47 protein-coding genes, 1 tRNA gene and 8 pseudogenes (2 of these 56 running past the window's edge) are annotated in these 57,296 nt (G+C 57.6%); 37 read left to right on the top strand and 19 right to left on the bottom strand.

What is annotated here, in order from left to right; all coding sequences use genetic code 11:
* The 4 genes from nadA to JCM25354_RS08590 all read left to right on the top strand — a co-directional run.
* Positions 1-404, top strand: partial view of a quinolinate synthase NadA gene (nadA, locus tag JCM25354_RS08605; RefSeq protein WP_408734985.1) — the final stretch only. The gene continues 574 nt to the left of window position 1, outside the view; only the last 404 of its 978 coding nucleotides appear in the window; the start codon falls outside the window, past its left edge; its stop codon occupies positions 402-404.
* A gap of 10 nt (positions 405-414) precedes the next feature.
* Positions 415-1,911, top strand: coding sequence for an L-aspartate oxidase (locus JCM25354_RS08600; RefSeq protein WP_148301452.1), 1,497 nt, complete (start codon positions 415-417; stop codon positions 1,909-1,911).
* Positions 1,908-2,768: a carboxylating nicotinate-nucleotide diphosphorylase gene (nadC, locus tag JCM25354_RS08595; RefSeq protein WP_025885711.1), complete on the top strand. Its 861-nt coding sequence runs from the start codon at positions 1,908-1,910 to the stop codon at positions 2,766-2,768. The genes JCM25354_RS08600 and nadC overlap by 4 nt, the downstream gene beginning before the upstream one ends.
* Positions 2,769-3,068: 300 nt before the next feature.
* Positions 3,069-5,375, top strand: coding sequence for a TonB-dependent receptor (locus JCM25354_RS08590; RefSeq protein ID WP_025885710.1), 2,307 nt, complete (start codon positions 3,069-3,071; stop codon positions 5,373-5,375).
* Between the two features lie 36 nt (positions 5,376-5,411).
* Here the strand turns inward: JCM25354_RS08590 and JCM25354_RS08585 are convergent, their stop codons facing one another.
* Genes JCM25354_RS08585 through JCM25354_RS20155 form a run of 3 tightly spaced genes read right to left on the bottom strand, consistent with a single transcriptional unit; the run spans position 5,412 to position 8,000 of the window.
* The gene (locus JCM25354_RS08585) at positions 5,412-6,464 is read right to left on the bottom strand and encodes a thioredoxin family protein (RefSeq protein WP_084294695.1); all 1,053 of its coding nucleotides are present in this window, start codon (positions 6,462-6,464) and stop codon (positions 5,412-5,414) included.
* Positions 6,465-6,516: 52 nt separating this feature from the next.
* Positions 6,517-7,638: a mannitol dehydrogenase family protein gene (locus JCM25354_RS17740; protein WP_084294690.1), complete on the bottom strand. Its 1,122-nt coding sequence runs from the start codon at positions 7,636-7,638 to the stop codon at positions 6,517-6,519.
* Positions 7,605-8,000 (bottom strand): mannitol dehydrogenase family protein, encoded by a 396-nt coding sequence (locus JCM25354_RS20155; RefSeq protein WP_051537310.1) that lies wholly within the window; start codon positions 7,998-8,000, stop codon positions 7,605-7,607. Before JCM25354_RS20155 ends, JCM25354_RS17740 begins: the two co-directional genes overlap by 34 nt.
* 196 nt (positions 8,001-8,196) lie before the next feature.
* Here JCM25354_RS20155 and JCM25354_RS08575 point away from each other — a divergent pair, with 196 nt between their 5' ends.
* The 8 genes and pseudogenes from JCM25354_RS08575 (at position 8,197) to JCM25354_RS08545 (ending at position 16,240) form a co-directional block, all read left to right on the top strand.
* Entirely contained in the window at positions 8,197-9,402 is a 1,206-nt protein-coding gene (locus JCM25354_RS08575; RefSeq protein ID WP_025885708.1) for a TIGR03862 family flavoprotein, read from the top strand.
* A gap of 51 nt (positions 9,403-9,453) precedes the next feature.
* A pseudogene (locus JCM25354_RS17735) lies at positions 9,454-10,886 on the top strand (helicase HerA domain-containing protein).
* Positions 10,887-10,959: 73 nt separating this feature from the next.
* Complete coding sequence (locus JCM25354_RS08565) at positions 10,960-11,175, top strand: hypothetical protein (protein ID WP_148301450.1); 216 nt, start codon at positions 10,960-10,962, stop codon at positions 11,173-11,175.
* Positions 11,176-11,203: 28 nt separating this feature from the next.
* Positions 11,204-12,486: pseudogene (locus tag JCM25354_RS17730) on the top strand (KUP/HAK/KT family potassium transporter); the annotation flags it as partial.
* The gene (locus tag JCM25354_RS23735; protein WP_408734984.1) at positions 12,484-13,074 is read left to right on the top strand and encodes a KUP/HAK/KT family potassium transporter; all 591 of its coding nucleotides are present in this window, start codon (positions 12,484-12,486) and stop codon (positions 13,072-13,074) included. The pseudogene JCM25354_RS17730 and the gene JCM25354_RS23735, both read left to right, overlap by 3 nt.
* A gap of 82 nt (positions 13,075-13,156) precedes the next feature.
* The gene (locus tag JCM25354_RS17725; RefSeq protein ID WP_051537308.1) at positions 13,157-13,492 is read left to right on the top strand and encodes a hypothetical protein; all 336 of its coding nucleotides are present in this window, start codon (positions 13,157-13,159) and stop codon (positions 13,490-13,492) included.
* A 159-nt stretch (positions 13,493-13,651) separates the two neighbouring features.
* Complete coding sequence (locus JCM25354_RS17720; RefSeq protein WP_025885706.1) at positions 13,652-14,878, top strand: glycosyltransferase; 1,227 nt, start codon at positions 13,652-13,654, stop codon at positions 14,876-14,878.
* A gap of 33 nt (positions 14,879-14,911) precedes the next feature.
* Positions 14,912-16,240 carry a lipopolysaccharide biosynthesis protein gene (locus JCM25354_RS08545; protein WP_025885705.1) on the top strand — a complete coding sequence of 443 codons (1,329 nt, stop codon included), beginning with the start codon at positions 14,912-14,914 and terminating at the stop codon, positions 16,238-16,240.
* Between the two features lie 39 nt (positions 16,241-16,279).
* Here JCM25354_RS08545 and JCM25354_RS08540 read toward each other — a convergent pair whose 3' ends face one another.
* On the bottom strand, positions 16,280-16,522 hold the full coding sequence (locus tag JCM25354_RS08540; protein WP_025885704.1) for a hypothetical protein: 243 nt from the start codon (positions 16,520-16,522) through the stop codon (positions 16,280-16,282).
* A 296-nt stretch (positions 16,523-16,818) separates the two neighbouring features.
* On the opposite strand from JCM25354_RS08540, the gene JCM25354_RS20150 reads away from it, so the two are divergent.
* The 8 genes and pseudogenes from JCM25354_RS20150 (at position 16,819) to JCM25354_RS20685 (ending at position 22,611) form a co-directional block, all read left to right on the top strand.
* Entirely contained in the window at positions 16,819-17,634 is an 816-nt protein-coding gene (locus JCM25354_RS20150; protein WP_051537307.1) for an MFS transporter, read from the top strand.
* Complete coding sequence (locus JCM25354_RS21365) at positions 17,583-17,933, top strand: hypothetical protein (RefSeq protein ID WP_159103470.1); 351 nt, start codon at positions 17,583-17,585, stop codon at positions 17,931-17,933. The genes JCM25354_RS20150 and JCM25354_RS21365 overlap by 52 nt, the downstream gene beginning before the upstream one ends.
* A complete protein-coding gene (locus JCM25354_RS21360; protein ID WP_051537305.1) occupies positions 17,897-18,109 on the top strand; it encodes a hypothetical protein in 213 nt (70 codons plus the stop codon). The genes JCM25354_RS21365 and JCM25354_RS21360 overlap by 37 nt, the downstream gene beginning before the upstream one ends.
* Before the next feature lie 64 nt (positions 18,110-18,173).
* Positions 18,174-19,343 (top strand): SLC13 family permease, encoded by a 1,170-nt coding sequence (locus JCM25354_RS17710; protein ID WP_159103469.1) that lies wholly within the window; start codon positions 18,174-18,176, stop codon positions 19,341-19,343.
* Between the two features lie 175 nt (positions 19,344-19,518).
* Positions 19,519-20,927: pseudogene (locus JCM25354_RS17705) on the top strand (DUF2252 domain-containing protein).
* 199 nt (positions 20,928-21,126) lie between these two features.
* Positions 21,127-21,441, top strand: coding sequence for a DMT family transporter (locus tag JCM25354_RS08520; protein ID WP_025885703.1), 315 nt, complete (start codon positions 21,127-21,129; stop codon positions 21,439-21,441).
* 110 nt (positions 21,442-21,551) lie between these two features.
* Positions 21,552-21,926, top strand: a complete 375-nt coding sequence (locus JCM25354_RS08515) for a GlcG/HbpS family heme-binding protein (protein WP_025885702.1) — start codon at positions 21,552-21,554, stop codon at positions 21,924-21,926.
* 364 nt (positions 21,927-22,290) lie between these two features.
* The gene (locus JCM25354_RS20685) at positions 22,291-22,611 is read left to right on the top strand and encodes a hypothetical protein (RefSeq protein ID WP_199899933.1); all 321 of its coding nucleotides are present in this window, start codon (positions 22,291-22,293) and stop codon (positions 22,609-22,611) included.
* A gap of 189 nt (positions 22,612-22,800) precedes the next feature.
* On the opposite strand, the gene JCM25354_RS08510 is transcribed toward JCM25354_RS20685, so the two are convergent.
* Together JCM25354_RS08510 and JCM25354_RS17700 are read right to left on the bottom strand one after the other, a co-directional pair.
* A tRNA-Arg gene (locus tag JCM25354_RS08510) sits at positions 22,801-22,877 on the bottom strand.
* A gap of 97 nt (positions 22,878-22,974) precedes the next feature.
* The gene (locus JCM25354_RS17700) at positions 22,975-23,859 is read right to left on the bottom strand and encodes an alpha/beta fold hydrolase (RefSeq protein WP_051537303.1); all 885 of its coding nucleotides are present in this window, start codon (positions 23,857-23,859) and stop codon (positions 22,975-22,977) included.
* Positions 23,860-24,177: 318 nt separating this feature from the next.
* On the opposite strand from JCM25354_RS17700, the pseudogene polA reads away from it, so the two are divergent.
* The 3 genes and pseudogenes from polA to JCM25354_RS08490 all read left to right on the top strand — a co-directional run bounded on the left by polA (position 24,178) and on the right by JCM25354_RS08490 (position 29,239).
* Positions 24,178-26,911, top strand: a pseudogene (gene polA / locus JCM25354_RS17695) (DNA polymerase I).
* A gap of 3 nt (positions 26,912-26,914) precedes the next feature.
* The gene (locus JCM25354_RS08495) at positions 26,915-27,538 is read left to right on the top strand and encodes an SCO family protein (protein ID WP_025885701.1); all 624 of its coding nucleotides are present in this window, start codon (positions 26,915-26,917) and stop codon (positions 27,536-27,538) included.
* Positions 27,539-29,239 (top strand): ABC transporter substrate-binding protein, encoded by a 1,701-nt coding sequence (locus JCM25354_RS08490; RefSeq protein ID WP_025885700.1) that lies wholly within the window; start codon positions 27,539-27,541, stop codon positions 29,237-29,239. It abuts the gene before it with no gap.
* Positions 29,240-29,249: 10 nt separating this feature from the next.
* On the opposite strand, the gene JCM25354_RS08485 is transcribed toward JCM25354_RS08490, so the two are convergent.
* Positions 29,250-30,431 (bottom strand): acyltransferase family protein, encoded by a 1,182-nt coding sequence (locus JCM25354_RS08485; protein WP_025885699.1) that lies wholly within the window; start codon positions 30,429-30,431, stop codon positions 29,250-29,252.
* A gap of 232 nt (positions 30,432-30,663) precedes the next feature.
* On the opposite strand from JCM25354_RS08485, the gene JCM25354_RS08480 reads away from it, so the two are divergent.
* The gene (locus JCM25354_RS08480; RefSeq protein ID WP_148301448.1) at positions 30,664-31,029 is read left to right on the top strand and encodes a hypothetical protein; all 366 of its coding nucleotides are present in this window, start codon (positions 30,664-30,666) and stop codon (positions 31,027-31,029) included.
* 215 nt (positions 31,030-31,244) lie between these two features.
* Here the strand turns inward: JCM25354_RS08480 and purD are convergent, their stop codons facing one another.
* Positions 31,245-32,501, bottom strand: a complete 1,257-nt coding sequence (gene purD, locus JCM25354_RS08475; RefSeq protein WP_025885697.1) for a phosphoribosylamine--glycine ligase — start codon at positions 32,499-32,501, stop codon at positions 31,245-31,247.
* Between the two features lie 58 nt (positions 32,502-32,559).
* On the opposite strand from purD, the gene xseA reads away from it, so the two are divergent.
* Together xseA and JCM25354_RS08465 are read left to right on the top strand one after the other, a co-directional pair.
* Positions 32,560-33,999: an exodeoxyribonuclease VII large subunit gene (gene xseA, locus JCM25354_RS08470; protein ID WP_025885696.1), complete on the top strand. Its 1,440-nt coding sequence runs from the start codon at positions 32,560-32,562 to the stop codon at positions 33,997-33,999.
* A complete protein-coding gene (locus JCM25354_RS08465) occupies positions 33,996-34,361 on the top strand; it encodes a hypothetical protein (protein WP_025885695.1) in 366 nt (121 codons plus the stop codon). The genes xseA and JCM25354_RS08465 overlap by 4 nt, the downstream gene beginning before the upstream one ends.
* A gap of 263 nt (positions 34,362-34,624) precedes the next feature.
* Here JCM25354_RS08465 and JCM25354_RS20135 read toward each other — a convergent pair whose 3' ends face one another.
* Positions 34,625-34,858: a hypothetical protein gene (locus tag JCM25354_RS20135; protein ID WP_051537302.1), complete on the bottom strand. Its 234-nt coding sequence runs from the start codon at positions 34,856-34,858 to the stop codon at positions 34,625-34,627.
* Positions 34,859-34,872: 14 nt separating this feature from the next.
* Positions 34,873-35,358 carry an alpha/beta hydrolase family protein gene (locus tag JCM25354_RS20130; RefSeq protein ID WP_051537301.1) on the bottom strand — a complete coding sequence of 162 codons (486 nt, stop codon included), beginning with the start codon at positions 35,356-35,358 and terminating at the stop codon, positions 34,873-34,875.
* A gap of 130 nt (positions 35,359-35,488) precedes the next feature.
* Here JCM25354_RS20130 and JCM25354_RS08455 point away from each other — a divergent pair, with 130 nt between their 5' ends.
* Together JCM25354_RS08455 and JCM25354_RS20680 are read left to right on the top strand one after the other, a co-directional pair.
* Entirely contained in the window at positions 35,489-36,220 is a 732-nt protein-coding gene (locus JCM25354_RS08455) for a hypothetical protein (protein WP_025885694.1), read from the top strand.
* Positions 36,193-36,354 (top strand): LytTR family DNA-binding domain-containing protein, encoded by a 162-nt coding sequence (locus tag JCM25354_RS20680; RefSeq protein WP_084294685.1) that lies wholly within the window; start codon positions 36,193-36,195, stop codon positions 36,352-36,354. Before JCM25354_RS08455 ends, JCM25354_RS20680 begins: the two co-directional genes overlap by 28 nt.
* A gap of 163 nt (positions 36,355-36,517) precedes the next feature.
* Here the strand turns inward: JCM25354_RS20680 and JCM25354_RS08450 are convergent, their stop codons facing one another.
* A complete protein-coding gene (locus tag JCM25354_RS08450) occupies positions 36,518-39,355 on the bottom strand; it encodes an Rne/Rng family ribonuclease (RefSeq protein ID WP_025885693.1) in 2,838 nt (945 codons plus the stop codon).
* Between the two features lie 513 nt (positions 39,356-39,868).
* Here JCM25354_RS08450 and JCM25354_RS08445 point away from each other — a divergent pair.
* Together JCM25354_RS08445 and JCM25354_RS08435 are read left to right on the top strand one after the other, a co-directional pair.
* The gene (locus tag JCM25354_RS08445) at positions 39,869-40,735 is read left to right on the top strand and encodes an N-acetylmuramoyl-L-alanine amidase family protein (RefSeq protein ID WP_243443978.1); all 867 of its coding nucleotides are present in this window, start codon (positions 39,869-39,871) and stop codon (positions 40,733-40,735) included.
* Between the two features lie 237 nt (positions 40,736-40,972).
* Positions 40,973-42,544, top strand: a complete 1,572-nt coding sequence (locus tag JCM25354_RS08435; protein ID WP_025885691.1) for a 2-isopropylmalate synthase — start codon at positions 40,973-40,975, stop codon at positions 42,542-42,544.
* A gap of 378 nt (positions 42,545-42,922) precedes the next feature.
* On the opposite strand, the pseudogene JCM25354_RS23730 reads toward JCM25354_RS08435, so the two are convergent.
* Positions 42,923-43,180, bottom strand: a pseudogene (locus JCM25354_RS23730) (hypothetical protein); the annotation flags it as partial.
* 24 nt (positions 43,181-43,204) lie between these two features.
* Positions 43,205-43,378 (bottom strand): YMGG-like glycine zipper-containing protein, encoded by a 174-nt coding sequence (locus tag JCM25354_RS17685; protein WP_199899932.1) that lies wholly within the window; start codon positions 43,376-43,378, stop codon positions 43,205-43,207.
* Positions 43,379-43,880: 502 nt separating this feature from the next.
* On the opposite strand from JCM25354_RS17685, the gene JCM25354_RS08420 reads away from it, so the two are divergent.
* From JCM25354_RS08420 to rodA, 5 genes and pseudogenes are all read left to right on the top strand, one after another.
* Positions 43,881-44,927, top strand: coding sequence for a rod shape-determining protein (locus JCM25354_RS08420; protein ID WP_025885688.1), 1,047 nt, complete (start codon positions 43,881-43,883; stop codon positions 44,925-44,927).
* 21 nt (positions 44,928-44,948) lie between these two features.
* A pseudogene (gene mreC, locus JCM25354_RS17680) lies at positions 44,949-45,892 on the top strand (rod shape-determining protein MreC).
* An 83-nt stretch (positions 45,893-45,975) separates the two neighbouring features.
* Positions 45,976-46,461, top strand: coding sequence for a hypothetical protein (locus JCM25354_RS17675; protein WP_243443975.1), 486 nt, complete (start codon positions 45,976-45,978; stop codon positions 46,459-46,461).
* Positions 46,462-46,572: 111 nt separating this feature from the next.
* Positions 46,573-48,493: pseudogene (mrdA, locus tag JCM25354_RS17670) on the top strand (penicillin-binding protein 2).
* On the top strand, positions 48,493-49,647 hold the full coding sequence (gene rodA, locus JCM25354_RS08400; RefSeq protein ID WP_025885687.1) for a rod shape-determining protein RodA: 1,155 nt from the start codon (positions 48,493-48,495) through the stop codon (positions 49,645-49,647). The pseudogene mrdA and the gene rodA overlap by 1 nt, the downstream one beginning before the upstream one ends.
* Positions 49,648-49,698: 51 nt before the next feature.
* On the opposite strand, the gene JCM25354_RS08395 is transcribed toward rodA, so the two are convergent.
* The 4 genes from JCM25354_RS08395 to JCM25354_RS08380 all read right to left on the bottom strand — a co-directional run bounded on the left by JCM25354_RS08395 (position 49,699) and on the right by JCM25354_RS08380 (position 53,227).
* Positions 49,699-50,592: a LysR family transcriptional regulator gene (locus JCM25354_RS08395; RefSeq protein WP_025885686.1), complete on the bottom strand. Its 894-nt coding sequence runs from the start codon at positions 50,590-50,592 to the stop codon at positions 49,699-49,701.
* Positions 50,589-50,963, bottom strand: coding sequence for a YidH family protein (locus JCM25354_RS08390; protein ID WP_025885685.1), 375 nt, complete (start codon positions 50,961-50,963; stop codon positions 50,589-50,591). The genes JCM25354_RS08395 and JCM25354_RS08390 overlap by 4 nt, the downstream gene beginning before the upstream one ends.
* Positions 50,960-52,318 carry an FAD/NAD(P)-binding protein gene (locus JCM25354_RS08385; protein WP_025885684.1) on the bottom strand — a complete coding sequence of 453 codons (1,359 nt, stop codon included), beginning with the start codon at positions 52,316-52,318 and terminating at the stop codon, positions 50,960-50,962. Before JCM25354_RS08385 ends, JCM25354_RS08390 begins: the two co-directional genes overlap by 4 nt.
* Before the next feature lie 117 nt (positions 52,319-52,435).
* On the bottom strand, positions 52,436-53,227 hold the full coding sequence (locus JCM25354_RS08380) for a DODA-type extradiol aromatic ring-opening family dioxygenase (protein ID WP_025885683.1): 792 nt from the start codon (positions 53,225-53,227) through the stop codon (positions 52,436-52,438).
* Between the two features lie 181 nt (positions 53,228-53,408).
* On the opposite strand from JCM25354_RS08380, the gene JCM25354_RS20125 reads away from it, so the two are divergent.
* Entirely contained in the window at positions 53,409-53,804 is a 396-nt protein-coding gene (locus tag JCM25354_RS20125) for a hypothetical protein (protein ID WP_025885682.1), read from the top strand.
* A 3-nt stretch (positions 53,805-53,807) separates the two neighbouring features.
* Here the strand turns inward: JCM25354_RS20125 and glyS are convergent, their stop codons facing one another.
* Together glyS and JCM25354_RS17660 are read right to left on the bottom strand one after the other, a co-directional pair.
* Positions 53,808-55,877, bottom strand: coding sequence for a glycine--tRNA ligase subunit beta (glyS, locus tag JCM25354_RS08370; protein ID WP_025885681.1), 2,070 nt, complete (start codon positions 55,875-55,877; stop codon positions 53,808-53,810).
* Positions 55,877-56,763, bottom strand: a pseudogene (locus JCM25354_RS17660) (glycine--tRNA ligase subunit alpha). The gene glyS and the pseudogene JCM25354_RS17660 overlap by 1 nt, the downstream one beginning before the upstream one ends.
* A 154-nt stretch (positions 56,764-56,917) precedes the next feature.
* On the opposite strand from JCM25354_RS17660, the gene JCM25354_RS08360 reads away from it, so the two are divergent.
* Positions 56,918-57,296, top strand: partial view of a hypothetical protein gene (locus JCM25354_RS08360; RefSeq protein WP_148301447.1) — the 5' portion only. Its footprint extends 191 nt past the window's final position; only the first 379 of its 570 coding nucleotides appear in the window; the start codon lies at positions 56,918-56,920; its stop codon lies beyond the right edge, outside the window.

Here is a 57,296-nt window from a genome sequence, read left to right as displayed (position 1 = left end):
CATGGCCGGGTCATTGCGAGGTGCATGAGCGTTTCACCCCGCTGGAGATCCGGCAATACCGGCGTATGCATCCGGGTGTGGTGGTGCTTGCCCATCCCGAATGTCCGCCGGAAGTGGTGGCAGAAGCCGATTATGCCGGATCCACTGCGGGCATGATGGAATTTGTAGCCACCAGACAGCCGAAAAAGGTGCTGCTCGTTACGGAATGCTCAATGAGCGATAATCTGGCAGCCCTGAATCCGGCAGTGGAATTTGTACGCCCCTGTAATCTCTGCCCACATATGAAGCGCATTACACTCTCTTCCATTCGCCGTGCACTGGAGAACATGGAAGAGGAAGTGACTATTCCGGACGAGCTCTTCCCGCAGGCACGTCGCGCGGTTGAGCGGATGCTGGCCATCTGAGGGTCTTGCCATGATGACGCTGACCCGATTTGCAGGCTGGCCGGTGATTGCCGGTGCCGGCCTCGCCGGACTTTCTGCAGCCCTGCATCTTGACCGGCCTTGTGTGGTCCTGACTCCAGGTGCTCTTGGCGAAGAGGCGGCCAGCATGCTGGCACAGGGCGGGTTTGCTGCGGCGGTTGGTCATGACGACAGCATATCCCTGCATGTTGCAGATACGCTCGCTGCCGGTGACGGGCTCTGTGACCGCAAGGTGGTCGAAACCATTATCGGGGCTGGACCTTCTGCCATACACACCTTGCTCGGCTGGGGGGTGGCGTTCACGCGCAAGGGGAGCGATACGCTGGACCTGCATCTTGAGGCCGCCCATTCCCGCGCGCGCATTGCCCATGTGAGGGGAGATGGCAGCGGGGCGGGCATCATGCAGGCATTGATCGCTCAGGTCAGAAATCTGCCACGTATTGTTGTGCTGGATGGCGTCACACTTGAACATATTCATGCTGTCGACGGCAGAGTGCGGGGAGTCTGGCTCAATACAGGGCAATTTATTCCTACCAATAGCTGTATCCTGGCTAGTGGCGGAGCTGGTGCGCTTTATGCCGGGGCGACAAGCCCGAACAGCAATACAGGGCGTGGTATGGCCGCGGCGGCACGGGCCGGAGCGCAACTGGCTGATATGGAATTTGTGCAGTTCCATCCCACTGCACTCAATGTGGAAACCGGTGGCGCGCGCTTGCCTCTGATCAGCGAAGCGGTACGTGGGGCGGGGGGCGTTCTGGTTGATGAGACCGGTGAGCGGTTTACCGACGAACTGCAGTCCCGCGACCGTGTCTCCCGGGCAATCGCAGGGCACAGAAGCGAGGGGCATCAGGTTTTTCTCGATGCGCGCACCGGGAAATCAGGCAAAGGGTTGAAACGGGTCTTTTCCAGACAGTTTCCTGGAATTGCTCTCTCCTGTCTTCATTATGGGATCGACCCTGATCGAGAGCTTATTCCCGTGCGGCCGGCTGTGCATTATCATATGGGGGGCGTTGCGACCGATCTGCACGGTAGAGCCAGTCTTTCCGGGTTATGGGCTTGTGGAGAGGTCGCCTGCACAGGTCTGCATGGGGCCAATCGTCTGGCCAGCAACTCCCTGCTTGAGGCCTTTGTTATGGGAAGGTCTGTAGCCTGGGATGTCAATAACAGCCCGCGTGAGCGTCATTCCTGTCAGGATCCTGATCGTCCGGTTCGGATGGGAGCGGCCAGTTTTGGTGTGCAGATGGAGAAGGGCGCGGGTATTCTTCGCGATCAGGACGGACTTGGAGCGCTTTCCTCTTATCTTGCGCCGCTGGCCGGACGCGATGACCATGCCCTGGTTGGTGCCGCTATCGCTTCGGCGGCGCTGCGCCGGTGTGAGAGCCGTGGTAGTCACTGGCGTATTGATTGCCAGATGACTGCCCGGGCCGAACGCTTTCATTTCACCCTGAAGGATATCGGTCTTCAGGAACGGAGTTCAGTTTACGCATGACTGCATTCATTTCTCCTTTGCCGGATCTGATGTGGGAACCAATCGTACGGGCCGGGCTTGTCGAGGATTTCGGCACTGGGGGTGACGCGACATCCCAGGCGATTGCACGCCCAGGTCAGCGTCTGCGTGCTGTGTTTCGTGCACGTCACGAAGGGGTTGTGGCCGGTATGAGCGCAGTGCGTCTGGCTTTTACCCTGCTTGATCCAGCTGTCAGTTTTGCAATGCTCAAGGGCGATGGCTGCCGGATTGCACCGCGTGATATCCTTGCCGAGGTTGAAGGTAGCGCAGAAACCATTCTGGGCGGCGAACGCACGGCACTTAATCTTCTGTCCCATCTGAGCGGCATTGCGACCGCTACACGTCAGGTGGTCGATGCTGTGCAAGGCACGAAGGCGCGGATCTGCTGTACCCGCAAGACATTGCCTGGACTCCGTGCCGTTCAGAAATACGCCGTCAAGGCAGGAGGAGGCAGCAACCATCGCTATCGCCTCGATGATGCGATCCTGATCAAGGATAACCATATTGCTCTTTGTGGAGGTGTGGCTGCTGCTCTCGAGGGGGCCAGAAATCGCGCAGGCCATCTGATGGCTGTGGCGCTGGAGGTTGATACGCTCGACCAGCTGGAAACAGCCCTCTCGGTCGGTGGCGCCGATGTCTATCTGCTCGACAACATGTCGCCCGACACGCTGCGGCAAGCCGTACAGCTTGTTGATGGCCGCGCAGTGACCGAAGCCTCGGGCGGCATTACTCCGGAGACGGCTCCCGTCATCGCAGCTACCGGTGTTGATGTGCTTTCTCTTGGCTGGCTTACCCATAGCGTTCGTGCGCTGGATATTGGTCTCGATATCGATCTCTGATCCCGGGGTTTCTGCTTCTTTGAGATATGAGGCGTCAGGTGTCTGTAACCTGACGTAGATCCTGGTCTCTGATCGTATTCTTCCTGACGGGATTTCGGGTGTGATGTGCGGAAATCTCGTCAGAAGGTCATATACAAAGGCACATCATTACGAATTCAATATGTTTCGATGTGTTTTCGACTTGTATACCTTCTTGTGTTCGTGCAGACAGGAGGCAGAGCCAAATGAGCCAGAAGATATAATTTTATATCTTGAAAGTAATAAAACGGAAAATTTCCGTAATCTGGAAAGAGGGATTCGATGGCATGTATTTCTGGCCGGACGCAGTTCAAGGCCGGGCTGGCTGTGCTGCTTACCTCTGCAACCTGTCTCGCCCAGAATGTCGTTTTAGCAGCAACACAGTCTGCCGTTTCTGGTGATCGCCACTCAAAACGTCATACTGTGTCAGCCGGACGCAATGCTGCTGATCGGCATGTCACAAGAAACGCCGTCGAGGCCAGGGGCGAAGAGCAGATTTCGGTCACGACCAGTCGTCAGGCACTGAATGGCGGCGGCGGCATGATGCGTATCGAGCATGCCCCGCGTAATGTGCAGACGGTCGATCACGAATACATCTCCATGCGCAACCCGTCGAGCACGGCGCTGGACCTTATCCAGAATTTGCCAAGTGTCAGTATTAGCACGCCAGATCCTTACGGTATGCAGGGGGGGCAGATCCAGTCGCGCGGCCTGACCGATCTCGATATGGCGCTTCTGGTCGATGGCGCGCCTGCCGCCGCGGCTAAATACATCACCGAGAACATCGATACGGAAAACGTGGAATCAGTCTCCCTCACGCCGGGCAGCTCGGAAACGGCCCTGCCGGTGATGTCGGCAGCCAGCGGAACAATGAACGAGACCACCCATACGCCTGACAAGAAATTCGGCGGTCTGGTCGATTTTTCCTATGGCACCAATAATCTGTCGCGTGAGTTCATCCGCGTGGATACGGGCGAGATCGGCCATAGCGGCGTGCGCGGATATTTCTCTTTCTCGAACACCCATACCCGAAGCTGGATGGGGGCTGGCATCAACGACCGTCGTCACATCGATTTCGGCCTGAATAAGACCTGGCAGAACGGATCTTTCGCCAAGACTTTCGTTTCGTGGAACTGGGAAGATTTCATGATCGATAATTATCCGACCCAGCAGGAATTTTATAAATACAAGCATACGGGTGAGGGCTATGGCCGCTCGGCCAATTCCAATAATATCAACTATTGGAAGAATAATACCGACTACTGGAATCAGGTCTTTATCTCGGCCCCGATCCACATCGTTCTGACGCGTCGCCTCGCATTCGATTTGCAGCCTTATTACAGCCTGGGCAAGGGCTGGGATGCTTCACCGGGTGGCACGGCAACCCAGGCGGACGGTTCGACGCGCAATGTTACCAGCTACTTCCTGCAAGGGGCGACCGAGCGTCGCGGTGCCGTGGCCAAGCTCGGCTTTGATGTCGACCGGCATAACCATGTGTCTTTCGGCTATTGGTACGAAAACAACTATACCCAGCAATCCTACCCCACCAGCTACACCATGGAGAGCGGCGCGGCACCCAGCCCCAATGCTGCCACCTATCTTATCGATGCTGGCGATCAGCAGAATGCGGGCACCGAGATCCACAGCCTGTTCATTGAGGATCATGCCAAATACCTGAATGACAAGCTCGATATCCAGGCCGGGTTCAAATTCGTCATGGCCAATACCTGGAACAAGGATCTCTACGGCCGCATGGCCAATAACCGCACCGAGCCGCTACCGCAGCTCTCTGTCGGCTACACGATCGACGAGCATAGCCAGATCTATCTGAACGCCGAGGGCGATTATCGTCAGCCGAGCGCGGTCGATCTGGGCTGGCTCTATACCAGCGTGCCGATCCCGAAAAACCAGTATTCGATCAAGGAAGAGCTGGGCTATCGCTATCACGACCAGCACATCATTCTCGATGCTTCGTTCTTCAACTATAACGTCACCAACCGCATCGTGAACCAGTATCTGGGCATGAACCAGTTCAAGCCGTTCTCGATCGGCAACCAGCACATGCGCGGCTTGGATTTCATGATTTCGGGGCGCCCGATCCATGGTTTCAGCCCCTACGCCTCGGTCGAATATCTGCATGCCGTGCAGGACAGCAATGTGTTCGACCCCTATACGAATGTCATGCTGAATTCGAAGGGTACGCAGGCCATCATGGCGCCGCGTATTCTCGCTAATTTCGGTCTGACCTATAAATATGCCGGGTTCTTCGGCAATGCGAGCCTGCATTATACCGGGCCGCAATCGGTTAGTGTGGCGGGAGATCAGCGTATGCCGGGCTTTGTGACCAATACCATTTCGCTTGGCTATCGCTTCAAGCCGATCGGTATCGCGCAATCGCCCACCATCAAGCTGAATTTTGCCAATGTGACCGGCTCGATTGTCCGTACTGGCGCTATGGGAGCTATTTACAGCGCCAAGGACCCGAGCACGGTCTATAGTGGCAGTCTCGCGCCCTATACCGGTTATGGCAATTCTTTCATGACCGCTGCCCGCTTCACCATGACGGGCACAGTGTCGACCAGCTTCTGAGCAACCAGGGGGCGTTGCCCCCTGAGACGCCGCCCCTCAGCCGAAGGTGAAGGAGAATGCTTCGACGCCGGGCGAGAGAAATTCGATTTTGAATTCATGCTCGCTCACAGTGTTTTCGGGCTGGCGTACGAGCTGATAGAGGCGCTGGCTGGTCACCGTGCCAAGACCATTCTCGTCGCAATCGCTGCCATGCATCGCGCCGGGCGCCTTGCCATCGATCGTTATCCTGAACTTCACGGGAGTGTTGCTTTTCATCGGGCCAAGCACCAGATGCAGATCACGGGCGTGAAAGCGGAACACGATGGCGCCGCCTGCCTTGTTCAGTCGCGCCGATTCAGGACCCACCGTCCAGTTGCCGGTCAGCCCCCACTGATTGAGGGCGGGGGAGCGTTCGATCACATAGTCATTGGGTGAATCCTGAATGGCGCCGCCTGTTGAAATAAAATTGCTGGCGCGTTCATAGCCGATATAGGTCTCTGGCGAGCCGATATCAGACTGATCGGCCTCGACCTGCTCAGCGCTACCCTTCGGGTGAACCAGATCGCTTGGCACATCCTTCGCGCCGTTTTCGCGTAGCATGGCCTGAAGCATGCGCTCGGAATTGTTGTAATCGCCCTCACCGAAATGATGCGCCTGAACCTTGCCGTCCCCCCCCACGAAATAGGCGGCAGGCCAGTATTCATTGCCAAAGCCGTTCCAGATTGTCCGGTCGTTGTCGACGGCGACGGGGAAGGTGATGTGAAACCGTGCGACGGCTTTCTTGATATTGTCGACGTTTTTTTCGAACGCGAATTCGGGTGCATGAACACCGATCACGACAAGACCGTAGGGCTTGTACTTGTCGGCCCAAGCCTCGACATAGGGCAGTTCGCGAAGGCAGTTGATGCAGGAATACGTCCAGAAATCGACCAGCACCACCTTGCCCTTCAGTGTCTCCGCCGAAAGGGGCTGGGTATTCAGCCACGATGTGGCTCCCGAAAGGGAAGCGAGGGGCGCTGCCTGCGCCACCGGGGCGGCGCAAAGCGTTACGGCGAGGCCCAGCCCGGAATAACGCAGGAACGACAATCCGAGTGACGAAAATGCGACCATGAAAAGCGCCTTTGGACGGAAGAGGCGGCGATTCCCTTCCGGCCCGAAGTCATCAGGCGCTGGCAGGTTCTGCCGCAAGGAGTTCAACCAGAACGGCGCTTGTGCCCCTCTGTTCCATGCTTTCCGCCATTTCACGAATCACGCGGCGATGTCCGTCATCGAGTGTGAAGCTTTCGAACACGGTCATGGTGAACACCGTCTCCCAGCTTTCCGCGAGCTTGCGCTGCGTGTCGGATAGTGCGGGTTCGAACGGCGTGAAGGCCTCGCCCTGATCGGTGCGACCGCGCAGATAGCGAATAAAACAGGCCAGAACGAACGCTACCCGGTCGAGCGACGCGCCAGAGGCTACCAGCTTGTTCCAGCTCGGGGCGAGGAAGACCGGCAGCTTGCTGCCGCCATCGCCGGTGATACGGGCCAGCCTGTCGCCGACATTCGGATTGCTGAACCGCGCAATGATCAGATCGCGATAGGCCGGGAGCGGCATGCCCTGCGGCGCGCTCAGATGCGGAATGACATCGAGGCTCATGAAGCGCTCGACCAGTTTGCCGATTTGCGGGTCGATAATGGCATCGCGCACGGTTTCGAGCCCTGAAAGCTGGCCGGGATAGGCGAGCATCGAGTGCGAGGCATTGAGCATGCGCACCTTGGCGAGTTCGTAAGGATGCACATCGGGAACGATCTGGGCACCAACCTTTTCGAGTGCCGGGCGTCCGTTCACGAAGCGGTCTTCAATTACCCACTGGGCAAATTCTTCCGAGATCACCGGCAGGCGGTCATGCACGCCGCATTCCGCGTTGACGCGGTCTGCGTCCTCCTTGAGCACGGCGGGGGTGATGCGATCGACCATCGAGCTCGGAAACGACACGTTCTGCTCGATCCACTCGGCGAGTGTCGGGTCCAGAGCACGGGCATGGCTGGTAACCGAACGCTGCGTTACGACGCCATTATCGCGCAGATTATCGCATGACATGACAGTGAAAGGCGCAATACCAGCCTCACGACGCAGACGCAGGGCTTCGACGATAAAGCCGAACGCTGATTCTGGTCTGGTCGGGGTGGCGAGCTCACGCTGTGTCAGGGGCGTCTCCAGGCGATACGCGCCTGTTGCATGATCCTGGTTATAACCGCCCTCGGTTATTGTCATCGAGACGATGCGCGTTTCCGGGTTCGCCATGCGCGCCAGAACAGCCTGGGGATCAGCAGGGGCAAGAGGTAATCGAGCATAGACCCGATTACCTGATGTCGTGTTGTGCCGTCAGGGGCGTAGCGTGTCAGGGTGTAGAGATTATCCTGGGCCGGAAAAGCCTCGAGTTTCAGCCGCTCGGTAGCGTCGTCAATAAGGCCAACGCCACAAAATCCCCATCCTTCATTGCCCGGCTCGTGGAGAAGACGATCAACATACCAGCACTGGTGAGCGCGATGGAAATTGCCGACGCTCAGATGAACGATCCCGACTTTCAGGGAGGTGCGATCATAGGCAAATACCTCAACGCTGGCAGGGAGGGTCGGGAGGGTCTCTGAAGAAAGAGCGATCATGGGCTGTCCTGAAGGATCACGAAACATGAATGAAGAGAGACGCAGCGCGTCGAAAACGGCTTGTCTGAAACAGGGCCCTGAGGGGCACCGGTCAGGAGTGGAGCGCGCGGGATGATGTGGCGGTTCCCGCAAAAGGCTCAAGAGCTAAAAACGGCCTTCTATGGCACTATTTGGTGAAGAGGCTTAAACCTGCATCATGCTGACACCACAGATCATCGCCGTGATTGGCGCCGGGCCCGCCGGGCTCGCCGCTGCCGAAAGTCTTTCTTCCGACGGGTTCGATGTGGTCGTCTATGATCAGATGCCAAGCCCTGCGCGCAAGTTTCTCATGGCCGGACGCAGTGGCCTCAATCTGACCCATTCGGAGGATCTGGAAAAATTCCTCTCACGCTACGGTCTGGCAAAGTCGTGGCTCGCTCCGATGATCAGAACCTTTTCTCCTCAGGCCTTGCAGCAATGGGCCGAGGCGCTGGGGCAACCCTGTTTTACGGGCAGCAGCGGCCGTGTTTTTCCCAAAGCAATGAAGGCTTCACCTCTGCTGCGCGCCTGGCTGGCCCGTTTGCAGACCCGGAAAGCGGGCTTTGCCTTGCGACATCGCTGGGCAGGGTGGGATGACAATGGCAGCCTGCTGTTTGAAACACCACAAGGTGTCGTTCGGGTAGCGGCTTCAGCGACCGTTCTTGCTCTCGGGGGCGCCTCATGGCCCCGTCTTGGCAGCGATGGTGACTGGACCCATTTCCTGCCACCAGAGAGCCTGACACCTCTGCAACCGGCCAATTGCGGATTCACGACGGATCTCCCTGCGGCATTTCATGAGCAGTTTCAGGGTGAGGTGCTGCATTCCGTCATGATCAGCGGTGCGGGGTATAGCGCTCGGGGCGATGTGACGATTACCCGTCGGAGTATCGAGGGCGCACCGGTCTATCGCCTGTCAGCTCCTTGGCGCGAGGTCCTGCATCGCGAGGGACGATTGAAGATTACTCTCGATTTTCGTCCCAATTCGACGGAAGAGGAGCTCAGGGCCCGTCTCGAAGGGTTTCGCCAGCGTGAGAGTCAGTCCGGCAAGCTGCGTCGGCTGGGGCTCTCGCCCGCGGCACGCTGGCTGCTGCGTGAGTTCACGGCTGTCGACGCGAGGGCGCCGGTTCTGGCGCACAACATCAAGGCATGTCCGCTGGATCTGACGGCGCCGGACAGTCTGTTGCGTGCCATATCGACTGCAGGTGGCGTGAAAGTCGAGGCGCTTGACGACGGGCTGATGCTCAGGCACCGCCCCGGCGTTTTCGTGGCAGGGGAGATGCTGGACTGGGAGGCCCCGACGGGCGGCTATCTGTTGCAGGCCTGTTTCGCTACGGGACGTCATGCCGCAGAAGGCGTGAAAAACTGGCTGCGTCAACAGGCGTAATCTGCCTCGCGATGGCTGACTTTAGGGGCAAGTTGCGCTAGGGACTGCCCCATGAGCGTATCGATCACGATGGGCCGTGGCCGTGACGGCGCGGATGTCCAGCTGGACCTGACAGAACTTCTCGCAACCCGCCTGCTGGTGCAGGGTAATTCGGGTTCGGGAAAATCGCATCTGCTTCGTCGTTTGCTGGAGCAGACGGCCACGCTCGTGCAGCAGGTCATTGTTGATCCCGAGGGCGATTTCGTGACCTTGGCCGATAAATACGGTCATCTTGTTATTGATGCTTCCGAACAGACAGAAGCCACCTTGCGTGCCGCAGGCGAGCGCGCCCGCGCCCATCGTGCCTCTGTCGTGCTCAATCTGGAATCGGTTGAGGCCGAAATGCAGCTTCGCGCTGCAGGGTCTTTCCTTAACGGCATGTTCGAGGCGCCTCGTGCCCATTGGTACCCGGTGCTGGTGGTGGTGGACGAGGCGCAGCTTTTCGCCCCTGTCGCGAGTGGCGATACGTCAGACGAGGCGCGCCGCCTGTCGCTGGGTGCCATGACCAATCTGATGTGCCGAGGCCGAAAACGCGGCCTCGCCGGGGTGATCGCCACCCAGCGCCTGGCCAAGCTGGCCAAGAATGTCGCGGCAGAGGCATCGAATTTTCTGATGGGTCGCACCTTTCTCGATATTGATATGGTGCGTGCAGCCGATCTTCTGGGCATGGAGCGGCGTACGGCCGAAGCGTTTCGCGATCTGGCGCGCGGGCAGTTCATGGCGCTCGGCCCTGCATTGAGCCGCAGGCCGCTCATGGTGTCGATCGGCGCTGTCGAGACAGCAAGTCATGCAACGGGGCCTGCTCTCACGCCCTTCGAGGCGCGTCCGGCCGAAGATAATTACAGCCTGATTCTCGAACCTGTGGTCGAAACGGCGCCTCGCCCCAGAGAGCGTCGTGCGCCTGCGCCCGATCTGCTGGCCCAGCTCGATTCCTATGCAGCGGCAGTCCCGCTGGAAGAGGCGCCTCCGGTTGTCGAGGCTGCCCCCGAACTGCTCTGGCGTCTGACCGAGGCCGTAGTCGCTGAAAACGACTCAGCTATCGTCCGCTGGCGACGCTCTATCAGGATTTCCAGCTTCGGGCGCGTATCGAGCGGCTTGACCGCAATGTGCTCGATCTGGGGGCGTTCCGCCTGCTTCTGGCCAGTGTGCGATCGGGCTCCAGCTTCGAACAGGCGCAGGAAGAAAACTGGGAGCAGGCGCTCGAGATCGCCCGTGCCGTACCTGAAGATGTGCAGGGCGTGGTGCTGCTTCTGGCGCGTGCAGCGCTCGACGGCGCGCCCTGTCCGGGGGACGAAGCGATTGCTGAAGCCTATGGTACGCATTCGCTCGGTCGTGCGCGCAGACAGCTCGCCTATCTGGAAGAGCGACAGATCATCGTGGTGCAGGACATGCCCTCCGGCCGGCGCATTGCCTTCATCGGCTATGGCTGGCAGACCTGCGGCTAGGGCAACCAGCAGGCGCGCTGTCTCGTTTGTTCATGAGTTGCTGCCAGCCCTTGGCGGGGTTATGGAGAAAATTATGACAAATGATGAACTGATCGCCCTCGTATCCCTTAATGGCGATGACGCCACCTACGACGCCCGTCTCTCCGGCTACGATATTACTGTGCCGGTACGGATCGAGGGAGGCGACGGGCACTACATCATCAAGCATCTCGTCAAGCCCATGTATTTTTCCGGCGCGATGATCATCGACGTCAAACTTCTGGACGCCGACGCCTCCCATCACGAATGAGAGCCGGGGCATAATAACGGGGAGCCGTATGGCCGAGGAACACAGGAAGGTACTGCCAGGCGCACTGGCAGCTCTTGGCATCGTTTTTGGTGATATCGGAACCAGCCCACTCTACACCCTTCAGACCGTGCTGAACGACACAGGCTCGACAGACCGGGTAACCCTGCTCGGCGGATTTTCCCTTCTCGTCTGGACCATGATCCTTGTTGTCGCCGTCAAATATGCGACGGTCTCATGCGCGCTGACAACAAGGGTGAAGGCGGTATTCTTGCCCTGTTCTCACTGGTCGGGGGCTCCTTCGGCAAGCACTGGTACACTCGCGGCACATTGCTGGCAGCAGCCGGTCTTTTCGGCGCAGCCCTTCTCTATGGCGATGGCGCCATTACACCCGCGATTTCGGTGCTGAGCGCGATCGAGGGTATCGGTGTGGTTACGAAATCGCTGCAACCCTATATCCTGCCGATTGCGGCGCTTATCCTGTTCGGGATCTTTGCCATTCAGCCTCTCGGTACGGCGCGTATCAGCGCCGTGTTCGGCCCGGTCATGCTGGTCTGGTTTCTCGCTCTCGGCGGAATTGGACTGAGTTCGCTGATGCATGATCCGTCCGTACTGATCGGCCTGGATCCACTCTACGGTTTGCGTTTTCTCTATGAGCACGGTGCGAACAGCCTAATAATTCTTGGCGCCGTATTTCTCTCCGTCACGGGTGCTGAGGCTCTCTATGCGGATATGAGCCATGTCGGACGTCCAGGCGTGCGTCTGGCTCTGGCCGTCGTGGTGTTGCCCATGCTGGTACTGAGCTACGCCGGACAGACTGCTTTTCTGGTCAGTCACCCGCAGGTGAAAGACAATCCGTTTTTTGCTTCCATGCCGCATGGGCTCGTTCTGCCTATGGTGGTACTAGCAACTTGCGCGACCATCATTGCCAGTCAGGCCATCATCACCGGAGCCTTCACCCTTACGCGTCAGGCCATGCAGCTCGGGTGGTTTCCAAGCCTCAATATTCGTCAGACCTCGGACAGTGAATACGGCCAGATCTACGTTTCTGTTGTGAACTGGATGCTGATGGTGGTGACCTTGCTCATCGCGTTCAGTTTCAAGAGTTCGGATGCCCTTTCGGGTGCCTATGGAACGGCGGTTTCCACCACCATGCTCATGACCACACTTCTGGTATTTGATGTGATGCGTGAACGCTGGGAGTGGCCTCTGTGGAAGGCTTTGCCGATTGCGTTGTGTTTTGCGGTAATCGATGTGGCATTTTTTGTGGCCAATCTGCTCAAGATCGACAAGGGTGGTTATGTGCCCCTTATGATCGGGCTGTTCATCTATATTATCATGACGACCTGGCGTCGGGGTATCATTCTGCTGCGTGCCGGTCTCGCGCCTCTTGGCGAGCGTGCAGACAAGGTGTTGAAGAAGCTGCGCAACGGTGAACTTATCAGAACACCGGGGGCTGCCGTTTTTCTCTCACGTTATGAAAGCGCCCTGCCGCCTATCGTCATGCGGCATGTTGCCGATTTTCATTGCCTGCCAGAGCAGGTCGTGATTCTGAATGTCAAGTTTGATACCGTACCGCGCATTCCGGCCGATGAACGCATGACCACCAAGGATCTTGGCAACGGGATCTGGCAGATCAATGTTGTTTTCGGTTTTGTCGAGATTCCCAACCTTTATTATGTGCTCGGTCAGGCCAAGGAGCAGGGATGTAGCCTCGATCTCGACAAGCTCGTGTTCTTTGCCGGGGATGATGATGTGGTGCCTGATCTCAAAAAACCCAAGATGATTGCGCCACGCCGTATCCTGTTCGGCTTTCTTTACCGGAATGCCGTGCGCGCCTCTGATCGTTTCACTCTGCCACGTGAGCGTCTGGTCGAAATCGGCCATCAGGTTGAAATCTGAACCCGACCCGGTTTTCTGTCTTCTTGCAACAGCATGTCCCTCCGCTTCCAGTGAGGGGCTTCTGCTTATGAGGAATTCTACTATGCGTCCATTTCTCGGTTTGTCCCTGTTAACCCTTGCTGTGGCAGCGCCGCTTGCTCATGCCGAACCGGGTGGGTGCCTGAAATACGGCGCGGCTGGCGCTGTTGGCGGACATCTGGTCAATCATGGCGTGATCGGCGCCGTTGGCGGGTGTGCGACGGGCATGTACAAGCGGCACGAATACCGCAAGGAAGCCCGTGAAAAGGCGGCGCTTTATGACAAAGAGCACCCGGGCGCCAAAGGCAGCTATGAGGAGAAGGCCACGGCCTATGACGTCGAGCATTCGACCCAGCCGGGTAAATCAGCATCTTCTGATGCGCCTGTTACAAAAGACTGAGAGAGCTGCCCACGGTATCGACATATTCTTTCCCTGCAAGCTGACAATGCTGGCGGGGAAGTAAATAGACTGTAACCGACAAAGTAACGTATTGTATCCCATATCAAACTGTGACAATCAGATCGTCTCTTTTCCTGCAGGCCGGAACGACTGATTCCTATGTCCGTCATTACCTCCATTGAACGTGGTCCGGCGGTATTGGCGCCACGGTCGGTTGCCATTGTGCTGCGTGATTTCCGTCTTGGCGGCAGCGAGCGCGTGGCTATTGGCCTTGCCAATTACTGGGCGTCACGCCAGATCCATGTCACGCTTGTGGTCGGTTGTGCAGAGGGACCACTCAAGGCGCTTGTACAGCCCGGTATTGACGTCATTGATCTGGCGCTGAATTCCGGTCTGGGGGATACACGACTTGTCTGGGCTCTCGCGTTGCGCGCCCGTGCGATATTGCGACAGGGACAGGTAGAAGCCTGCTATGTGCCCGGCAACAGTCACTGGCCGGTTATTCCGCTGCTGAAAACCTTTTTGTCTGGGCCGGTCCCACGTATTGTGGCCCAGGTCAGTTCGCCGGTCTGCCGTGCCAGCCGCTCGCGTCTGGCCCAGAAAGGCTATGACTGGCGCATGCGCTGGTTGCTTGGGAAGGCTGATGTCATTACGACGCTCAGCGATGATCTGGCCCGTGAAGCACGCAGGATCATCGGGTGCTCCCGTGTTGAGGTGGTGCCTTTGCCAGCGCTGTGGGATGAAGGTCGTCCCTGCGCGGTTGCAGAAGGTGAAATGACGATTCTTGCTGCAGGACGTCTGGTGCCGATCAAGGGATTCGATCTGCTGATCGACGCCTTTGCCATCGTTGCCAGACGCCATCCAGCCGCGCGGCTTGTCATTTGCGGAGAAGGGCCGGAACGGCAGGCGCTTGAGACGCGCATTGCCGGAGCAGGCCTGACGGATCGAGTGACCCTTACAGGTTATGTGCCAAGTATACGGCCTTATCTCGATAGGGCACGCTTGTTTGTTCTCTCGTCTCATTGCGAGAGCTTCGGGGCAGTGCTGGTAGAGGCCCTGGCGGCAGGCCGACAGATCGTCTCGACCCGATGCTCACCTGTGGTGGATAAGCTGGTCACCTGTCCCGGGGCCGGATCCAGTGTGCCGGTGCGGGATGTTCCTGCTCTTGCCGAGGCGATGGGCCAGATACTTGGGCAAACGCCTCCTGAGTGCGAGGCGCTTGCCCGTATTGTTGCGCCCTATCATGTGTCCTGCGGGGGAGAGGCTTTTCTTTCTCTTCTTCATGCTTGCGAACATGACAACCGCCGGGCGACAAGCCAGATGAAAACCGGCCAGGCTCTCGGGTTTGCCATAAACCATCCTGGTATTTCGGGTCGGGCCCTTTGACAAAACGGCACCGGCGCGATTTTTTGCCATCCCATGGCTTCTGAACAACGCTCGGCGCTGCACCGTATTTTCAGCAATACCGGATTTCTCATTTCCAGCCGGATCATCAATGCAGTGTGCAGCTTTGCCTACGTCGCATGGGCGGTCCATGCGCTGGGTCTGAAAACGTTCGGTGTGCTCCTGCTGATTACGACTTTCGTGACCCTGGTGTCAGATATGACGCATCTGCAATCATGGCAGACCCTGCTGCATTACGGTGCGTCGGCATTCGAGGCACGTGATCGTCGACGTTTCATGCCGATATTGGGGTATTGCATCCGCTCGGACATGATCAGTGCGACCATCGGTCTTGCTGGAGGGGTCGCGGTGATTGCTCTGGCAGGAACGTCTTTTCTCGGCTGGTCTGATGTCGTCAAACGTGATGCAAGCTGGATGATGCTCACTGTTGCCTTCATGAATACAGGCTGGTCCACCGGTGTGCTAAGGCTGAGCAATCGCTTTGGTCTGGCAGCATTGTTCGATTTCGGCTCGACCTGTGTAAGGACGCTTGGCTATCTGATCGGATATCTGTGCCATGCACCGCTCGAATTCTTCCTGTTTATCTGGTTCCTGCATCAGTTTGCTCTCTTCCTGCTGACAAGCCTTGGAGGATTGGTTCTCATGCGTCGTCATATGGGGGCTGATATGGGGTTGGTCTCTGCACTGCTGACACCGTCGGAAACCTCAGGCATCTGGGGTTTTACGCTCAGGGTCAGCGTCAACCAGATTCTTGATGCCCTGTTCCGCCAGGGGGGGACCTTGATTATCGGTGCCATGCTGGGCGCACGTGATGTTGCGATCTATCGTGTTACAAAGCAGATCTGCGATGGACTTGCCAAACCGGCACAGATGATGATCCCGAGCCTTTATCCCGAATTCGTCCGTTTCCGTGACAGCCAGAACTGGAGCGAACTGCGTCATGTCACGCGTCGACTGGCGATGGTCATTCTGGGATTTTCGGTTCTTGCTGTTCTGATTGCCCTGTTCGGTGGCAAGGCGATCCTTCATCTGATGCTGCATGACAGCTTTGATCATGAGGAGCTTATCATTCTCCTTATGGTGTGCAGCGCGCTGCTCGAAGTCTGTATCATCCCGCTCGAGACGCTGTTGACTGTCATGGGGCGTCTGGCCGCCATTCTCAGATATCGCCTAGCAGTTATCGCGCTTTATTTCGGTATACTGGCCGGTCTGCTTGCTCTTTGCGGGGTGACGGGAGCAGCTTTGGCCAGCGTGGTCTGTTCCGTGCTGATTTTTGTTATCTGTCTTGTGTTGGCGGCTCGATGGATATCGCCTCGTTATGCGGCGCATCACGGGGAGGCATGATGCGCTCTGGCCATGGGCCCGTCTGATGAGTCCGCCGGGTCAGGGTGATGTGGGATCGCGGTCAAGAGGCAGCATCAGAAGGGTAGCAAGTCCGAGGCAGACCGGAATGAAGAACACGCCCAGCAATTCGCTACTGCCCTGCGTGTCCCGGATGATTCCAAAGGCCCAGCGCTGGTCCGGGTAGAAAAACAGTCCGACATGGGGCGTGAAGAAGGGTCTGGCCAAGCCGATTGCGGCAATGACAAGACAAATCGGCCAGCATGCCATGCGCACGAGAAACATCCCGATCTTTTCCTTTGCCTGCAGAAACGGCCCGTCTGGCTTGCACGTCTGTCGCGTCTGTCATGTAGGGCCGTTACCGGAAGATAAAAAAGCAATTGCACGGAACGCCCGGCCACGCCAACACGTTTGAGGCGGGATCGATGGCGGCTTTTGCTTATCCAGCACTTTTCTTCATGGGGCAGAGTCTGGAAGATCACGCCGTATCCTGAGCCTGTATACCTGACAGGCCTCGATGAACCGGTTTCAGCAACTACAAGAACGTCCTGTTTTTTCCTGACCGAAATGGTGAATGCTCCGTGACTATTGTTTCATCATCGACAGAGAAGAAAAAACAGGGGACGGAACGAACGCCTTCTCCCCGAAGCATCACGGGGCTCGATGCCACGAACTTCTTTCTGGCTGACGTGCAGGGAGGGGTCGGACCTTATCTGACGGTCTATCTCTCCAGTGCGCGTCACTGGCAGGCAGGGCCGATCGGTATTGCCATGGCCATGGCGGGTTTTGCAGCCGCTGCCTGTCAGATTCCCGCCGGATTGCTGGTTGATTCCAGTCTCTACAAGCGTGCTCTGGTGGCGATCTCCGCGCTTGTAACCGCCCTGGGGTGTCTGCTTATCGTTTCTCTGTCGGGTATGGCGCCGGTTCTGGCGGCGCAGATCATGATGGGAGCGGCGGCGGCGGTGATTCCTCCTGCACTTTCCGCCATATCGCTCGGTCTGGTCGGTCGGAAGAGACTGCCGGGACGTATAAGTCGCAATCAGGGTATCAATCACTGCGGTTCGTTTCTGTCTGCCATACTGGCGGGAGTTTGCGGACAGTATCTCGGCCTCAACTGGATTTTCTATCTGGTATGTGGCTCAGCCATTGCCAGCGCCTGTGGTCTGATGCTCATTCGCCCGACTGAAATCGACCAGAAGGTTGCTCGCGGAAGTGAGGATGAGTCGAATGAGGCCCCAATGCCGATCGGGCGTCTCGTTGCACAGCGTCCGGTCTGGGTATTTCTGGGAGCGATCATCCTGTTTCATCTCGCAATGCTGCCATGCTTCCTTTTGCTGCGCAGGTCATGGCGAAGAGCCATCCCAATGCTGAAGCGGTCACGCTCAGTGCCTGCGTGATTGTCGCGCAATTCGTCATGATGATTGTGGCCTGGGGTGTCGGGCGCGCCATGGCCCATGGTATTGGGCGCAAACCGATCTTCCTGCTCGCTTTCATGATCCTTCCGATACGGGGCCTGCTTTTTGCCTGGCTTGATGCGCCATCTGCCATTATTGCCATCCAGGTTCTCGATGGTATTGCAGCCGGTATTTTTGGCGTTATTGCATTATCATCGCTTCCGATCTCACGCAGGGCACGGGACGTTTCAACTTTCTGCAAGGTATGGTTGCACTGGCGGTCGGTATTGGCGGCGGGCTGAGCAATCTGATCGGCGGGTATATTGTCCAGTACGAGGGTTATCGCGTGGGCTTTCTGTCCCTGACGGTTGTTGCGGCGCTCGCTTTTCTGTTTTTCCTGGGTTTCATGCCTGAAACGCGGGAGCCGATAACCACGCCCAGGCCTCCCTGCAACCGGGCTAGGGACCGGATGTCATGAATGAGATCCTGCTCTGGGGACTTTGCGCATTTGCCGTTATCGGCTGATTTTTCGTCCCTGGCAATTGCCGGAGGCCCTCTGGACGTCTCTGGCAGCTCTGGCCGTTCCGATACTGGGTATCTGCAGCTGGCATACGGCCGGTCAGGCTGTGATATCAGGGGAGGAAGTCTATCTTTTTCTGTTCGGGATGATGATCCTCAGCGAAATTGCCCGACAGGAAAAGCTCTTTGACTGGCTGGCAGCATCCGCCCTTGTTCATTCAGGGGGATCGGAGCTGAAGGTGTTTCTCATTATCTTTGCTGTAGCAATCTTTACTACAGCGTTTCTTTCCAATGACGCGACAATCATTCTTCTGACCCCACCGGTCATTGCCGTGGCCAGAAAAGCCGGAATCGATGCGTTTCCGTCCCTTCTGGCCTGCGCTTTCGTGGCCAATGCAGCAAGCTTTCTTCTGCCAGTCAGTAATCCGGCCAATCTCGTCCTCTATGGCGGGGCACCGCCAGGCCTTTTGTCCTGGCTTGGCCGGTTCTTTCTGCCGTCCGTTCTGGCAATCCTGATCAGCTTTGTTCTGCTCTATCTTCTGGTGCGGCGCAGGATCGATAGTCGTTTCGACGAGAAGGGAGAGCTGCCCGGTCTCGACCCGGTCGCGCGTTTTACCGCAATAGCCCTGTTCGGTGTGATCGCGCTGCTTACCCTGACATCCTTCCTGCATGGATCTCTCGGTCTGGTCACGGCGCTGAGCGGGACAGGGCTCGGCGTGGTCGTTACGATGTTGCGTCGCAGATCACCCTTTCCGGCACTGGCGGAGATTTCATGGTCGGTCTTTCCTCTTGTGGCGAGTCTGTTCGTGCTGGTCTTTGCCGTCGAACAAAGTGGTCTCCTGCAGAAGCTTTCCCTGTTTGTTCTGTCTTTCGGTCATGGAGTTACAGCTGTTCTGGTGACGGGCTTCGGGATCGCCATTCTCAGCAATCTGATCAATAATCTGCCCTCGGGCCTCCTTGCGGCACAGCTCGCCCCTCTTCTGGTATCTCATGACCCTACCTTGCGGGATGCGCTTCTCGTCGGGGTCGATCTGGGGCCCAACCTGACACTGAGTGGCTCACTGGCGACCGTGTTGTGGCTGATCATCCTGCGCAAGCATGATCTCGATATCAGTTATGGTCGTTTCATGGGGTATGGTGCATTGCTGACACTGCCTGCCCTTGCTGTGTCCTTGCTATGCCTAATTTTGTGAGATCCGGATTTTGTGAGATCCGGATTTTTCGTCTTTTGAGCCAGAACCGGGCTTTGGCCCTGATGGCATATCAGGGTATCTCCCGTTTCAGGGTTCTCTTGTGGGAATGCCCAGTCTGGCAGTCATTCTCTGACGGGCGGAGGATATGGATCCATCATCATGAGGCTGAACAGGCATGACTGAATTTTCTTCTTCCGGTTCCAGCATGGTTAGGCCGTCTTTCGAGACACGGCAGGAACGTCATGATCATGGCCGAACCCTGCGCAGGCTGGTCAGGCGTAGCGCTCACGCTGCCTGGACCCCTGCGCCGGATCGTGCTGACCCGGTCTCTCTGCTGATCGGACAGGGCAGGAGCCGCATCCAGGATCTGTTGCCTATTCGCTACGACCGTATGCGGGCTTCGCCTTTCGCGTTTCTGCGAGGGAGTGCCGTGGTGATGGCGGCCGATCTCGCTCAGACACCAGCGGCAGGACCAGTCGTACAGAGCTGTGGCGATTGTCATCTTGCCAATTTCGGCAGCTATGCCTCGGCAGAGGGGAGGGCTGTTTTCGATATCAATGATTTTGACGAGACTTATCCCGCACCGTTTGAATGGGACATCAAGCGTCTGGGGACGTCTTTTGTTCTCTCCAGTCTTGAAAGCGGGTCATCTGCCAGGCAGGCGCGACAGAACGCGTGGATTATGGTCAAGACCTATCAACAGGAAATGGCTCGTCTGGCCCCTATGAGCCCCTTGGAAATCTGGTCCGACCAGATCGATCTTGCTGCTGCCATTGAAGGTTTTTCGGATAAGCATACGCGCAAAAATATCAGCGCCCGTCTTGAAGCCCGACTGGAAAGCGCTCGTGATCATTTCGGTCTGGTTTCGTTTGACAAGAATATTCCCCGACTGAAGGTAAAGCCTCCTCTCGTTATGCGCCTGCCTGCGCGTGATGAGACTATCCGGGAGGCATTTGCCCGCTATATCGCTACCCAGCCACCGGAACGGGCGGTGCTTTTGTCGCGCTACAGGTTGCTTGATATCCTGTTCAAGGTGGTTGGCGTCGGGAGTGTTGGCACCTATTGCGCATCGGGCTGTTCTCGACGGCCGATGGAGAGACATTGCTGCTCCAGATCAAGGAGGCGCAGGAATCGGTTCTGGCGCCGCATTTGTCCGGTCCGGATTTTGATAATCAGGGTCAGCGTGTGGTGACAGGTCAGAGACTGATGCAGGCGAGCTCGGATACTTTTCTGGGCTGGACTCACAGCGAGTCTGGTGATCCGAACCGTCCGGTGAAAAAACTCGATGGGGCAAATCGTCAGTTCTATGTCAGGCGTTTGAAAGACAGCCGTCTTGCTGCCATCGGCGCTGATGTGGCGCAGGAGGGACTGGATGATTACGCAGCACTTTGCGGTCGTGCGCTGGCGCGTGCTCACGCCCGTTCCGGGGACGTGGCGATGATTTCCGGTTATCTCGGTTCAGGTGACAGCTTTGCCGAGGCGATTGTCACCTTTGCCGAGGCCTATGCCGTGCAGACGAAGCGTGACTGGAAAGACTTCAGGAAAGCGATAGAAGGCGGCATCCTTCCTGCCTCCACAACCTGAAAGTCATGAGGCTGTTATGAATGCAGCCGGGTAACTCCGCGTTTCTGGCGGGATAAGCCATAATCTTCTGTAAAGCGCGTGCCTCGTTGAAACGAGTGACTTTCCGAATTATGCTGTCAGGGCAGCGACGACGTTCCTGCCTCCAGAGGAGATTCAAGACCGGGACGGCCCGGCGGAATACCGGTTCTGGAGGCCTGTCATGGCGTGGGTTATTCTTTTTCTTGCTGGTCTGAGTGAAATCATCTGGGCTTCTGCCATGAAGCAGTCTGCGGGTTTCACCCGTTTCATGCCCAGTCTGGTGACTGTTCTGGGTATGGCGATAAGTGTCGCTCTACTGGCCTGGGCAATGAAGACACTGCCTCTTGGCACCGCCTACATGATCTGGACCGGTATCGGTGCCCTTGGCGCTTTTGTGGTGGGTGTCGTCATGTTTGGCGAAATCCTAAGCCCGGTTCGCTTGCTGGCGGCGCTTCTTATCCTTTCCGGGGTCGTTCTGATGAAGCTATCCGCCTGAAGTCTGAAATCTTTCCGCTTGCCAGATACTCTCTGGTCGTCACCTGTGCATGATGCACAGTGCGCGCGATCAGCGCTGGCAAAAGTCATTGATCCCAGGCGGAGCCTCCGATGCACCTCAGCACAGCCCTTTCCTATATTGATACTGCTCTGGCTCTGGCCCGTAAACGCAATGTGCGCGTAGCGGTCGCCGTTGTGGATCACGCGGGCCATCTCGTTGCTTTCAAGAAGGATGACGGCACACAGTTGGGGAGTATCGAACTTGCGCTCATGAAAGCCCGCAGTTCAGCCCCTTTTGTCCGCCCGACTGAAGATCTGGAAACAGCGCTTCACGCCGGAAAGGCGATGATCGCCACTCTGCCAAATGTTCTTCCGGTAGGGGGCGGTGTTCCTATTTTCATGAACGGCACGATGATCGGGGCGCTGGGACTGAGTGGAGGAGAAGGCGAAACCGACGCAAGACTCGCCGAAGCGGCTATTCAGTAAATCCGATTGAAATGGAATGGTCCGTTAGGGTCAGCATGAAATGACGGACCTCTGGATTTTCCCGGATCCTTGATGGCTTGCTCTTTAGTGTAGCGTAATTCCTTTGTTGTCTGTTCTCGGCCGAACAGGTTATGTATTCAGGATGCTGGCATTCAGTAGTGCAGGATCTTGCTGGCATTCCGGCGAGGCCTGTACGGCGCGCGGGTGTAAAAAGCAGATAAAGATCTTATAAAAAACTCATGAAAAACCACTATAACTGGACGCTGATCATCGCTGCCTGCTGCAGTCTCTTGGCCGCGTTGCTGCATCTGGCTGCATCTGGTTTGGGCCTAGCTGGTACCGCACGCTGGGCGCTGGCGAAGCCATGGCCCAGATGGCTGCCGCCGGTGATTTGTATCCGACCTCAGTTACCTTGATTATTTCTGCTATACTTGCGGTCTGGGCTACCTATGCACTGTCTGGTGCGGGTGTTTTGCCGCCACTACCATTTCTGCGAATCGCTCTTTGCGCCATTACAGCGTTTTATCTTTTGCGAGGCGTTGTGTTCGAGCCCATGCAGGTCTGGTTTCCCGGTCGAAGTGCGAGTTTCTGGGTGTGGAGTTCGTCTATCTGCTTCATTATTGGTGTAATCCATATCGTGGGATTACGGCAAATATGGACCCTGTTTCCGAAATATAATTCATAAATATAAATAGAATTTTGTTACGTTAATTGTTTTATTTATTGGAGTTTAATTCTTATTACGGTTGATCGTAACGGAATTTACACTCTTATATTTGACAATACATTTTAGTCTCAATGGAAGATGCCGGGTTCATTCAGGGAAGTATGCTGGATTAACCGATAGCAGGTCTGATTGAAATTTTCGGAAAAATGGCGGACCCGAAAGGATTCGAACCTTCGACCTTCGCCTTCGGAGGGCGACGCTCTATCCAGCTGAGCTACGGGTCCCGCTGGATCGCTTCATACCCAGAATTCCTGCAGCGCGCCAGTCCCAAAATCTGTACCATCCCTATTCGCCTGATCGGGCTTGGAAGGGGCAAAGCCTTCACGGCGCGAAATGTCCCGGATCACCCGCCATCCAGGCTGCTGCGGCTATATCGCCTCCTGAGGGTAAAAAGTGATCGGGATAAAGGATCCAGGAGGCAATATCGCTTGTGGCATTGCGTCCATTGCGATCGCGTAGCAGCAGATGATGGCCGCCCGGTATCAGATCCCGTCGTGCCGAGGCGGGAAGCCGCTTCCAGAAAGCGGCCATGGGCGGTGCCGGGATCATCTGATCCTGATCCCCATAGAGTACGAGAAGGGGAAGTCGGACATGAGATGCGGCGTTCTGACCGCTGGCCATCAGCCTGACGAGACCACGCAGCGTGTCCAGCCGGAATTCGTGCAGGGTCAGAGGGTCGAAATAAAGACGGCGCAGGGCAGCAAGATTATTCGTCGCGATATGCTCGCCAGGCACATGGGCACCGGTGAAAACCCAGTCGGGTGCGATAACGTCGAGCCCATCCAGCACAAGCCGGGAGAAAAGGTCAAAACGCCAGATAGCGGGTGATATCAGAATGACACCACTGATCGCGTCCCGCGGTGGGGCTGTGGCCAGCAGGGTCGCGACAGCGCCGCCCATGCTCTCTCCCATGAGATAGAGAGGCAAATCAGGATGGCGCGAATGAACCCATTCCATCTCTTCGCGGGCATCCTGCACCATACGCGCGGTGCTGCTCCAATGGCCTCGGCTGTCTGTTTCACCAAACCCGCGCAGATCAGGGGCAATGGTCTCGATACCCGCAGCCGCGAGTTGCGGGGCCGAAAACTCCCAGGCATCGCGACTGTCGCCAAAACCATGCAGGGCCAGAACTAGAGCACGTGGCCGGCCAATGGCAGGCCAGACGCGCATCGGCGCATCGGTGCCATCGGAGAGTGCAAGATGCATACTCGCAGGATGAGTGCGGCTTCATGTCCACGTGCTTGCGGGGTGTGTCTGACTTCCGGAGGTGTGCAGGCCGAGAGGAAAGGAAAGAGGAGCGCCATCATGGCTGCGCGTAGCAAACTCTGCAAAGACACACGGCAGCGGTTTGAATGCGGGCGGAACTCTCGTATCATTGGTTGAGTATTGCGTCCTCCGGGCGCGCTGGCCAGAGCAGGGTGCCATATGGCGGTCATATCGAGACCGGTCATATCGGGAGCTGTGAGGGATCAGACCCATGAAGGAGACGCTGTTCTTGTTGACCTCATTCCGATCGGTTGCCGCATGAGCGCTACGCCCCATCTCGTTCTCGTCGATGGCTCGGGCTTCATTTTCCGTGCCTTTCATGCGCTTCCGCCCATGAGCAGCCCCGAGGGTGTGCCGGTCAATGCCGTCTTCGGCTTTACCAACATGCTTCAGCGCCTGCTGCGCGATCATGTCGGCACCCATCTGGCCGTGATTTTCGATGCGGGTCGTCATACGTTCCGCAACGAGATCTATCCGCAATACAAGGCTCATCGCCCCGAGGCGCCCGAAGACCTGCGCCCGCAATTCTCGCTTATCCGCGACGCGACAAAAGCGTTCAACGTGCCCATGATCGAACTGTCGGGTTTCGAGGCCGATGACCTGATCGCGTCCTATGCCGACATTATCGAAAAAACAGGCGGCCGCTGCACTATTGTGTCGTCAGACAAGGATCTGATGCAGCTCGTGACCGAGCGCGTGTCCCTGCTTGATCCGATCAAGCAGAAGCCGATCAGGGCGGAAGAAGTCGAGGCCAAGTTCGGCGTGGCGCCGGATCGTGTGATCGATGTGCAGGCGCTTATGGGTGATCCGACCGATAACGTGCCTGGCGTGCCCGGAATCGGCCCGAAGGGGGCGGCGCAGCTCGTTCAGGAATTCGGCGATCTCGAGGCCATTCTGGCTGCTGCGCCGACCATGAAGAAATCCAAGCGCCAGCAATCGCTCATCGACCATGCCGAGGCTGCCCGTATCTCGCTCAAGCTGGTCACGCTTGCACGCGATGTCCCTTTGCCCGAACCGGTCGACGCTCTGGGATGCCGTGAGCCTGAAGGCGCGGTGCTGCGCGAGTTTCTCGAGAAGATGGGGTTCCATTCGGTCATCCAGCGCATGGGGCTCGGGGCGCTCGCCACACCGCGCGCCCAGGCTGCGCCAGATCCGGTGGCTGAGGGCGACAAGCCGTATGGTTCCTATGAGACCATCCAGTCTCTCGAAACGCTTGAAACCTGGATCGCGCGCGCACGCAGGACAGGCTATTTCGCTTTCGACACCGAGACAGACAGTCTCAATGCCCGTCAGGCTACGCTGATTGGTCTTTCTCTGGCAACCGCACCGGGCGAGGCCGCCTATGTGCCGTTGCGCCATGAGGGAACGCTGGAGCATCCGGCTGGCGGGCAGCTCGAAGCCAAGGCGGTTCTTGATGCCCTGCGTCCTCTTCTGGCCGATGAATCGGTGCTGAAGATCTTCCAGAATGCCAAATACGACCTGCTTGTTCTGGCCCATGCGGGCATCGACATCGTTACCCCCATCGATGACACGATGCTCATTTCCTACGCCCAGTCGGCAGGGGAACATGGTCAGGGCATGGATGAGCTGTCACGACTGCATCTGGCGCATGACCCCATCTCCTATGACAGCGTGACGGGCACAGCGCAATCGCGTACCTTTCGCTCAGGTGCCGATTGCCCGCGCTACGGAATATGCGGCAGAAGATGCCGATGTGACGCTGCGCCTGTGGCTCAAGCTCAAGCCTGCCTTGCGAGAGCATCAGGCTCTGGCGCTGTACGAGACGATGGAACGCCCGCTGATCATGATCCTGAAGGATATGGAGCAGGCAGGTGTAAAGCTCGATGCTGCTGAACTGCGTCGTATGTCGGCGGATTTCGGCAGTCGCATGGCCGAGATGGAAATCGAGATCCATCAGCTTGCCGGGCGCAGCTTCAATCTGGGCTCACCCAAGCAGCTTGGTGAAATCCTGTTTGATGAAATGAACCTGCCGGGTGGCAAACGGACCAAGGCCGGAGCCTGGGGCACAGACTCCTCCGTCTTGCAGGAACTTGCCGATGCCGGACATGAATTGCCCTCGCGTATCCTGTCATGGCGCCAGCTGGCCAAGCTGAAATCAACCTATGCCGATGCATTGGTGCAGCAGATGGATGCGCGCACCCATCGCGTCCATACGTCGTTTCAGATGGCGATCACCACGACCGGGCGCCTGTCATCGAACGACCCCAATCTGCAGAATATTCCCATCCGCACAGAAGAGGGCGGTCGTATCCGCCGCGCCTTTATTGCCGAGGAAGGCTATGTGCTGGTTTCTGCCGATTACTCCCAGATCGAGCTGCGCCTGCTCGCAGAGGTGGCCGATATCGGCCCGCTGAAGGAAGCCTTCAGGCTGGGGCAGGATATTCATGCCCGCACGGCATCGGAAGTCTTCGGTCTGCCGCTTGAAAACATGGACCCGCTGACCCGTCGCCGCGCAAAGGCCATCAATTTCGGCATCATCTACGGTATTTCCGCTTTCGGTCTGGCGCGTCAGCTCGGTATTCCGGCCGGAGAGGCGCGTCGTTATATTGACGCCTATTTTGCCCGCTATCCCGGTATCCGTGACTACATGGATCGTACCAAGGATCAGGCCAAGCGTGATGGCTACGTGACGACCCCGCTTGGTCGTCGCTGCTATGTACCCGGTATCAATGAAAAGAATGGTGCCCGACGTGGCTATGCCGAGCGTCAGGCCATTAATGCGCCACTCCAGGGTGGGGCGGCAGATATCATCAAGCGCGCTATGGTTCGTCTGGTCGTGCGCTTGCCACAAACCGGGCTGGACGCCAGAATGTTGCTTCAGGTGCATGACGAATTGCTGTTCGAGGTGCGCGCCGATCAGGCTGAGGCGCTGGCAGAATTCGTTCGTACCGAGATGGAACAGGCCGCGACATTGAGTGTGCCGCTGGTTGTTGAAACAGGAATTGGCTCGAACTGGGCGGAAGCACATTAAACGATGAACAACAAGAACCTCCGCAAGATCTGGACACCGACGCGTATCGTGATTGTCGTCCTTGTCCTCGCGCTCGCCCTGAGCTGGCGTGTCTACCGTCTGTCTGAAAAATATGGCGAGAGTGTTTCGACACAGGGTAACGAGATTGGTGGCAGTTATCGCCTCGTGGCACTGGGTGAGGGCAATGTCACCGAAGGGGATTTCAGGGGAAACTGGGTACTGGTGTGGTTTTTCGACACGCATTGTCCCAAGACCCTGTGTGGACCTGTCCTGAAAACGATGAGTGACGCCAAGAAGATGCTGACGCGTGAAGGCATCAAGCTGGCGCCCCTGGCCATCACCCTCGACCCGCTTCACGATGAGTCCGATGATCTCAAGAAATATGCCCTGCCACTTGGCGATCATGTGGTGCCACTCACGGGCTCACCTAGCATGATCGAAAAAGTAGCCAGGGAATTTCATGCACCCAATGAGCTGGTGAAGGGGGATAATGATGTCAGCTATCATATTCCTGCCCCGCGTATTGTGATCATGGATCCGCAGGGCCGCTACGCTGGTACCATCGACTCAACGGCAGGAACCGAGGCATTGGTGACGCGCATTCATCAACTTGCGCATCGTGGCTGAATGAACGCGCCGCGCTCTCTACTGGCTGGAAGACGCGGCGTCGTTTTTCTGTCCCTGCTGGGACTGGCAGCCGTGTGCGTATCTGCGCAAGCGGAACCTGACCTTAATGGTGGCGTGACGCAAGGCAGCCCACATCGTGGGGGGACGCTGCATCTGACCGCTGATGCCCCCGGCGGCACGCTCGATCCCCAGATCAATTATACCAGTGAATATATCCAGCTTTTTGTGAATATGTATGACGGGCTGGTGACCTATCGACAGGCCGATGGCACCCAGGGGCTCGAAGTCGTGCCTGATCTGGCCGCCTCCCTGCCGGAGGTCAGTGCTGATGGTCTGGTGTGGACTTTTACCCTGCGTGACGGAATACACTTTTCGAACGGGGCGCCTGTCACAGTCGATGATGTCGTGGCCTCGCTCAGAAGGCTCTATCGCGTCGGTAGCCCTACCGCAGCGTCATTCTATGGTGCCATTATAGGTGCCAAAGCCTGTCTGACTGATCCAGACCATTGCGTGCTTGAAGGGGTGACGGCTGAGGCCGGGACGCACCGCATCACCATCCGCCTGAGCGCCCCGGATGGAGAGTTTTTGCAGAAACTGGCTTTTCCACACGCGGTTATCCTGCCCAAGGACGCTCCACAGACGGAATCAGCCCTTGTTCCTCTGCCGGGAACAGGTCCGTATCGCATCACGGCATATGATCCCGCGCATCAGCTTGTCATTGAGCGCAATCCGTATTTCCGGGTGTGGAATCCGCAGGCCCAGAGCGAAGGTTATGTCGATCGTATAGTCTATGATTTCGGATTGTCCGATGAGGCGGAAGTCACGGCAGTCGAGCAGGGCCAGTATGACTCCATGCTTGATGCGAAACCGCAGGACAGACTGGGCGAGCTGGGGGCAAAATTCACCGGTCAGGTTCATCTCCAGCCCTTGCTTGGCCTTTATTATCTGGCGCTCAACGTGCATGAGCCTCCGTTTGATTCGCTCGAAGTGCGACAGGCGATCAATCATGCGGTTGATCGTCACGCCATGGCCATTCTTTACGGTGGAGCGGCCATAGCCGAACCGCTCTGTCAGATCGTACCACACGGTATCAGTGGCGCTGATATTCCCTGCCGTTTTGGCAAGTTGGCGCCAGATGGTCTGTGGTCAGGGCCGGATATGGAAACCGCCCGTGCGCTTATCCGTAAAAGCGGTCAGGCCGGGCGTCGCGTCATACTGATTGTGCCCAATCAGGCAATTGGTATGGGCATGGGGGTGTATCTGCGCAACATGCTGCAAAGCCTTGGCTTTGTGGCCAGTGTGCGTCCTATGACGCCCGCAACGGCAGAAGGCTACGCACGTAATTCGGATAATCATGTCCAGGTCAGCCTTGCTTACTGGTATGCCGATTATCCGTCACCCTCGACCTTTCTGGATGCGCTTCTGGGGTGTGACAATGCCCGTCTTCATACCGACAGTGCGACCAATGCCAGTGGTTTCTGTTATCCGCCTCTGCAGTCGCTGATGGAGCGTGCGCGCAAGAGCCTCGATCCGCGGGTAACAAAAGCCCTGTGGGAGCAGGCGGGAGAGATGGCCATGCAGCAGAGCGCGCTCGTCCCTCTGATCCAGATGCGTTATGTCGATTTCGTTTCGAAGCGTCTGGGCAATTATCATTATTCCCTGCTCAATCATATGCTGCTCTCACAGATATGGGTGCAGTAACCCCCGCTGGTCAGACCGGGGCAGGGGTACTGCGGATACGGGCAAGCCAGGCGAGAAAAAACCTGTCGAGCGGGCGTGAAAAATAACGCTCCACAATGCGGCCCAGCGCAGAAGCAAGAAGCAATACCGGCAGGAAAAGTACCCATCCCCGGTTCTGTCCAAGACCCAGCCAGTGGGCCAGCCCGATAACAGGCAGAACGACGAACATATGGCTTAAATAGATTTCGTAACTGCGCTGTCCCCAGCGACGGAGCCAGAGCGTTCCGCTTTGTGTGATATGCTGCCCCCAGCCCTGGGCAAAAGCCCCGATGGTAAGCGCGATGGCACTGTTGAAGAAAAGCGTGCTCCCCCATGATAATACAGACCATACGGCGCCGCCCCAGAAGAGATAGACGAGCATGGCTGTCATGCCGACCCATCCTCCGAGCACGGTGAAGAGCCTGCTGCTTTGATGTGATACCCTGTTGAGGAGCAGAGCTGTCACGACACCGGTTGCGATGGCACAGACTCCTGGACCATAGGCTTTCTCCTGCCAGATCTCGGATGCATCTCGTAAAGACCAGTCGCACAAGGGGGCTGCAAGGGCGAGAAGCAGAGCGCAGAGCAGCAGACCATGACGACTTCTTCCGAGAGTCAGACACAGAAACGGAAAGACCAGATAGAACAGTTCTTCAACAGAGAGCGACCAGAGCACGTCCCAGCAGGCAGGCAGATAAGTGGTGCGGGCCTCATAGACATTCAGACACATGAACAGCGCTGATAACACAGCGCCATGCAGGCTCTGATCCGGTGTTTCAGGAACGAATCCGGGTATGCCAAGCTTCCAGAGGAGCGATGCAATGCCGGTCAAAGCCAGCAGACAGGGCAGAATGCGCGCGGCGCGACGGCTCATGAAGCCGACAAGATCAAGCCGGGCAGGGGTTCTCCAGCGCAGCATGATATGACGCGTGATAAGAAAGCCGGAGATGACGAAAAATATCGTCACTCCTTTTGGTCCGTCCCAGGTCAGCGCTCGCAGAATGTTCACGGGCAGAACATATGTGAGATCCGTGTGATGCAGCGGAAAGCACAGCGCCAGATGATGGATGACCACGAGCAGAATGGCGATGCCACGAAGGCAGTCGATGCCGCTATTGCGTGTTTCGGCCTCAACAGGAGCGGCGGATGAGGCCTTTGCTACCGGAAGGATCATGAGAAATGCGGCAGCTCCATACAGCCAGTAATGATCCAGTTATCACATGTAATAAAGGTGTGAGTGCGGCAGCGTCCTGTGCCAGAGCCGTAATATTATCTGAAGAGTATGGTCAGCAATTTGTGAATGTGATTCCATAACATCAACAGAACGTGAAAAAAGATTTAATTAACATTTTTGGTGCTACGCTCCGTGTTGTCGTCGATCCTATCACGACAATACGGAGTACAGGATGATGCAGCCTACGCTCATGGCGGTGTTTGACACCGCCCGTCATGCCCAGATCGCTGTTGATGATCTTCTGGTATGCGACATTCCGTCTGAAACCATTCATCAGTATCGGCTCGCCACAGGGGCGGAGCCCGATGCAGTCATCAAGCCCGAGAACGAGGTTCATCGGCCTATGGGGGCCTGGGGGTGGCTGATCAATGACCATCCACCTCCTGGGGAGAGTCGCACGCGACAGGAGACCCTCTACCGTGAAAGCCGCCTTCGTAACGAGCCGATGGTGGTAACAATAGAGATGTCGCCCCATACCGAGGGCAAGATACGCAGGATCCTCGGCGATCATGCTCCACTGCAAATCAGCGGAACCTGATACATCTTCCTTCCAGGAGAGAGCCCATGAGAGCACGTCGACTGAAAAAGAAAATCAAATGGACCCGTCGTAACCGGAGCCCGAGATCCCTGTCGAAATGATGGTTGCGCCCGTGTCGGAACGGGCGCTGTTACCGGCTTGTGAGTTTGCCGCGCTCCCGGATTTGCCCAAAGAAAAGGGAATCAGGGCGCGGCATCCGAACTCGGCGGAAGTATTCAGAGGCCGATATCGCGTCTGAAAATACCATCAGCCCATTCAATGGCCGCTACACCCTCATAGGCGCGTGCTCGGGCTTCAGCAGGGGTGGCGGCTTTAGCGCAGACCGTCAGTACGCGACCGCCCGATGCCACGAGGCTGTTATTCTGCAAAGCGGTACCGGCCTGGAACACCGAAACGCCGGGCACGGCTTCGGCACGCGCAATCCCACGAATGGCTCCGCCCTTGACGGGGGTTCCCGGGTAGCCCTTCGCTGCAAGAACAACCGAGACAGAGGCTTCATCTGTGAAGCAGATCGATGCTTTTGCGAGCTGACCTTCAGCAAGCGCCTTGAGTGTAGGCAGAAGGTCGGACTCGAGGCGGATCAGTAAAGCCTGTGCTTCAGGGTCGCCGAAGCGCACATTATATTCGATGAGTTTCGGGCCTGATTTGGTCAGCATTAGTCCCGCAAAGATGATCCCACGAAAAGGTGTGCCGCGTCGGACCATCTCGGCCAGCATGGGACGCACCATGATATCGAGCGCCTGTTCCTGAGCGTCACGGCCAAAATGCGGTGGAGGAGAGATGGCGCCCATGCCTCCCGTATTGGGGCCTGTATCACCCTCGCCAATACGTTTGTGGTCGCGCGCAGCGCCGATCAGCACTGCTTCTCCATCCGAGCAGAAAGCAAAGAGCGAAACTTCCTGACCGACAAGACATTCCTCGATCACGATGCTCGCCCCGGCCTCGCCAAAGCTGCGATCAGTGAGAATGTCGATAATTGCGGCTTCAGCTTCTTCCAGCGTCTGGGCCACGATCACACCCTTGCCCGCTGCCAGACCGTCAGCCTTGATAACGATCGGGGCACCGCGACGACGTACGAAGGCGAGAGCAGGTTCTGCCTCTTCAAAACGCTCCCAGCGGGCCGTGGGAATGCCAGCAGCATCGGCTACATCCTTTGTGAAGCTCTTGCTGCCTTCAAGCGCACTGGCTGCCTGGCTCGGGCCAGCGCAGGCAATGCCCTCGGAGACACAGAGATCGCTCAGACCAGCGACCAGCGGGGCTTCCGGGCCCGGCACGACAAGGTCGATTTTCTGCTCTTTTGCAAAGGCGACAAGGGCCTCGACATCATCAGCGGCAATCGGCACCAGCGTGCCGAGCGGAACCATGCCCGGATTACCGGGGGCGATAAACAGCACCTCAAGCTCGGGAGAGCGGGAAAGGCAGGCCGCAAGGGCATGTTCACGTCCACCTGATCCGACAAGTAACACCCGCATTGTCATTCTTCCTGTTCTGACTGGTCCTAGCCCGCGTTCCGTAGCATAGACTGGGCATATGAGCGAAAACGATCAAAGCGCGGGCGGCAACGTTCCCGAATATTCGGTCAGTGAGATCTCGGGTGCGATCAAACGCACACTTGAGGGCAATTTTGGCCGTGTACGCGTACGTGGTGAGATTACCGAACTCAAACGCTATCCTTCGGGTCATGTCTATCTCTCGCTGAAAGACCAGGGAGGCAAGATTTCAGGCGTGATCTGGCGTGGTTCAGTTTCACGTCTTGGTATCGTGCCTGAAAACGGCATTGAGGTGATCGCAACAGGACGCGTTTCTGCCTATGGCGACCGATCAAGCTATCAGTTGGTTATTGACCAGATGAGCTTTGCCGGTGAGGGCGCGCTTCTGGCCAAGATTGAGAAGCTGCGCCAGAAACTGCTGGCTGAGGGATTGTTTGACCCTGAACGCAAGAAAAAAATTCCGTTCCTGCCAGAGCTGATCGGCCTTGTGACCTCGAGCCGGGGTGCCGTGTTGCATGATATTCTCACCACACTTTCGCGACGTTTTCCGCGCCCGGTCCTTGTCTGGCCGGTTGCGGTGCAGGGGGAGGGGGCAGCAGCTCAGATTTCTGCCGCCATCGAGGGATTTGCGACCTTCGGGGAGCGCCCCGATCTTCTGATCGTCGCCCGTGGCGGCGGCTCCCTCGAAGATCTGATGGCATTCAACGAGGAAAGCGTTCTGCGCGCAGTGGCAGCCTGTCCCATTCCGCTTATTTCGGCTGTCGGACATGAGACCGATACCACCCTGATCGATTATGTCTCCGATCAGCGTGCGCCGACACCCACAGCGGCTGCCGAAATGGCCGTGCCACTGCGCTCCGAGATGGTGGCCGATCTTGCTCATCGTGGCGCTCGCCTGGCCGGAGGTCTTTCACGTCATCTGCAACTGGCACGGGCGCGTACCGAGCAGATGAGCGCACGCTTGCCCGATCTGCCGGGTCTTCTTGAAACGGCACATTTCAGACTTGATGAACGGGGACAGCGTCTTGAACTCGCCTTGCCCATGGTGGCTTCACGTGCGCGTCAGCACCTGATGAGCCTGGAGGGGCGTATGCCTTCCGCAGCGCATTTTCTCGGGCAGAAACAGGCCGGTCTTGGTCTGGCTGGCGCCGCCCTTGCTGCCGGAATAAGGCATCGCATGCAGCAGGAACGTGCGGGGTTCACCCATGCCCGGCTGGGTACCGAGTCACTCAGGGCCCGCATCGGGCTTGATCGCGCACGATTAGCCGGCATTGTCGGACGGCTGGAGGCGGTTTCGCCAGAGGCCGTCTTGGCGCGAGGCTATGCCCTGGTGCAGGATGGTCATGGAAAACCGGTGACGACAGCTTCCGGGCGATCGCGTGGGGGTGCAATCACCTTGCGTTTTGCAGATGGTACCCGTCAGGGAAGGCTTGACCCTCTGGGTGCGGAAAAGAAAGAACAGGGGGATCTTGGCTTATGAAGCATCTTTATCGTACTGGCCTCGGCGCCGGTCTGCTGTGTATGACGCTGACCGCAGGATGTGCGGATACCACTGCATCCCGGCCGGTTACACAGGCGCAAACACGCCTGCCGCCTCAGGATTTTGCGCCGGGCATGACGACAGAAACGCCGCCTGCCAATGCAGCGCAATTGCTTAATGACCCTTCAGCCCCGGTGAACACGCCGCTTTGCGGTGCGGTCCAGCAGGAGACAAACCGTATGGGGGGGCAGGTCTTCAGTGACGGATTGGCTTCCGGCAGTTCCTGCCCGCAGAATGCCTGTTTCAATCCGCTGACAGGGACCTATATCGCCGCCACCGGGGCCCCAAGCGTCTGCCGCTGAGCGATGAAGAATGACCACGTTTCTAGTCGCTCAGAGGGCGTAGCGTCTCATTGAAAAAACGTTGTAATTCTGCATTGAATTCTGTGTGAAACCGGGTGCGATCGAAGGAGGAGTTACTCTGACAGATCGGCAAAGTCTCGGATCCGCGTCGGCACGGGGCAAGAAAATCGAAATGTCCTGCTCCGGAGACCAGATGACTTTCCGGAACACGGGGCAGGGCATCGCGTATGGGCTCGACTGAGCTCGGTGAAGGCAGGATCTGATCATCGGGCCTGCCAGAGCTGGATAGCCGTACGCACATGAGCAAGTGCCTGATGGTCCATCGTGAAGCCGAGTGCAGGGGCGGCTATAGCTGCAGCCTTGATACGATGGTCAGTCAGATCAGGCAGATCAGCCTTTGGCGGGGTGTTGCTTCTGGCAATGAGTCTGCAGGTAAACTGGCCTGGCTGAGCTTGGCACCATGGTCCAATGCGCGAGAGAACCGGCCTCGCGCCCACGGACAGCAGAACCGTCAGCCCCCTGAGGAAAAGCCAAAAGCGCCGATACGATGTTGATCCAGCCTTGATGCGTTCGGCCATTGATGAAGCATGTAGTCAAGGGCGGCGCTCAGGGCATGCGTTCTGCCTGCCAGGTCCGTGGACCGGGATTGGTCATGCCAGTTATCGCCTGGCTCTGTCAGCGCCACCACGACATAACCTGCTTTTGCCAATGCCGCAGCCGTGTCGAGATGGCTGGTCCATGATCCGCCTGTACCATGGGAAATAACGATGAGTGCCCGGTCACGGCCTCTGACAACGCCATCGGGAATACAGTCCTGTTCATAAGGACTCAGATTCTGATGCCGAGGGATACCCTGGCTCGGATACCAGATGCCAAGTTCCAGCCCGTCTGACACGATAAGATGCTGGCAACCCACAGAGCTGCCCTGTGCATGAGCAGGGCCTGTCAACAGGGTGAGGAGTGAAAGGCAGAGACAAAGGCGTAAGGCAAGCGGCATGAAAGCTGGACTCCTGAGAGGAAGAATGTCCACAAAAGCGGGATTTAACTGAACGGCCAGCGTCATTTCGTGAATGGGCGAATGGGTGAAAGTGCAACCTGGCAAGGACGTTTTTTCAGAAGGATGTACTATGGAAGCAGCGGAGAAGCGTGGCACGGAGTCTGCTCGGCAGCAGCGCACGCCTGTACGGAATGCAGGTGTCAGTCTGTGGCAGAGGCGTCATTACGGGCTGAGAGCCGTCTGCATCGCTGCATTGGGGGGAGCGTTCTTCGGCCTTCTCGGGCCTTATGGCAGTTATCTCAATTCTGGACCTGTCTTGCGTATTCTTTATTGGGTGACATGCGCCGTGATGGGGATCGGGCTTTATGCAGGGCCTCTTTTTTTCCTGCGACATATCGGTTGCATGGCGCAGGGTATGAAATTCTGGTCCGGGGTTATCGGGCTGGTCTGTGTGCTGAGCCTGCTGCAGACGATCATGAGCCGTGATCTTGCCCTGTCGATCTGGCCTGAGCTTGCCCATCATCTCCCGGGCTGGTGGCGATGGTACGGGCAGGTATTACTGATTGCCCAGCCATGCGTTGTCTTTGTCATTTTTGGCTTGAGGCGAGGTCATTGGGTATCCGGCAAAGTTGGGGAGACTGCTCCGGCCAAAATCGCTGAGGGGGCAAGTCCAGTCATGCTACCGATAAGAATTGCCGATGACTATCCGCGACCGGAAACCATTCTGGCTTTGCAGATGGACGATCATTACATACGCTGTCATCAGTTTGACGGCTCGAAGCTGGTTCATGGCGTATTCCGTGAAGCCTGTTGCGCCAGTCCGGCTGTACCGGAATGCAGGTTCATCGTTCATGGTGGGTAGCCCGAAAGGCTCTTGTCGGCTGGGAGGGATCTTCCAGAAGCCTGCGCCTCATCCTCGTTAACGGCATAAAAGTACCCGTGTCACGCGCCCATGTGGCGCAATTGCGCGCAGCGGGCTGGCTTGAAGCGCCCTGACCCGTCTGGTGGATCGACTGGCCTTTTGAGCACAAAGAGATGGAGTCGTCGTTAATTGCTACCGATCCTTGATAATCCGTTAGTGGTTCGGAAGATCAGATAAGAAAAAGGGGGCGGAATGAACCGCCCCCTTTTTCATGTGCTGTGAACAACCCTGGCTGGATCAGCGCTTCCACCAGCCGGTTCGCGGCTTTGCCGGGGCAACTTCATCAACGTTGATTGGCTGCACTACCGGAGCCTCCTCGGTCTTTGTCTTGCCCTTTGCCGTGCGTGTTCTGGCAGAGGGGGATTTTGCCTCGACTTCCTTGCGTGCAGTGGTGCGGCCACGGCGCGGTTTCGGCGTTTTGGTTTCGGATACTGTTTCAACAGCAACCGCTACCTGGGCCTCTCCCTCGCTGAGTGTGGCAGCAACTGGTGTCTTGCGTGGACGACCGCGGCGGCGTGGGGCAGGCTTGTCAAGATCTGCCTCGGCTACAGCTACCGGTTCGGCGACGGGCGCAGAATCGGTGGAGACAGGCTCGACAGGTGCCGGTTCAGCATTCTCGGCTGCGACGGGCTGGCGACGGGGGCGAGAGCGGCTCTTGCGTCCATCGTTTTCGACTTCATGACGAGAAGTTTCCGCCAGAGGAGCGATAGGTGCGCTATGGGACTCCTGCACCTCCTCGTTTCTGGGTTCGGTCACCAGAGTGGGCTTGGGTTCCGTATTGAGCGCGGAAGGCGCACCAAGGCGGGATTCAGCCTGCTCGATCATGTCGAATATATCGAACGAACCACCACCGAACGGATCAGCAGGAGTTGGCCCTACCCAGCGGTTTTCGCGCTTTTCGACAGTGGCACGACGCTCGATGTTCTGGCGGTTCTCGCGTGACGTCTCTTCCTGATGGCGCTCTGGCTGAGGGCGCTCATTCTGGTTACGCTCATCCAGACCCCGTTCGTCTCGCGATACGCGACGTGTGCGCATACGACGACGTCCCGGTACGACAAGAGCTTCCGCTTCGTCCGCAGGCTGTGCCTCCTGGACTGGGGCGGCTGCGGGCAGATCCTGTGCTTCGTCTTCACTGCCAGCGTCGAAGGCGTTCTCCGATTCCGTCTGGACCTCACGGTTCTCATCGGAACGACGACCATTGCGGCGGCGACGACGGCGGCGACGACGGCCTCCTTCTTCCCGGTTGCCTTCCTCACGAAAACCGTCTTCACGGTCCTCTTCCGGAATTACATTCTCGAAACCCTGTTCGATCTCGTCTTCCTGAGTAACGGCTTCAACCGTCGAAACAGAGGCCTCAGCCTCATAAACGCGAGCGGGCTGGGTTTCTGCCGGCACTTGCGGTCTGACGCGCTCGATACGCAGATCGGCAGGTGTCAGGCTGTCATCCGGATGGAAGGATACGCGCATGCGGTGGCGCTGTTCGATTTCGCCCAGCCAGTCGCGCTTGTTGTTGAGGATATAGAGGGCAATGCCCGAGGTCAGATGGACGCTGACTTCAGCAGCCTTCTGCTTCAGGCCTTCCTCATCCAGCGCGCGGAGAACATGAAGGGCTGCGCTTTCGACACCCCGTACATGGCCCGTACCCTGACAATGCGGGCAGGGGACCAGAACGGCTTCGGAAATTGACGGACGCAGGCGCTGGCGTGACATTTCCAGCAGACCGAAATGCGAGATCTGGCCGATCTGGATGCGTGCGCGATCACTGCGCAGCGCGTCCTTGAGGCGCTTTTCGACCATGGCATTATGTTTGCGGCTTTCCATGTCGATGAAATCGATCACGACAAGTCCTGCAAGATCACGCAGGCGAAGCTGGCGGGCTACTTCGTCAGCGGCTTCCAGATTGGTGCGGACAGCCGTATCTTCAATATTGCGCTGACCGGTCGAGCGGCCAGAGTTCACGTCGATGGAGACGAGGGCTTCTGTCTGGTTGATCACCAGGTAACCGCCTGATCTCAGCTGTGCGGTAGGCGAGAAGATCGCGTCCAGATGGCCCTCGACATGATAGCGACCAAACAGACTCTGGCTCTGGTCACGCCAGAGTTTCACCTTGTTGGCATTATGCGGCATCAGAAGGCGCATGAACTCGCGTGCGTTCTTCCAGGCCGGTTCGCCGTCGATGATGATTTCTTCGATATCCTTGCTGAACAGGTCGCGAATGGCGCGCTTGATCAGATTGGCTTCTTCGTAAATCAGCGTGGGGGCAACAGAAGACAATGTGTGGTTGCGGATATCATCCCAGAGCTGAAGCAGATATTCGCAGTCGCGTGTGATTTCAGGGCCAGGGCGCTGGGCACCGGCGGTACGCACGATCATGGCCATGCCACGCGGCAGGTCCAGTTCGGCGATGATATCGCGCAGGCGCTTGCGATCGCTGTCTGACGTGATCTTGCGTGATACGCCGCCGCCACGCAGGGCGTTGGGCATCAGAACGCAATAGCGACCGGCGAGCGACACATAAGTGGTGAGGGCAGCGCCCTTATTGCCGCGTTCTTCCTTGACGACCTGAACCAGCAGGATCTGGCGACGGCGGATGACTTCCTGAATCTTGTAGTTGCGCAGGAAGCGCGCCGTACGACGCGCGGCAGCCCCTTCGTCGCCTGTGTCATGTTCGCCACCGACTGTTTCGGGACGCGCTTCGAACTCGCCCTGATCGCTGGACTCAGCGACTTCGGTCTCGTCACCGTTCTGGTTGTCGCCTTCGTTCTCGACGCGCTCATCGGCGCGGAGATCCTCGTCCTGAAGGGCGAGCAGCTTTTCACGGTCGGCAACCGGAATCTGGAAGTAATCCGGGTGGATTTCGCTGAATGCAAGGAAGCCGTGACGGTTGCCGCCGTAATCGACGAAGGCGGCCTGAAGGCTCGGCTCAACGCGAATTACCTTGGCGAGGTAGATATTGCCCTTGATCTGTTTCTTGGACGATGTTTCGATATCATAATCTTCGAGACGATCACCATCCATGACCACGACGCGGGTTTCTTCCGCGTGTGTGGTGTCGATCAGCATGCGCTTGTTCATATAAAGGAAAACTCCGGTCGGCCCTTGTCACATCCGGTACCAGGCCCTGTGCAGATACAGCGGCTGTTCCGGCGCGTGCGGCAGAATATCGAGGATTTTGGAAAGAAAAGGAGCCATCAGACCAGCGCTCGCGGAACAGCGTCGGACGTCGGGCAGGACCCGATCCGGTAGTTTTCCACAAAACGAGACTGGCAGATTTCATGCGGCCCCAGCGAGTTGTCATCTGCGCACCCGGCTTGAAGACTAACCTTCCTTGCAGTCCTGCGGCATGGGCCAGCGGAGTGGAGGCAGTGCTTGCAAACCATAATGACGCGTGAAGTATGGCATGAAACGGGAGCGGTACGTCGGGGAGCTACGCTCCGTCACTGGTGCCGGATCGACCGTTTCGCAATTCTTCTCCCACAGGATGACCGAAAATCCGACCTCGTGCAAGACTCCCTATTCTGCCATGTTGACACCGCATTATGATGTCAGAAAATGCTGGATCGCCGCGCTCTATCCAAGGTCGTTCCAATGTCTGTTCCGAAACCGACCCGCCGTCAGATGACTCATCTGATTGGAGTGGCGTTGACTACTGCACCCGCTCTGTCGTGCCAGGCAGCTTTTGCGCTTACCCGACACAAAGGACATGGTCAGGTGAGCCGGAAAGCTCCTGCAGTCATCGGCAATGCCACGCCGCCGAGACCTGTAATCATGCTTGACCCCGGACATGGTGGCAAAGATCCCGGCGCTATAGGAGTGAGCGGTACTTACGAGAAGCATATAGCGGCGGCGGCGGCCAGGGAACTCTATCATCAGATCAAGGCGGCAGGGCGTTACGATGTGGTCATGACGCGTGCTGATGATCATTTCATCCCGCTTGAAGGACGTGTCGACCTTGCCCATCGGCACAAGGCGCAGCTCTTCATATCAATGCACGCCGATGCGCTGCATGATCCGGCGGTACGCGGAGCAAGTGTCTATACGCTTTCCAATGGCGCTTCTGATGCCCAGACGGCTTCTCTTGCCCAGACTGAAAACAGCGCTGACCGGTTTGCTGGCCCGGCTTTTCACGGCATGTCGTCAGAAGTGCAGAATATTCTTGCGAGTCTGGTTCACGAGGAAACCCGCAGGGGTTCTGCCCATATGGCGGCGAGCGTTGTTTCTGCCTTTCAGCCTCGCATAGGGCTTTTGCATCATCCGGCACGTCATGCCGCTTTTGTCGTTCTGAAATCCGCAGATATTCCGTCTGTTCTGGTCGAGATGGGGTTCATGTCCAACAGGCATGACGAGGCGGCCCTGCGTCAGGCTGCTTATCGACAGCAGGTTGCGGGGGCCATGAGTGCTGCCATTGATCGCTATTTTCAGGGGGCAGGTACGAATATTGCGCGATCGGGCTAGAAAATCGTCCGGTTACGCTAGCCAAGGGGCCTGTTTGTGCAGTAGTAGAATTTCCATGATCATTTCGGCCCTCTCTTTCGGCATTATGCACCGTGCGTCAGCGCATGGTGAGCCGTGCCTGGGCCTTCTTCTTCCGACGCTTCGACTTATCAGCCCTGAGCGCATTTCGCCGCCAGCCTGTCTGGCGCGTTCAGGGGGTCCATGATGATATTGTCAAAGCAATGAGAAGAAACAACCATGACCATTACCCATCCGTCCTTTGGTACAGTCGCTGACGATCGCGTCATTATTTTCGACACGACGTTGCGTGATGGAGAACAATCGCCCGGCTTCTCCATGAATCTCGAAGAAAAGATCCGCATGGCCAAGGCGCTCGAAGAGCTGGGTGTGGATGTGATCGAGGCCGGGTTCCCGGTTGCCTCTCCCGGTGATTTCGAAAGCGTGCAGAAAATTGCCGAAACCGTGCGTGAGGCCGTGGTCTGTGGCCTGGCCCGCAGTGGTGGCAAGCGTGATATCGAGGCGGCAGGTGAGGCTATTGCGAAAGCCCCACGTCGCCGTATCCATAATTTTATCTCTACCTCGCCACTCCATATGAAGTACAAACTGCGTATGGAGCCGGAGACGGTGCTGGAGCTGATCGCTGAGGGCAACAGGGCCTCACGTCATTTCACGGATGACGTCCAGTGGTCGGCCGAAGACGGTTCGCGTACCGAACCCGATTTCCTGTGTCGTTGCGTTGAGACCGCTATTCGCCATGGTGCAACCACCATCAATATTCCGGACACTGTCGGATTTACGACGCCAGATGAATTACAGGCGATCTTCACCATGCTGCGTGAGCGTGTGCCTGGCGCCGAAAAGGTCATATTCTCGACGCATAACCATAATGATCTGGGGCTGGCCGTTGCCAATACCCTTGCGGCTGTTGCCGGGGGGGCGCGTCAGATAGAATGCACCATCAACGGTATTGGCGAGCGTGCTGGCAACGCCGCTCTCGAAGAGGTCGTGATGGCCATTCGCACCCGCCGCGATAGAATTCCGTTTCATAACCGCATCGAAACGCCGCGTTTGCTGAGTCTCTCCCGTCTGCTGGCCAATATTACCGGTTTTGATGTGCAGCCCAACAAGGCCATTGTCGGTCGCAATGCCTTCGCTCATGAAAGCGGGATTCATCAGGACGGCATTCTGAAGAATGCGGCCACTTATGAGATCATGACGCCTGAGAGTGTGGGCTGGAGCAAGACATCTCTGGTCCTGGGAAAACATTCAGGACGTGCGGCATTCCGCGACAAGCTGAAAGCGCTGGGTTACGATCTGCCTGATGAGAAGATCCAGGATGCTTTCGAACGTTTCAAGGTTCTTGCTGATCAGAAGAAAACGGTATTCGATGACGATATCCGTGCTCTGGTTGACGACGAGACACGCGATCATGATCGTATCCGCTTTGTCTCGCTTGAATTGCTGGCAGGTTCCAAACGACCGGCTCAGGCCGAGCTGGAACTGCTTGTTGATGGTGCAGTAAAAACAGCAAGAATTTCCGGTAATGGTCCGATTGATGCCGCGTTCAGGGCGATTGGCGAGATTTTTCCCCATGAAGCCGTGCTCGAATTATTCTCTGTCGGTGCTGTCACCGAAGGTACTGATGCGCAGGCCAAGACAACTGTACGCCTTCAGGAGGGCGGCAAGATGGTCGATGGGCAGGGCGCTGATGCGGATACGATTGTCTCGGCCGTGCGGGCTTATGTCCATGCACTGAATAAACTGCTTGTAAAGCGCACGCGCACAGAACCTGAAGCATTGCCTGTCTGAGCAGATCGCCTGGTAAAATCAGGGTTGATACCGGTTGGTATGATTCCGGACCCTGATCCTATTCGTGTGCCGTGAAATCCGCATGAGACAACCTCCCGTCCATTTGCATGGCGGAAGGTTGTCTCGTCTGGGGTAAAGCCTGTCAGATATAAGCTGCAGGACTTTTATTCAGTAGCCATTCTGGTAACCGGCATAGCCCTGTTGCGCAGGATAAGCCTGTTGGGGGTAGGCTTGCTGGGGATACGCCTGCTGTGGGTACCCTTGCTGAGCAGGGTAAGCAGGCTGGGCATAGCCGGCGGGATATTGCTGCGTCGGGTACGCCTGTTGCGGGGCCTGGTTATAATAGGCACCCTGGTTGTAGTAATTGCCTTGCACACTCGGGCGGTTTGGCGTAGTCGCCGCTCCCCCTGCGGCGCCAAGCAACCCGCCCGCGAGAGCACCGATCGCGGCGCCACGACCTCCACCCGCTACGGCACCGATCGCAGCACCAGCGCCACCACCGATCAGGGCACCTGATCCGGCGCGAGCGCCGGAGTCATATGGGCTACCGCACCCGCTCAGCAGAGCGCAAAGCCCGGCAAGTCCCAGCCCGGCAGTAAGGCGCCGTAGGGGCGCAGGGGGGAGTTGTATCAGCATTGCGGTCTCTTGGGCTTGATGAAATCAGTAACCGGAACGCGGACGGTTCGGCGTGGTTGCGGCGCCGCCGGCTGCACCAAGTGCACCACCTGCGAGAGCGCCGATGGCTGCGCCACGTCCACCGCCTGCGAGAGCGCCGATTGCGGCACCACCGCCAGCACCAATCAGGCACCCGAGCCTGCACGCGCGCCGGATCATACGGGTTACCGCAGGCGCTGAGACCCAGCATGCCAAGGCAGGCTGACAGGGCAGCAAGTCTGCGCGGACGAATAAAAGAAGCACGCTCGGTCATTATCTACTATCCTACTAAAGACGTTCTACCTGCCTGAACGAGGCGGTATTTAACGAGTTTCCTCATGCCACCAGCTCGTGATCAGGTTACAAGATTCAATTTCCTGATCAGGCGCGTTCGAAGCGTGGCGTCACCATGGCTAGTTTGGGATGCTTTGTAACCAAGCGTAACCCCCTGCGATTGCCTTCGGGGTGCACATTTCCGTGCGGGGTATTTTTGGCATTAAACTGGAATTTTCCCTGATCGGGTCTTGCTCCACAATCATTGCCCCGGTAAGCCCAGCGCCAGAATATCTCGCGTCACGCTTCTCTCTTCTTCCGGTTCCCTCATTCCGTATTTTACGGGGCGCCGTGCAGAACGGGGCAGAGTGCAACCCGCGCGCGCAAATCTTTCGGCCAGGAGGCTTGAATGTTCTCACGTCTGCTGGGTCTCATGTCGGCAGACATGGCTATTGACCTCGGCACCGCCAATACACTCGTTTACGTCAAGGGACGTGGTATTGTTCTTGACGAGCCTTCTGTTGTTGCCATCGCCGATGTGCGCGGCAAGAAACAGGTTCTGGCGGTTGGCGATGAAGCCAAGCTGATGGTTGGGCGTACCCCGGGCAATATCACGGCCATTCGCCCCCTGCGCGATGGCGTGATTGCTGATTTCGAGGTGGCGGAAGAAATGATCAAGCATTTCATCCGCAAGGTTCACAATCGCCGCGCCTTTGCCAGCCCGCAGATCATTGTCTGCGTGCCTTCGGGTTCCACAGCTGTCGAACGTCGTGCTATTCAGGAAAGTGCCGAAAGCGCAGGTGCGCGCAAGGTCATGCTGATTGAAGAGCCCATGGCAGCGGCAATAGGAGCCGGTTTGCCGGTTACCGAACCTTCGGGCAGCATGATTGTCGATATTGGCGGCGGCACCACAGAAGTGGCGGTCATTTCCCTTGGTGGTATTGTCTACGCTCGCTCGGTACGGGTGGGTGGCGACAAGATGGATGACGCCATCATTTCCTATATCCGCAAAACCTTTAACCTGCTGATCGGTGAAAGCTCGGCAGAGCGTGTCAAGATGGAAATCGGTTCTGCCTGCCTGCCGGATGATCCGCGTGATCCAGGCCCGGTCAAGGAAGTGAAGGGGCGTGATCTCGTCAATGGTGTTCCACGCGAGGTTCTGGTGAGTCAGGCTCAGGTGGCGGAAAGCCTTGCTGAACCAGTGCAGCAGATTGTTGATGCCGTGACCACGGCGCTGGAGAACACGCCGCCGGAGCTTGCAGCCGATATCGTCGACAAGGGGATTGTGCTGACCGGTGGTGGGGCCTTGCTTTATCGCCTCGATGACGTGCTGCGTACCGCAACCGGCTTGCCTGTGACGGTGGGTGAGTCGCCGCTCTCCTGCGTGGCACTTGGTACGGGACGTGCGCTTGAAGAGATGCGCCGCCTGCGGAATGTCCTGATTTCGATGTACTGATAGCCAGGGAGCATCCGGCTGATGCTGTCGATTCAGGGGCGACACGCACTCGCAAAGCTGATGCTGCCGTTTTTCTTCGTGCTGGCAATCGGTCTGATCATGCTCGGTCTGACCCGTCGCCCGGACGTGGATCACCTGCGCATGAAGCTGGCTGACGGGCTTGCTCCCGCCTATCAGCTGATGGCCACCCCTGAGACGGCATTTGCCCGGCTTCGTCAGACCGTTACGGGACTGAGCGATGTCGCCGGGGAAAATGCCCGCTTGCGGGCTGAAAACCAGAAACTCCGTCGCTGGTATGACGTGGCCGTCGCGCTCGCCGACGAGAATGCTCAGCTCAAAGCCAGTCTTCACTGGATTCCGGATAACGCGCCGAATTTCGTCAGTGGTCATGCGCTGCGTGATGCTGGCGGGCTCTATGGGCGTTCTGTCCTCCTCGCCGTGGGGGATGGGCATAGCATTGTGCCAGGGGATGTTGCTCTTGATGCATCAGGTCTGCTTGGGCGTGTAACGGAAACAGGCGCACGCACCGTACGCATTCTGATGATCAATGATGATGCCAGCCGCATACCAGTCATGCTGACTGCCTCACGTGGCAATGCATCATGGCTGGTGATGGTTCTCCATATCCCAGATTGATCTATTATGCGCAGGACAATCGTCCTGTAGAGGGAGAGCGTGTTGTTACAGGTGAGCAGCCTGCTCCCGAGGGGCACGTACATGGCGCCTTTGCCGGTATGCCAGGCGGGCTGATCGTGGGAACGGTGCACTATCTGCGCCCCGGCACGCCTGTCGTTGTGCCTGAGGCTTCACTCGATCATCCGGATATCATTCGCGTATTCGACTATACCAGTGCTGATCATGCCGGGCCCGATGCACCAGGCCGTGTCAGATTGATGCCACCCATGCCCGTTGCTCCGGAGCTGCCTTTTGTGCCTTTCCAGAAGCCGATGAAGGGGCAGGGCTAGTTCATGGTCGGTCATCGCCACTCTCCCGACATCCACCCGGGCATCGCGCCGCGGCCTACCCTGCGCCGGCGCTTGATCAGCTCATGCGCGCGCTCCTGCCTTCGCTTTTTATTGTGTTGAGCGCGTTGCTTCTGTCTGCAGGGCTCGGGATCCCTGGTCAGAACGAGCTCTGTTTTGGCATCGCGGCGAGTACGGTTTTCTTCTGGTCGGCGCACAGACCGCAATCCATGACGCCTTTCATGACATTCTGCGTCGGACTGGTTTGTGAGGCGCTGAGTTTTGGGCCGCCTGGCGTCTTCCTGTTTTCCCTCCTCGTGTTTCACGGTGTCGCTCATTTGTGGCGTTACGGCCTTAGCCGCATCAGCTTCCTTTTTGGCTGGGCCTTGCTGGGTGGGCTTGCGCTTGTTTTATCGTTGTTTGGATGGATCATCACGTGTATCGGGACGTTGGCAATGATGTCTCCGGTGCCGAGTCTCTTTCAGGCGGCGGTGACAATTGGTATCTATCCGACATTGAGCGCCCTGTTTGCCTGGGCGCGTCGCACGGTGGCAGACCCTGAACAAGCCTGAAGGCCCGGTTTCGAGCATGATGTTCCGTTGCAGCGTAATGCTTACTAATGGACGCCTGACAGGCGAACGTGCAGCCATGGCCGAAATCCGGTACGGGAATGCCTGCGTTCGATGAAATTCAGACGCGGCAAATCCTCCCGATCCCATAATCCGTCCCGCATGCGTGCCAAGCGCGAAGAGATTACGCCTTCACGCGGTGTCTTTACCCGGCGTGCACTGCTGGTGCTGGCCACCCAGGCCGGCGTGCTCGGTGTGCTGGGCAAGAAGCTCTATGACCTTCAGGTGCACGAAGGCGATCATCTGCGTGACCTCGCGGCACGCAATCGCACAAGCAAGCGTCTGCTTGCGCCTGCCCGAGGCAGATCGTTGATCGCTTTGGCTTGCAGCTTGCCGGTAACAAGGTGAACTGGCGTGCTCTTCTCATGCCTGAGGAGACGACTGATATTCATGCGACAATCGCGCGTTTCGGTCAGATCATTGCGCTGGACGAGCGTGATCATGCCCGTATCGAGCGCGATCTCCGTCATATACGGAAATATGTCCCAGTCTCCCTCAAGGATTTTCTGAGCTGGGACGATATGGCGCGTATCGAGCTCAACGCACCTAGCCTTCCTGGTGTGCTGGTTGATGTCGGCACCACACGGCTTTATCCTTACGGTTCGCAGCTGGCTCATATTGTCGGCTATGTGGCGCCGCCGAACGAGCGTGATGTTGCTGCAACCCCGATGATGGCCCTGCCCGGTATGCGTGCCGGTCGTGCCGGAATTGAGCAGACCCAGGATCTGCTTTTGCGTGGCGAGCCCGGTTCGGTCGAAATGGAAGTGAATTCCAGAGGCCGTGTCATGGGTGAGATGGACCGTATTGACGGTCAGCAGGGCGATGAGGTTGTACTGACCATCGATGCCGGGTTGCAGCAGATGGTGCTCAATCGCATAGGCGATCAGGCGGCAAGCGTGGTCGTGATGGATTGTCGTAACGGTGAAGTTCTGGCCATGGTCAGTACTCCCTCTTTCGATCCGTCACTTTTCGATTCAGGCGTGAGCCATGCCCAATGGATCGAATGGACCAACAACGTTCGTACACCCCTCATCAACAAAACGGTTGCCGGTGTCTATCCTCCCGGTTCCACGTTCAAACCTGCTGTCGCCCTTGCCGCATTGAAGTCGGGTCTGATCAGTGCCGAGGATCGTTTTACCTGCCCTGGTTATTACGACATGGGCGGGGTGCGTTTTCACTGCTGGTCCCGCTGGGGGCACGGCAGCATCACCATGCAGCAGGCCCTCAAATACAGCTGTGACGTCTATTTCTATCTGGCGGCGCGCAAGATCGGTATGGAGCCGATCAAGACCATGGCCAATGATTTTGGTCTGGGCACCAGGCTTGATATTGAACTGCCTCACATCCGCGCAGGTGTCATCCCGACCCCGGAATGGCGGCAGAAACACGGGTTCCACTGGAATGGTGGGGATACGGTCAATGCCGGTATCGGCCAGGGCTTCGTTCAGGTAACACCTCTTGAACTGGCCACCTATGTCTCGCGCATTGCCTCCGGACGCAATGTCACCCCCCATCTGGTGCGCAAGGTCAATGACCGCAGTTCAGAGCATACGCCGCTTGATGCCGCGCCGGCACTGGACATTACCGAGGCTCATCTGTCCGTCATTCGTCAGGGGATGTTTGATGTGGTCAATGCACCGCATGGAACAGCACCCAAGGCCAGACTCGGCCTTCCGGATGTCGCGCTGGCGGGCAAGACAGGTTCGGCACAGGTGCGACGGGTCTCACGTGCCTGCGTGAAAGCGGGCATTTCAACTCGATGAATCTGCCCTGGGAGGAGCGTCCGCACGCCCTCTTCATCTGCTTTGCGCCTTATGACGCTCCACGCTACGCAATTGCGGTTGTCATCGAGCACGGCAATGGCGGTGCCGATGCCGCGGCCCCGCTGGCGCGTGATATCATGACCGATACATTGTTGCGTGATCCGGTCAATCACGACCATGTTCCCGGTCAGGCCGTCGCGGACGCCGAATAGTGAACTGGCAAAAACGTCTCTGGCGTCCGGAGCCGAGTTTCCGGCTTCTGGGCAAGCTGCTTCAGATCAACTGGCTTTATGTACTGCTGATCTGTGTTCTTGCTGGTGTCGGTTATCTTGCGCTGTATTCTGCGGGTGGCGGGTCGGCTGCGCCTTTTGCACGTCCCCAGATCGTGCGTTTCGGTTTCGGTCTGGTGATGATGATCACGGTGGCGCTGACCAGTCCGCGCCTGCTGCGCCTGTTCTCCATTCCGATCTATCTGGTATCGGTGACGCTTCTCGCTCTGGTTCTCCATATGGGCCATGTGGGCAAGGGTGCTGAACGCTGGATCAATCTGGCTGGGGTGCAGTTCCAGCCCTCCGAATTTGCGAAGATTGCGCTGGTCCTCATACTGGCGAGCTGGTTCCACCGGATCGACACCAAACGTATGGGTAATCCGCTGAGGTTGATACCGCCTGCATTGCTGACGCTGATCCCGGTCGGCCTTGTACTCAAGGAACCCAATCTGGGCACGGCAGTCATTATCGGGCTGATAGGCGCCACCATGTTCTTTGCCGCTGGCATGCGCCTGTGGCAGATCGCCCTGCTCGTTGCGCCTGTGCCGTTTCTGGGCAAGTTTGTCTATGCCCATCTGCATGACTACCAGAAGGCGCGAATTGATACCTTTCTGCATCCTGAGCACGATCCTCTCGGGGCAGGGTACAATATCATCCAGTCCAAGATCGCGCTTGGTTCTGGGGGGATGTGGGGAGAGGGCTATCTGCGCGGTACGCAGGGGCAACTGAACTTCCTGCCTGAAAAACAGACTGACTTCATTTTTACCATGATCGGTGAGGAATGGGGGTATGCTGGCGCCGTATCCGTAATCGGATTACTGGCATTGCTGGTTGTGGGGGGCATGCTGATGGCCATGCGAAGCCGCAACCAGTTCGGGCGGCTTCTGGCTCTGGGTATCTCGGTCGATTTTTTCCTTTATTGCGCCGTCAATCTGTCGATGGTCATGGGGGTGATTCCTGTTGGCGGTGTGCCTTTGCCGCTCATTTCCTATGGTGGTTCGGCCATGCTGACGATGATGTTCGGCTTTGGTCTGCTGCTTTCCGCCTGGGTGCATCGCAACGACCCCGATCTGCCCGCGCCACGCAAGGACCTGTGACAGCCTTTTTCCGGGAGGCGGATTACAGGACTGCTCTGTCTTGCAAGTGTATCAGCGTTCTTCTGGCAAGTGTTGTGAGCGAAGCAACGTGCAGAAGGCCTGCTCGGCGGGTGAGAGACTTCGTTCGCCACGGGCAAGGGTAAAATGACGGTCCGGAAAAGCGATGGAAACGGGACAGAGAAGTCCGTTTTCAATCAGTCCCGAAACCACGCTTGCCGAGAGTACCGTGGCGGCAAGGCCTGTGCTGATCATGGTGGCTATGGCTTCGTTCGAGGTCAGCTCCATGACAATATCAAGGCTTTCAGGAAGAATTCCCCAGGAGCACAGAGCGTTTTCAAAGCTTGCTCTGGTACCGGAGCCTTTTTCTCTCAGTATCCAGGGTGTCTTATGAAGTTCGGTCGTGCCCGGTACTTTTGCAGCCCAGGGATGATCCGGGCTTACAACGAGAAGGAGTTGATCGCGTGCAAGCCTCTCCGTGCAGAGTGATGCAAGGCTGGCGCTGCCCTCAATCAATCCGAACCCGATCGTGCCGTCACCAAGTCGGGCGCAGATCTCGTCTGTATTACTGATTGTCATGCCGAGCTTCACATCGGGGTAGAGAGCGGCGAAGCGGTTGAGACGTGCTGGCAGCCAGTAACTGGCCAGAGTCTGACTGGCCCAGACATGAAGACTGCCTGCCCGCAGACCACCCAGCTCTTCCAGACACTCCCGGGCTGCAAGGGCACGCGCCTGTACTGCGCGCGCCTCCTGCAGAAAGACGCGTCCTGTATCTGTCAGAAGAATACGACGGCCGATCCGGTCGAATAATCTGACCCCGAAGCTGTTTTCCAGCGTCATGATGGCATGGCTGACAGCGGACTGGGACAGGGCAAGGGCTTCAGAAGCCTGGGTCATATGCTGTCGTTCGGCAACAGCTATGAAAATGCGAAGCTGTTCGAGAGTCACGATGGCAATACGCCCAGAAGCGACAGCAATATGGCGGCGACCAGAAGGGACAGGAACAGGCAGAAAAGACCCTCAAGCCCGTTCAGTGTAATCTCTCTTGGTTCTTCTGCCGAAAGAGCTTCCTTTACCTTACGAAAACGCCACCAGCTTGCTGGCAGAAGCATCAGTCCGGCACATATCGTCAGGACGCCGATCCATGCAGAAGATCCGGGAAGAGTGGGCATGGCTTCGTGATGTTCAGAGCTGATCAGCCGAAGGAAAATATTGAATTTGGCCAGCATGCAGCCGATTGCCACCATGGCAAGCGCAGTGCGTACCCAGGCAAGAAAGGTGCGTTCATTGGCTGCGTGATCGGTATAGCGGCTAATCATGCACACAGATCCTGCAACTGAATTCGGGCCAGGCGCCCATTGAGCAATCGGGCGAGATCATAGGCCTGGCTGCGTATTTCAGGAATGGCTATCGACTCGAATAACGTGCCCTGACGCGCGGGGCCAAGTGTGTAAAGCGGCAACCGGGCCTTGTTGTCTTCTCCGAGGAGTTGTCCGTCATCCGTTGTGTCCAGTCCTGCGCCTCCCTGCCCGGGACGGGCCAGCCCTCTGGCGAACAGATCGTGCAGCAGGGGAGAATCCACCCGGTCATAATGCAGGTTCGGCCCCGTGCAATTGAGAACATGGGCAACCTCGAACCTGTCGATACGATCTCCATGCCTGACCATGACACGCAATCCATCAGTCATTGCCTCTATTTCTTGCAGATGCCCGGCATGAAGGGAAAGCGAGCCATTTGCCAGCCCGGCATCAAGCGCTTCGGCGATGCGTGGTGCCATACGATGCCGCACGACGTCCCAGCGGCGTTGCAGATGCCGACGGAACCGCGCTTTTTCTTCCTGTGGCAGATCAGTCCAGAGCTGGTTTGTGACGGGGCGCAGGCTGTCGATGCAGGCCCGCCAGGGAATACCGCGCTTCATCATGGCATTGAACTGATGGAGATAGGCGGTACAGCGCGGCACACAGCTTCCGGGCGTGATGACGGGAGTATCCAGCTTTGGTGTGGCGTCATGACGCTGCGGCAGACGGGCATGGCGTGACACGATCATTATCCTGCCGGTGTGACCAGCTGCCCGAAGCTGCATGATCTGATCAATGGCCGTCAGGCCGCTCCCGATCAGAAGCACAGGATCGGTTGATGCAATGGCATCAGGAACATGACTGTCCCAGACCTGATGATGGTAATGCCGATTGTGAATCAGTTCAGTCGAGAGGCCGGGCAGGAGTGGCGGAGAAAAATGCCCGAGTGCCAGCACAATCTGACGCGCGCTCAGGCAGCGTCCGCCTTCAAGCCGGAGTGTGATAATATCGTTGTCCGGCATACAGGACATGACACGGGTTCTTGCATGAAGCGGGGCGGCCTGACGAAACAGATCCTGAAGATAAAGCCCGTATATCGCTCTGGGAATGAAGGCATCTCTGTCGATAGCGGGGTCAATCTTTTTTTGGAGCCACTCTGTGAAATGCCTGCAGTCATCTGCCAGTGCGCTCATACCGCTGGCGGGGACATTGAGCAGATTGTCGATACTGCGCGTCCTGTAAGCCAGACCAAGGGCGGGTTGCTGGGTCGGGTCGATTACAACGCAGTTGCGGTCATGACGATGGCGCAAGTTCCAGGCCAGTAATGTGGCGCTGGCTCCAGCACCAATGATTGCGGTATCGTGGATTTCTGACATGATCTGCCTCGTTTTTCTCACTGGGACAGAGTATCAGGGGGAAACGGATATCAATCCAATTGATTGATATACTCGAAACAATCGATAAAACAGATCACTCGTCCTGAAGGCTGGATATCAGCCAAAGCGGAACCCGGACAGGGATTTGCCCATGACGGTCGCTGTGAAATCAAGATGGGCTGCCTCACCTGAGGCCGCTCCGGCCACTACCATGAGCGGTAGAAGATGCTCCTCACGCGGGTGAGCCATACGGGAGGCAGGAGAGTGATGCCAGTTTCGCAAGGCGTATTCACGCTGTGAGGGGTCGCGCATCGCATTTTGCAACCAGCGGTCGAACGTCCGTGCTGCGTGGTCTGCATCGCCTCCTGAAAAGAAGCCGCTTACGTTATGGTAGGATTGTCCACTACCGATAATCAGTATGTTTTCAGCCCGAAGCGGGGTGAGGGCGCGACCAAGGGCAAGATGAAATTCCGGGTCGAGATCCTGCTGGAGCGAGAGTTGCACAACCGGGATATCCGCATCGGGAAAAGCGACCTTGAGCGGTACGAACACACCGTGATCCCAGCCGCGCGTTATTTCACGCGTGTTTCTGATCCCGGCCTGGTCGAGCAGGGTGCTGATACGTGCTGCCAGACGGGGGGATCCCGGAGAGGGCCAGTCCAGCGCATAGGTATGAGCTGGAAATCCGCCATAATCATACAGGAGCGAGGGTGACGCGCCGAAATGGATGCTTGGCACGGTCTCTTCCCAATGGCCTGAAATAACCAGAAGCGCATCCGGCCGCCTTGGCAGGCGTGATGCGAACCCCGCAAGATAGGTTTCAAGCGGCGCCCAGGCCCGGCGCATCGGGCTCGGTTCAAGAAAGAAGCATGGCCCACCGCCATGATTGACAAAGAAGCTCGGCTGCATGGTTGAGAGCCTATAATGTCTCTGCTTGCATTCGTAGAAAAAAGTGACGCTCGCTTTCTGTCGTGGCGACAAGAGCAAATGGCAGTCTTCTTCATGCGATCATATGATGGATTGATCGAAAAATCTTTTTGAGTGTGGTGGTCTGTGTGCCACGCTGAGCGCCGTTTTGCAGGAGGAAACGATGCGTGCATTGTCTCTGCTCGGCCTTGTGGCTTTTACAGGCATGTTTTTGATTTCAGGAGCTGTCGCCCGCAGGCAGGGTTTTTCTACTGTTCTGCCCTTGCAGGTGAACGTCCCGGTCGAAGTGACGCCCGATTACCCGGTAACCTCTGCAGGAAAAACAAAGGATGGCTGGGAGCCTGCCCCTCTGCCTCATGCCATGTCGCCTCCACCGCTGCGTCGTACCACCGCCGGAAAGATTGTGAATTTTGCAAAGCGCTTTCTGCCGGGTGAAGGCGGCGCTTCTGGTCATGACCTGGTGACAGGGGCTTCCATAGCTGCGTTTGGAACGGCCTATCAGAATGGCAGCCTTGTCAGCCATGGGCTTGCCCCACCGGGTGAAACGGTGGGGCGCTGAGCCTCAGCCTTCGATCTGGCTGAAATCGGCGATTTCGGTCAGGGTCTCTCCGATCTGCGCCAGTAGGCGCAGGCGGTTGAGACGACGGGTGGGATCGGGATCGTTTACCGTCACGACTTCGAAGAACCGGTCGAGCACGGGGCGCAGAGACGCTGCCGCGATCATCGCCTCGGCAAATCGTTCCTGCCCGAGTGAGGCGTGAATTGCTGTCTGCGCTGAGGCAAGTGCCTCGCCAAGGGCGCGTTCCTCGTCCTGCACGTAGAGCGCGCTGTCAGGCGCGCCCTGATGCGGGCCGTCCTTGCGGTTTTCGATGCGCAGAATATTGGCCGCGCGCTTGCCTGCCGCCAGCAGATTGCGCCCGTCATCCGTACCGACCATTTCTGCAAGTGCTGTTGTACGGGCCAGTAGACGCACCAGATCGCCGTCCAGTCCACCGGCCAGCACGGCTGCCAGCACGTCGTGGCGTTCGCCTTCGCTGCGTAATTGAACGCGCAGGCGTTCAGCCAGAAAGCCCGGCAATGCCGCGAGTTCTCCGCCTTCACGCAGATTTACCGGCAGGTTCTGCGCAGCCTGGGCGATCAGCGCCGTCAGATCGAGACGCAGCCCATTGTCACGAATGATGCGAATAATGCCCAATGCCGCACGGCGGAGCGCATAGGGGTCTCCCGATCCGCTCGGCGTTTCGCCCATGGCAAAGAAGGCTGTCAGCAGATCCAGACGATCGGCCAGCGCTACAGCGACCGAGACCGGGGCGCGTGGCGTCTCGTCATTCAGACCGCGTGGCATGTAATGCTCTGCCACAGCGTCAGAAACGGCATCGCCTTCATTGTCATGGCGGGCATAATAGCCGCCCATCACGCCCTGAAGCTCGGGGAATTCCCCGACCATGCCCGTCGTGAGATCGGCTTTTGCCAGAAGGGCAGCGCGCCGCGCCCGGTTTTGTGCCGTGTCATCCAGCCCCATAGCCTGAGCCACGATACCGGCAAGCGCCACGATGCGCTGAACGCGTGCACCCTGACTACCAAGTCTGGCATGGAAGGTTACAGCATCGAGTGCGGCCACGCGCTCGGCCAGTTTCGTCTTGCGGTCGAGGTCCCAGAAATGGCGGGCATCAGCAAAACGCGCGCGCAGGACGCGCTCATTGCCGGCAATGGTCAGCGCACCGCCATCGGCAAAATCCATATTCGCGATGAAGGCGAAATGCGGGGCGGTCCTGCCGTCTGCAGTGCGCAGCGCGAAATAACGCTGATTGATGCGCATGGAGACCTGCATCACTTCAGGCGGCAGATCCATATAGGCGTCGTCGATACGGCCCAGAAGAGCGACCGGCCATTCGGCCAGACCCGACACTTCCTCGACCAGCTTGTCATCCTGCACGAGTGTCAGACCGGCCTTGTCTGCCTGGGCCTGCAACCCGTCGCGAATGATCGACAGGCGCTGCGCCGGGTCAAGCACGATCTTGCGCGCAAACAGCTCGCTTTTGAGCTGTTCGAAAGAAGTCACGTCGAAAGCATCCGGCGCCATGAAGCGATGGCCAGCAGTCTGCGTACCAGAAACGAGCCCATGAGCATCGTCATTTTCGGTCGCCAGGCTGAAGGGCACAAGTGCACCATCAAGCAGGCAGATCACGCGGCGCAGCGGGCGTACCCAGGTAAAGGCGCTGCCATGGCCCCAGCGCATGGATTTCGGCCAGGGAAAACGCCAGAGCAGGGCCGGGATGGTTTCGGCAATCTGCTGCGCGGCGCCGATGGCGGGCAGCGTGCGATTGAGCACCCAGAAGCCGTTTTCCAGCACCAGCGCGTCGCGTTCGGCGCCATGCTTGCGCAGAAATCCGGCCAGTGCCTGTTCGGGCGCGCTCTCGCGGGGACCACGTTCAGACTGGGTGGATTCAGCGATCTGTTCGTCAATCTGCAGACTGAGGCCGATCCGTCTGGCGCCCCAGAACGGTGTGACTTTACGCGGTGAAAGCGGTGCCATCGCTTCGGAAACCAGACGCGCCAGATCCTGACCGGCGCTTTCCTGCATACGGGCAGGAATTTCCTCGCAATCAAGAACGAGAAGGAGTTCGGCCATTATTTCGACTCCTCGTCGCCAGCAAGCCAGGTTTCGCAGCAGAGCTTTGCGAGATTGCGCACGCGCCCGATATAGGAGGCGCGCTCCGACACCGAAATGACACCGCGTGAGTCGAGCAGGTTGAACAGATGGCTGGCCTTGACGCACTGGTCATAGGCGGGCTGGGCCACGCCAGCCTCGGCCAGACGCACCGATTCCGCTTCAGCGTCGCGAAAATGGCGCATCAGCATTTCGGTATCGGCCAGCTCGAAATTATGGCGCGAATAATCCTGCTCAGCACGCAGGAAGACATCGCCGTATTTCAGGCCCTGACCATTGAAATCGAGGTCATAGACGTTTTCGACGCCCTGCACATACATGGCCAGACGCTCCAGCCCGTAGGTCAGTTCGGTCGAGGGAACGACCGTCGGAATACCGCCAACCTGCTGGAAATAGGTGAACTGCGTCACTTCCATACCGTCGCACCAAACTTCCCAGCCCAGCCCCCAGGCGCCGATGGTCGGGTTTTCCCAGTCATCCTCGACAAAGCGGATATCGTGCTTTTCCGGGTCAATGCCGATGGCACGATAACTGTCGAGCAGCAGGCGCTGGCTGTCTTCCGGCGTCGGCTTGAGCAACACCTGATACTGGTAATAATGCTGGAGCCGGTTCGGGTTTTCACCATAGCGCCCGTCTGACGGCCGGCGGCAGGGCTGCACATAGGCGGCCTTCCACGGCTTGCGCCCCAATGCCCGCAGCGTTGTATGCGGCGAGAGCGTACCCGCACCCAGTTCGGTGTCATAGGCTGAAGCAGGGCGCAGCCCTGTGCCGACCAGAACTGATGCAGGCGCAGGATCAGATCCTGAAAGGAAAGGGGGCGTCCGCCGTTTTCGGGCAAGGGGGTCAAGGATCGAGGCTCCGGTCTTGTTCAGTCGATCCGTTCTAGCCTGATGAGGGGAACAAGCCAATCTCAAGCGATCGTAACGCCCTTGTGGTTTGTCTCTGAAGTATTTCTGTAAAAAGCTCAGGCGAAAAAGAAACGGAGGACTATGGAAAATGCCATGAGCAAAATATTGCCATTCTTATTGAAACCGCAGTTTGCGATTTTCTGTCTCGCCGTTCTGGCTCCGGCCAGTGCTCAGGCACAGCCGGCCCCGAACACCGGGCCGGTTCCGGTCAGAGCGACGCTCGGACAGATACTTGATCTCGTCTATTCATGGAAACGGCCTGAAGAGATCAACCTTGCCCGTCTCTACGAGACTGAGTCGGTGCCATCCTGTACCGACAGGCGGTGCAGCATGCGTGGTCTCGCGACATCGGACGGCTATAAAATCGACAGCATCGAAATTATTGTCCTCAAGCCTGGACTCATTGACAGAATCATACTGTATCTTCCGAAGATCGATACCTGCGCTACGCTATCGGTTGCAATGCGACGGT

Source organism: Asaia prunellae JCM 25354 (genome assembly GCF_000613885.1).
GTDB classification, from domain to species: domain Bacteria; phylum Pseudomonadota; class Alphaproteobacteria; order Acetobacterales; family Acetobacteraceae; genus Asaia; species Asaia prunellae.
This window is presented reverse-complemented; position numbering and strand designations above follow the sequence as displayed.

What these genes read in the sequence shown, in the direction of transcription:
- JCM25354_RS21360 (WP_051537305.1), top strand. Translation starts at nt 17,897, where the DNA reads ATGGTTGCACTGGCGGTCGGTATTGGCGGCGGGCTGAGCAATCTGATC.
- JCM25354_RS08380 (WP_025885683.1), bottom strand. Translation starts at nt 53,227, where the DNA reads ATGCAGCCGAGCTTCTTTGTCAATCATGGCGGTGGGCCATGCTTCTTT.
- JCM25354_RS08565 (WP_148301450.1), top strand. Translation starts at nt 10,960, where the DNA reads ATGACAAATGATGAACTGATCGCCCTCGTATCCCTTAATGGCGATGAC.
- JCM25354_RS08480 (WP_148301448.1), top strand. Translation starts at nt 30,664, where the DNA reads ATGATGCAGCCTACGCTCATGGCGGTGTTTGACACCGCCCGTCATGCC.
- JCM25354_RS20685 (WP_199899933.1), top strand. Translation starts at nt 22,291, where the DNA reads ATGGCCCAGATGGCTGCCGCCGGTGATTTGTATCCGACCTCAGTTACC.
- JCM25354_RS08455 (WP_025885694.1), top strand. Translation starts at nt 35,489, where the DNA reads ATGGAAGCAGCGGAGAAGCGTGGCACGGAGTCTGCTCGGCAGCAGCGC.
- purD (WP_025885697.1), bottom strand. Translation starts at nt 32,501, where the DNA reads ATGCGGGTGTTACTTGTCGGATCAGGTGGACGTGAACATGCCCTTGCG.
- nadC (WP_025885711.1), top strand. Translation starts at nt 1,908, where the DNA reads ATGACTGCATTCATTTCTCCTTTGCCGGATCTGATGTGGGAACCAATC.
- JCM25354_RS08450 (WP_025885693.1), bottom strand. Translation starts at nt 39,355, where the DNA reads ATGAACAAGCGCATGCTGATCGACACCACACACGCGGAAGAAACCCGC.
- JCM25354_RS17740 (WP_084294690.1), bottom strand. Translation starts at nt 7,638, where the DNA reads ATGGCGAACCCGGAAACGCGCATCGTCTCGATGACAATAACCGAGGGC.
- JCM25354_RS08585 (WP_084294695.1), bottom strand. Translation starts at nt 6,464, where the DNA reads ATGGTCGCATTTTCGTCACTCGGATTGTCGTTCCTGCGTTATTCCGGG.
- JCM25354_RS17675 (WP_243443975.1), top strand. Translation starts at nt 45,976, where the DNA reads ATGCGCGCGCTCCTGCCTTCGCTTTTTATTGTGTTGAGCGCGTTGCTT.
- JCM25354_RS08520 (WP_025885703.1), top strand. Translation starts at nt 21,127, where the DNA reads ATGGCGTGGGTTATTCTTTTTCTTGCTGGTCTGAGTGAAATCATCTGG.
- JCM25354_RS08420 (WP_025885688.1), top strand. Translation starts at nt 43,881, where the DNA reads ATGTTCTCACGTCTGCTGGGTCTCATGTCGGCAGACATGGCTATTGAC.
- JCM25354_RS23735 (WP_408734984.1), top strand. Translation starts at nt 12,484, where the DNA reads ATGATCGGGCTGTTCATCTATATTATCATGACGACCTGGCGTCGGGGT.
- JCM25354_RS17700 (WP_051537303.1), bottom strand. Translation starts at nt 23,859, where the DNA reads ATGCATCTTGCACTCTCCGATGGCACCGATGCGCCGATGCGCGTCTGG.
- JCM25354_RS08540 (WP_025885704.1), bottom strand. Translation starts at nt 16,522, where the DNA reads ATGTTTCTCGTGCGCATGGCATGCTGGCCGATTTGTCTTGTCATTGCC.
- JCM25354_RS08435 (WP_025885691.1), top strand. Translation starts at nt 40,973, where the DNA reads ATGACCATTACCCATCCGTCCTTTGGTACAGTCGCTGACGATCGCGTC.
- JCM25354_RS08485 (WP_025885699.1), bottom strand. Translation starts at nt 30,431, where the DNA reads ATGATCCTTCCGGTAGCAAAGGCCTCATCCGCCGCTCCTGTTGAGGCC.
- JCM25354_RS08575 (WP_025885708.1), top strand. Translation starts at nt 8,197, where the DNA reads ATGCTGACACCACAGATCATCGCCGTGATTGGCGCCGGGCCCGCCGGG.
- JCM25354_RS08495 (WP_025885701.1), top strand. Translation starts at nt 26,915, where the DNA reads ATGAACAACAAGAACCTCCGCAAGATCTGGACACCGACGCGTATCGTG.
- JCM25354_RS08545 (WP_025885705.1), top strand. Translation starts at nt 14,912, where the DNA reads ATGGCTTCTGAACAACGCTCGGCGCTGCACCGTATTTTCAGCAATACC.
- JCM25354_RS08390 (WP_025885685.1), bottom strand. Translation starts at nt 50,963, where the DNA reads ATGATTAGCCGCTATACCGATCACGCAGCCAATGAACGCACCTTTCTT.
- JCM25354_RS08590 (WP_025885710.1), top strand. Translation starts at nt 3,069, where the DNA reads ATGGCATGTATTTCTGGCCGGACGCAGTTCAAGGCCGGGCTGGCTGTG.
- JCM25354_RS08445 (WP_243443978.1), top strand. Translation starts at nt 39,869, where the DNA reads ATGTCTGTTCCGAAACCGACCCGCCGTCAGATGACTCATCTGATTGGA.
- JCM25354_RS17720 (WP_025885706.1), top strand. Translation starts at nt 13,652, where the DNA reads ATGTCCGTCATTACCTCCATTGAACGTGGTCCGGCGGTATTGGCGCCA.
- JCM25354_RS20125 (WP_025885682.1), top strand. Translation starts at nt 53,409, where the DNA reads ATGCGTGCATTGTCTCTGCTCGGCCTTGTGGCTTTTACAGGCATGTTT.
- glyS (WP_025885681.1), bottom strand. Translation starts at nt 55,877, where the DNA reads ATGGCCGAACTCCTTCTCGTTCTTGATTGCGAGGAAATTCCTGCCCGT.
- JCM25354_RS20680 (WP_084294685.1), top strand. Translation starts at nt 36,193, where the DNA reads ATGCAGGTTCATCGTTCATGGTGGGTAGCCCGAAAGGCTCTTGTCGGC.
- JCM25354_RS20155 (WP_051537310.1), bottom strand. Translation starts at nt 8,000, where the DNA reads ATGATCGCTCTTTCTTCAGAGACCCTCCCGACCCTCCCTGCCAGCGTT.
- JCM25354_RS08465 (WP_025885695.1), top strand. Translation starts at nt 33,996, where the DNA reads ATGAAGCATCTTTATCGTACTGGCCTCGGCGCCGGTCTGCTGTGTATG.
- JCM25354_RS17725 (WP_051537308.1), top strand. Translation starts at nt 13,157, where the DNA reads ATGCGTCCATTTCTCGGTTTGTCCCTGTTAACCCTTGCTGTGGCAGCG.
- JCM25354_RS08515 (WP_025885702.1), top strand. Translation starts at nt 21,552, where the DNA reads ATGCACCTCAGCACAGCCCTTTCCTATATTGATACTGCTCTGGCTCTG.
- JCM25354_RS17685 (WP_199899932.1), bottom strand. Translation starts at nt 43,378, where the DNA reads ATGATCCGGCGCGCGTGCAGGCTCGGGTGCCTGATTGGTGCTGGCGGT.
- JCM25354_RS08600 (WP_148301452.1), top strand. Translation starts at nt 415, where the DNA reads ATGATGACGCTGACCCGATTTGCAGGCTGGCCGGTGATTGCCGGTGCC.
- JCM25354_RS08385 (WP_025885684.1), bottom strand. Translation starts at nt 52,318, where the DNA reads ATGTCAGAAATCCACGATACCGCAATCATTGGTGCTGGAGCCAGCGCC.
- xseA (WP_025885696.1), top strand. Translation starts at nt 32,560, where the DNA reads ATGAGCGAAAACGATCAAAGCGCGGGCGGCAACGTTCCCGAATATTCG.
- JCM25354_RS08490 (WP_025885700.1), top strand. Translation starts at nt 27,539, where the DNA reads ATGAACGCGCCGCGCTCTCTACTGGCTGGAAGACGCGGCGTCGTTTTT.
- JCM25354_RS21365 (WP_159103470.1), top strand. Translation starts at nt 17,583, where the DNA reads ATGGCGAAGAGCCATCCCAATGCTGAAGCGGTCACGCTCAGTGCCTGC.
- JCM25354_RS20130 (WP_051537301.1), bottom strand. Translation starts at nt 35,358, where the DNA reads ATGCCGCTTGCCTTACGCCTTTGTCTCTGCCTTTCACTCCTCACCCTG.